The 57,427-nt window shown below is 58.8% G+C and carries 49 protein-coding genes, 2 pseudogenes and 1 riboswitch (1 of these 52 cut by a window edge); of the genes and pseudogenes, 27 read left to right on the top strand and 24 right to left on the bottom strand.

The genetic code is table 11. The features are described from left to right. Window positions 1-1,736, bottom strand: the 5' portion of a protein-coding gene (locus tag HMPREF3138_RS14715) for a TonB-dependent copper receptor (protein WP_038871602.1). Its footprint begins 331 nt before the window's first position; 1,736 of the gene's 2,067 nt are visible here — the first part of the coding sequence; its start codon is at window positions 1,734-1,736; the stop codon falls past the left edge of the window. 161 nt (window positions 1,737-1,897) lie between these two features. Next, entirely contained in the window at window positions 1,898-2,362 is a 465-nt protein-coding gene (locus tag HMPREF3138_RS25615) for a DUF2946 domain-containing protein (protein ID WP_071605293.1), read from the bottom strand. Window positions 2,363-2,592: 230 nt separating this feature from the next. Here HMPREF3138_RS25615 and HMPREF3138_RS14705 point away from each other — a divergent pair. Then, a pseudogene (locus HMPREF3138_RS14705) lies at window positions 2,593-3,187 on the top strand (class I SAM-dependent methyltransferase). A gap of 43 nt (window positions 3,188-3,230) precedes the next feature. Here HMPREF3138_RS14705 and HMPREF3138_RS14700 read toward each other — a convergent pair. Next, a complete protein-coding gene (locus HMPREF3138_RS14700; RefSeq protein WP_038871605.1) occupies window positions 3,231-4,532 on the bottom strand; it encodes a PQQ-dependent sugar dehydrogenase in 1,302 nt (433 codons plus the stop codon). Between the two features lie 10 nt (window positions 4,533-4,542). After that, the gene (locus tag HMPREF3138_RS14695) at window positions 4,543-4,968 is read right to left on the bottom strand and encodes a DUF2231 domain-containing protein (protein ID WP_038871607.1); all 426 of its coding nucleotides are present in this window, start codon (window positions 4,966-4,968) and stop codon (window positions 4,543-4,545) included. 167 nt (window positions 4,969-5,135) lie between these two features. On the opposite strand from HMPREF3138_RS14695, the gene HMPREF3138_RS14690 reads away from it, so the two are divergent. After that, window positions 5,136-5,594, top strand: coding sequence for a YbaK/EbsC family protein (locus HMPREF3138_RS14690; RefSeq protein ID WP_038871609.1), 459 nt, complete (start codon window positions 5,136-5,138; stop codon window positions 5,592-5,594). Between the two features lie 84 nt (window positions 5,595-5,678). Here HMPREF3138_RS14690 and HMPREF3138_RS14685 read toward each other — a convergent pair whose 3' ends face one another. From HMPREF3138_RS14685 to HMPREF3138_RS14670, 5 genes are all read right to left on the bottom strand, one after another. Beyond that, window positions 5,679-6,041 (bottom strand): VOC family protein, encoded by a 363-nt coding sequence (locus tag HMPREF3138_RS14685; protein WP_070559137.1) that lies wholly within the window; start codon window positions 6,039-6,041, stop codon window positions 5,679-5,681. A gap of 284 nt (window positions 6,042-6,325) precedes the next feature. Next, complete coding sequence (locus HMPREF3138_RS14680) at window positions 6,326-6,541, bottom strand: hypothetical protein (RefSeq protein ID WP_139145155.1); 216 nt, start codon at window positions 6,539-6,541, stop codon at window positions 6,326-6,328. Window positions 6,542-6,878: 337 nt separating this feature from the next. Next, entirely contained in the window at window positions 6,879-7,748 is an 870-nt protein-coding gene (locus tag HMPREF3138_RS25610; RefSeq protein ID WP_071605292.1) for a toll/interleukin-1 receptor domain-containing protein, read from the bottom strand. 98 nt (window positions 7,749-7,846) lie between these two features. Next, window positions 7,847-8,047, bottom strand: a complete 201-nt coding sequence (locus HMPREF3138_RS14675) for a nuclear transport factor 2 family protein (protein ID WP_050572031.1) — start codon at window positions 8,045-8,047, stop codon at window positions 7,847-7,849. 149 nt (window positions 8,048-8,196) lie between these two features. Continuing rightward, on the bottom strand, window positions 8,197-9,207 hold the full coding sequence (locus HMPREF3138_RS14670) for a LacI family DNA-binding transcriptional regulator (protein ID WP_038871611.1): 1,011 nt from the start codon (window positions 9,205-9,207) through the stop codon (window positions 8,197-8,199). Window positions 9,208-9,524: 317 nt separating this feature from the next. On the opposite strand from HMPREF3138_RS14670, the gene HMPREF3138_RS14665 reads away from it, so the two are divergent. The 3 genes from HMPREF3138_RS14665 (at window position 9,525) to HMPREF3138_RS14655 (ending at window position 12,643) form a co-directional block, all read left to right on the top strand. Further along, window positions 9,525-10,448 (top strand): substrate-binding domain-containing protein, encoded by a 924-nt coding sequence (locus HMPREF3138_RS14665; protein WP_038871614.1) that lies wholly within the window; start codon window positions 9,525-9,527, stop codon window positions 10,446-10,448. Window positions 10,449-10,515: 67 nt separating this feature from the next. Continuing rightward, window positions 10,516-11,691 carry a Gfo/Idh/MocA family protein gene (locus HMPREF3138_RS14660; protein ID WP_070559135.1) on the top strand — a complete coding sequence of 392 codons (1,176 nt, stop codon included), beginning with the start codon at window positions 10,516-10,518 and terminating at the stop codon, window positions 11,689-11,691. Window positions 11,692-11,701: 10 nt separating this feature from the next. Then, window positions 11,702-12,643, top strand: a complete 942-nt coding sequence (locus HMPREF3138_RS14655; protein WP_038871619.1) for a sugar phosphate isomerase/epimerase family protein — start codon at window positions 11,702-11,704, stop codon at window positions 12,641-12,643. A gap of 46 nt (window positions 12,644-12,689) precedes the next feature. Here the strand turns inward: HMPREF3138_RS14655 and HMPREF3138_RS14650 are convergent, their stop codons facing one another. After that, entirely contained in the window at window positions 12,690-13,598 is a 909-nt protein-coding gene (locus HMPREF3138_RS14650) for an AraC family transcriptional regulator (protein ID WP_038871622.1), read from the bottom strand. Window positions 13,599-13,764: 166 nt separating this feature from the next. On the opposite strand from HMPREF3138_RS14650, the gene HMPREF3138_RS14645 reads away from it, so the two are divergent. From HMPREF3138_RS14645 to HMPREF3138_RS14615, 7 genes and pseudogenes are all read left to right on the top strand, one after another. Further along, a complete protein-coding gene (locus tag HMPREF3138_RS14645; protein ID WP_049193759.1) occupies window positions 13,765-14,787 on the top strand; it encodes an MBL fold metallo-hydrolase in 1,023 nt (340 codons plus the stop codon). 32 nt (window positions 14,788-14,819) lie between these two features. Further along, a pseudogene (locus HMPREF3138_RS14640) lies at window positions 14,820-15,686 on the top strand (oxidoreductase). A 27-nt stretch (window positions 15,687-15,713) separates the two neighbouring features. Continuing rightward, complete coding sequence (locus HMPREF3138_RS14635) at window positions 15,714-16,574, top strand: oxidoreductase (protein WP_038871625.1); 861 nt, start codon at window positions 15,714-15,716, stop codon at window positions 16,572-16,574. A gap of 156 nt (window positions 16,575-16,730) precedes the next feature. After that, window positions 16,731-17,195: a MarR family winged helix-turn-helix transcriptional regulator gene (locus tag HMPREF3138_RS14630; RefSeq protein WP_038871627.1), complete on the top strand. Its 465-nt coding sequence runs from the start codon at window positions 16,731-16,733 to the stop codon at window positions 17,193-17,195. Continuing rightward, window positions 17,192-19,129, top strand: a complete 1,938-nt coding sequence (locus tag HMPREF3138_RS14625) for an FUSC family protein (protein ID WP_038871628.1) — start codon at window positions 17,192-17,194, stop codon at window positions 19,127-19,129. The genes HMPREF3138_RS14630 and HMPREF3138_RS14625 overlap by 4 nt, the downstream gene beginning before the upstream one ends. Window position 19,130: 1 nt before the next feature. Next, window positions 19,131-19,343 carry a DUF1656 domain-containing protein gene (locus HMPREF3138_RS14620; protein WP_038871631.1) on the top strand — a complete coding sequence of 71 codons (213 nt, stop codon included), beginning with the start codon at window positions 19,131-19,133 and terminating at the stop codon, window positions 19,341-19,343. A gap of 7 nt (window positions 19,344-19,350) precedes the next feature. Beyond that, on the top strand, window positions 19,351-20,229 hold the full coding sequence (locus tag HMPREF3138_RS14615) for an efflux RND transporter periplasmic adaptor subunit (RefSeq protein ID WP_038871632.1): 879 nt from the start codon (window positions 19,351-19,353) through the stop codon (window positions 20,227-20,229). Window positions 20,230-20,255: 26 nt separating this feature from the next. Here the strand turns inward: HMPREF3138_RS14615 and HMPREF3138_RS14610 are convergent, their stop codons facing one another. Further along, window positions 20,256-21,341, bottom strand: coding sequence for an NAD(P)-dependent alcohol dehydrogenase (locus tag HMPREF3138_RS14610; RefSeq protein WP_038871635.1), 1,086 nt, complete (start codon window positions 21,339-21,341; stop codon window positions 20,256-20,258). Between the two features lie 315 nt (window positions 21,342-21,656). Here HMPREF3138_RS14610 and HMPREF3138_RS25605 point away from each other — a divergent pair, with 315 nt between their 5' ends. Further along, window positions 21,657-22,070, top strand: coding sequence for an energy transducer TonB (locus HMPREF3138_RS25605; protein WP_071605291.1), 414 nt, complete (start codon window positions 21,657-21,659; stop codon window positions 22,068-22,070). A 58-nt stretch (window positions 22,071-22,128) separates the two neighbouring features. Here HMPREF3138_RS25605 and HMPREF3138_RS14605 read toward each other — a convergent pair whose 3' ends face one another. From HMPREF3138_RS14605 to HMPREF3138_RS14585, 4 genes are all read right to left on the bottom strand, one after another. After that, the gene (locus HMPREF3138_RS14605) at window positions 22,129-23,664 is read right to left on the bottom strand and encodes a phospholipase D family protein (protein ID WP_038871637.1); all 1,536 of its coding nucleotides are present in this window, start codon (window positions 23,662-23,664) and stop codon (window positions 22,129-22,131) included. 86 nt (window positions 23,665-23,750) lie between these two features. After that, entirely contained in the window at window positions 23,751-24,542 is a 792-nt protein-coding gene (locus tag HMPREF3138_RS14600; protein ID WP_038871638.1) for an AraC family transcriptional regulator, read from the bottom strand. A 357-nt stretch (window positions 24,543-24,899) separates the two neighbouring features. Next, window positions 24,900-25,217, bottom strand: a complete 318-nt coding sequence (locus HMPREF3138_RS14590; RefSeq protein WP_038871643.1) for a cupin domain-containing protein — start codon at window positions 25,215-25,217, stop codon at window positions 24,900-24,902. A 367-nt stretch (window positions 25,218-25,584) separates the two neighbouring features. Continuing rightward, window positions 25,585-26,304, bottom strand: a complete 720-nt coding sequence (locus HMPREF3138_RS14585) for an MFS transporter (RefSeq protein ID WP_049193755.1) — start codon at window positions 26,302-26,304, stop codon at window positions 25,585-25,587. 32 nt (window positions 26,305-26,336) lie between these two features. Here HMPREF3138_RS14585 and HMPREF3138_RS14580 point away from each other — a divergent pair, with 32 nt between their 5' ends. Continuing rightward, complete coding sequence (locus tag HMPREF3138_RS14580) at window positions 26,337-27,032, top strand: LysR substrate-binding domain-containing protein (protein WP_223294937.1); 696 nt, start codon at window positions 26,337-26,339, stop codon at window positions 27,030-27,032. 63 nt (window positions 27,033-27,095) lie between these two features. Here HMPREF3138_RS14580 and opgC read toward each other — a convergent pair whose 3' ends face one another. Beyond that, window positions 27,096-28,298: an OpgC domain-containing protein gene (gene opgC / locus HMPREF3138_RS14575; protein ID WP_038871646.1), complete on the bottom strand. Its 1,203-nt coding sequence runs from the start codon at window positions 28,296-28,298 to the stop codon at window positions 27,096-27,098. Between the two features lie 306 nt (window positions 28,299-28,604). Between opgC and HMPREF3138_RS14570 the strand changes: the two genes are divergently transcribed. The 7 genes from HMPREF3138_RS14570 to HMPREF3138_RS14540 are packed head-to-tail and all read left to right on the top strand — an operon-like array spanning window position 28,605 to window position 40,071. Then, window positions 28,605-30,443 carry a glycosyltransferase gene (locus HMPREF3138_RS14570; protein ID WP_070559133.1) on the top strand — a complete coding sequence of 613 codons (1,839 nt, stop codon included), beginning with the start codon at window positions 28,605-28,607 and terminating at the stop codon, window positions 30,441-30,443. Continuing rightward, window positions 30,440-31,804, top strand: coding sequence for a DUF3131 domain-containing protein (locus tag HMPREF3138_RS14565; RefSeq protein WP_038871652.1), 1,365 nt, complete (start codon window positions 30,440-30,442; stop codon window positions 31,802-31,804). Before HMPREF3138_RS14570 ends, HMPREF3138_RS14565 begins: the two co-directional genes overlap by 4 nt. Window positions 31,805-31,823: 19 nt before the next feature. Continuing rightward, window positions 31,824-33,392 (top strand): DUF3131 domain-containing protein, encoded by a 1,569-nt coding sequence (locus HMPREF3138_RS14560; RefSeq protein ID WP_047730701.1) that lies wholly within the window; start codon window positions 31,824-31,826, stop codon window positions 33,390-33,392. After that, window positions 33,377-34,759: a DUF3131 domain-containing protein gene (locus HMPREF3138_RS14555; protein ID WP_038871655.1), complete on the top strand. Its 1,383-nt coding sequence runs from the start codon at window positions 33,377-33,379 to the stop codon at window positions 34,757-34,759. The genes HMPREF3138_RS14560 and HMPREF3138_RS14555 overlap by 16 nt, the downstream gene beginning before the upstream one ends. A 1-nt stretch (window position 34,760) precedes the next feature. Further along, entirely contained in the window at window positions 34,761-35,213 is a 453-nt protein-coding gene (locus HMPREF3138_RS14550; RefSeq protein ID WP_038871657.1) for a hypothetical protein, read from the top strand. Then, window positions 35,210-37,891: a hybrid sensor histidine kinase/response regulator gene (locus HMPREF3138_RS14545; RefSeq protein ID WP_038871660.1), complete on the top strand. Its 2,682-nt coding sequence runs from the start codon at window positions 35,210-35,212 to the stop codon at window positions 37,889-37,891. Before HMPREF3138_RS14550 ends, HMPREF3138_RS14545 begins: the two co-directional genes overlap by 4 nt. Continuing rightward, complete coding sequence (locus HMPREF3138_RS14540) at window positions 37,888-40,071, top strand: glycoside hydrolase family 2 protein (RefSeq protein ID WP_070559131.1); 2,184 nt, start codon at window positions 37,888-37,890, stop codon at window positions 40,069-40,071. The genes HMPREF3138_RS14545 and HMPREF3138_RS14540 overlap by 4 nt, the downstream gene beginning before the upstream one ends. 11 nt (window positions 40,072-40,082) lie before the next feature. Here the strand turns inward: HMPREF3138_RS14540 and HMPREF3138_RS14535 are convergent, their stop codons facing one another. From HMPREF3138_RS14535 to HMPREF3138_RS14505, 7 genes are read right to left on the bottom strand one after another with little or no spacing between them, the layout of a single operon-like run. Next, on the bottom strand, window positions 40,083-41,858 hold the full coding sequence (locus HMPREF3138_RS14535) for a bifunctional diguanylate cyclase/phosphodiesterase (RefSeq protein WP_038871664.1): 1,776 nt from the start codon (window positions 41,856-41,858) through the stop codon (window positions 40,083-40,085). A 4-nt stretch (window positions 41,859-41,862) separates the two neighbouring features. Then, complete coding sequence (locus HMPREF3138_RS14530; RefSeq protein ID WP_038871667.1) at window positions 41,863-43,743, bottom strand: diguanylate cyclase domain-containing protein; 1,881 nt, start codon at window positions 43,741-43,743, stop codon at window positions 41,863-41,865. Window positions 43,744-43,782: 39 nt separating this feature from the next. Continuing rightward, entirely contained in the window at window positions 43,783-44,235 is a 453-nt protein-coding gene (locus HMPREF3138_RS14525; protein WP_038871669.1) for an ATP-binding protein, read from the bottom strand. 25 nt (window positions 44,236-44,260) lie between these two features. Next, window positions 44,261-44,602 carry an STAS domain-containing protein gene (locus tag HMPREF3138_RS14520; protein ID WP_038871672.1) on the bottom strand — a complete coding sequence of 114 codons (342 nt, stop codon included), beginning with the start codon at window positions 44,600-44,602 and terminating at the stop codon, window positions 44,261-44,263. Between the two features lie 27 nt (window positions 44,603-44,629). Then, the gene (locus HMPREF3138_RS14515; protein WP_223294936.1) at window positions 44,630-45,865 is read right to left on the bottom strand and encodes a PP2C family protein-serine/threonine phosphatase; all 1,236 of its coding nucleotides are present in this window, start codon (window positions 45,863-45,865) and stop codon (window positions 44,630-44,632) included. A gap of 12 nt (window positions 45,866-45,877) precedes the next feature. Continuing rightward, window positions 45,878-46,765, bottom strand: coding sequence for a hypothetical protein (locus tag HMPREF3138_RS14510; RefSeq protein WP_223294935.1), 888 nt, complete (start codon window positions 46,763-46,765; stop codon window positions 45,878-45,880). 1 nt (window position 46,766) lies between these two features. After that, on the bottom strand, window positions 46,767-49,208 hold the full coding sequence (locus tag HMPREF3138_RS14505; RefSeq protein ID WP_038871679.1) for a glycogen/starch/alpha-glucan phosphorylase: 2,442 nt from the start codon (window positions 49,206-49,208) through the stop codon (window positions 46,767-46,769). A gap of 248 nt (window positions 49,209-49,456) precedes the next feature. Further along, window positions 49,457-49,532, top strand: a riboswitch (Fluoride riboswitch). 40 nt (window positions 49,533-49,572) lie between these two features. On the opposite strand from HMPREF3138_RS14505, the gene HMPREF3138_RS14500 reads away from it, so the two are divergent. From HMPREF3138_RS14500 to eno, 3 genes are read left to right on the top strand one after another with little or no spacing between them, the layout of a single operon-like run. Continuing rightward, the gene (locus HMPREF3138_RS14500) at window positions 49,573-50,538 is read left to right on the top strand and encodes a DHHA2 domain-containing protein (RefSeq protein ID WP_080213324.1); all 966 of its coding nucleotides are present in this window, start codon (window positions 49,573-49,575) and stop codon (window positions 50,536-50,538) included. Between the two features lie 3 nt (window positions 50,539-50,541). Next, window positions 50,542-50,970 (top strand): adenine nucleotide alpha hydrolase family protein, encoded by a 429-nt coding sequence (locus HMPREF3138_RS14495; protein WP_038871682.1) that lies wholly within the window; start codon window positions 50,542-50,544, stop codon window positions 50,968-50,970. A gap of 16 nt (window positions 50,971-50,986) precedes the next feature. Beyond that, window positions 50,987-52,270 (top strand): phosphopyruvate hydratase, encoded by a 1,284-nt coding sequence (eno, locus tag HMPREF3138_RS14490; protein ID WP_038871684.1) that lies wholly within the window; start codon window positions 50,987-50,989, stop codon window positions 52,268-52,270. On the opposite strand, the gene HMPREF3138_RS14485 is transcribed toward eno, so the two are convergent. After that, window positions 52,257-52,679, bottom strand: coding sequence for a MerR family transcriptional regulator (locus tag HMPREF3138_RS14485; RefSeq protein ID WP_038871685.1), 423 nt, complete (start codon window positions 52,677-52,679; stop codon window positions 52,257-52,259). The genes eno and HMPREF3138_RS14485 overlap by 14 nt on opposite strands. 72 nt (window positions 52,680-52,751) lie before the next feature. Between HMPREF3138_RS14485 and HMPREF3138_RS14480 the strand changes: the two genes are divergently transcribed. From HMPREF3138_RS14480 to HMPREF3138_RS14470, 3 genes are all read left to right on the top strand, one after another. Next, window positions 52,752-53,972: an NADH:flavin oxidoreductase/NADH oxidase family protein gene (locus HMPREF3138_RS14480; protein ID WP_038871688.1), complete on the top strand. Its 1,221-nt coding sequence runs from the start codon at window positions 52,752-52,754 to the stop codon at window positions 53,970-53,972. 505 nt (window positions 53,973-54,477) lie between these two features. Beyond that, complete coding sequence (locus tag HMPREF3138_RS14475; RefSeq protein ID WP_071605290.1) at window positions 54,478-55,860, top strand: diaminobutyrate--2-oxoglutarate transaminase; 1,383 nt, start codon at window positions 54,478-54,480, stop codon at window positions 55,858-55,860. Between the two features lie 18 nt (window positions 55,861-55,878). Continuing rightward, on the top strand, window positions 55,879-57,348 hold the full coding sequence (locus HMPREF3138_RS14470; RefSeq protein WP_038871724.1) for a pyridoxal phosphate-dependent decarboxylase family protein: 1,470 nt from the start codon (window positions 55,879-55,881) through the stop codon (window positions 57,346-57,348). Window positions 57,349-57,427: the final 79 nt, after the last annotated feature.

Here is a 57,427-nt window from a genome sequence, read left to right as displayed (position 1 = left end):
TCCAGCGGCGGGATCTGCGGCAGCGGCCGGCCGTCGCTGGTGTTTTTGCCCCAGGAGTAGGCCAGGCTGGCGTCGGTTTTCCAGTGCTCGCTCAGCTGGTAACCCATGCCCATTTCACCGCCCATGATGTTGGCGTTGACGTTATCGGCCTGGCTGAGACGCGCGTTGTGCGGATCGTATTTGAACAGGATGAAATCATCGACGCGGCCCACGTAAGCGGAGACCCAGCCGTTGAAGCGTTTGCCGTTGTACTGCGCGCCGATGTCGAGCTGCGTGGTTTTTTCGCTCTTGACGCTGGAGAACGGATCCTTGCTGCCGTTCGGGCCGAGCTTCGGCGAGAACAGCTCCCAATAATCCGGGAAGCGCTCGGTATAACCGACGCCGGCATACAGCATCAGCGGCAGGTCGGCCAACGTATGCTCAAGACGCATAAAGCCGCTCGGCAGGGTGTCCGAACGCTCCCCGTCGCTGCCGCTGCGGAAATTCTCCACCAGGGTGCGGTCAAGACGCGCGCCGCCGATCAGTTTATCCTGTTCGCTGGTGGACCAGGTCAGTTCACTGAAGGCGCCGTAGCTGTTGAACTGGGCGTCTTTTTCCCAGCTGCCGCGGCTCATGCTGCGGTGGGTGTTGGTTTGGGTGTCCAGGCCGCTTTCAAGCTTCACGTCCTGCCACTGCCAGGTGCCGATCACGCGGCCGCCGACGGTGCGGCGATCGAGCTGCATCGTCATGCCGGAGGACATCATGTGCCCGCCGTGGCCGCCCATACTCATACCGCCATGGCCCCCGTGGCCACCCATGCCACCGCTGCCCGGCGAGCGCAGGGTGACGTTGTCCATCACGTGGTTGGCGTAGTTGTAGTAGACCTGCGCTTCCAGCTTATCCAGCACCTCGCCGATGTTGGATTTTTCCACCCGCATGCCCAGGCTTTCGCGCTTGAACTGCGAACCGTCCATGCTGCGGCCGGCATAGCGCGCTTCGCCGTTGCCGCGCCCCATGGTCACTTCCAGCAACGTGTCGTTGTCCGGCGTCCAGCCGAGCGCCAGATCGCCGTTCCACTTGTCCCAGCGTGACGGCACGCGCGTATTCGTTCCGTCCTGATAGTCGTTGGAGCGGGATTTGTTGGCCATCACCCGCAGGTAGCCTTGTTCGGCACCGAGGCTGGCGTCGATATTCTCGTCCCAGCGGCCGTTGGAGCCGGTCAGCACGCTGGCGCTGCCCTTGATGCCCGGCTTGTCGAAGCGCGGGCGCTCGCGCTCGAAACGCACCGTGCCCGCCGACGATCCCGGCCCCCACAGCACCGTCTGCGGCCCCTTGGTGATGGTCAACAGATCGAAGCTTTCCGGCGAGATGTAAGAGGTCGGCGCATCCATCCGCGATGGGCAGGCGCCCAGCATTTCCGAACCGTCGGTGAGGATCTTCAACCGCGAACCGAACATGCCGCGGAACACCGGATCGCCGTTGGTGCCGCCGTTGCGGATCTGCGAAAAGCCGGGGATGGTTTTCAGGTAGTCCGAACCGTCGCTGGCCGGCACCGGCTGGCGCGGGGTTTTCGGCGAGGTGACGATGGTCAACGGAGAGTAGAGCGGCGCGGTAACGGTGATCACGTCGCCATCATTAACCTGTGCGTCGGTAGGGTGCTGATGCGCCTGCGCCGCGTGGCCGGCCAGCAGGAACAGCGGCATGGCGGTGGTGATGGCGCGGGTAACGGCGTTCTTTTTATAAGTCGGTTTAAACATCATCTTTCCTTAAGCTAACTTTTTTCCGTTCTTGGCCGTGGGATTATTCAGGCGTGGGGCGGCCTGGCGAAAATCACCATCGGAAAATACGGGGGTTAATTCCATCAACGTGGAAATAACCGGATTAATAATGTCGTCTCGATGATTAACCGTTGGGCGAATTAATTCCGCCGGGTTGAAGCGATCAACGGCAATACAGAGAACGGCAATGGGTTTATTGTTAAATCAGAGGAAAGAGACGGGGGCGCGCGCGGCTGTAATTCGGTGTGAACGACGTGGGCAAACAGGGGAACGAGATAGTGAATCGGCGGCGGGCGCGAAGCCAGCAACCGGGACCAGAACAGCGGGGCGTGGCTCACGTCCAGCAGCGGCGCGTGCAGCAACAGCACGCAGTAGCCGCAGGCGCTGTCGTCCATCATCATCGCCATGTTGTGATGGCCGCCGCCGTGCTGCATCAGCGGCTGTGAGGCTTTTTCAGGCTCAGGCGGCGGCGAGTGCATCCCGTGATGCATCGGCATCTCCATGCCGCAATCCGCCATGACGGTCGTTCCAGCACTTCCGGCGCGTACATGCTCCAGGGATCGCGAGACCACCGGCGCAATGAACAACATCAGAATGGCAAACATCCCTAACCAGGCGGCGGCCCGATGTCGCGATGCAGAGCGCTGAACTAACGACACAATCAACCTAAAAAAAGGGTTAACACAGGGTAGCGAATTGTACTGGTTTATGTCGAAATGTTAAAACCTTTTATTTCTGGTCAACGGTCTGTTGATGAATATATTATCGGATAAGCGCTTTAATTCTGACCAAAGGCTATTTTTTTGGCGCCAATCACGTGACGGGGACAATATTAATGACGGAAAAACTGGCGAGCACCATTATCCGAACATGCCGCCGCCTGGGAACGTCTCAGACCCACCACGCTGTTTGAACGGCCGTGGCTCGATCGCTTTTTGCAGTTCACCCCGGCCAATGCGCGGCTGCTCGATCTCGGCTGCGGCAATGGCACGCCGATCGCCGCCTATTTTATCGAACAGGGGTATCGGGTCACCGGCGTCGATGGTGCTCAGGCGATGATCGCGCGCTGCCGGCAGCGTTTTCCGCAGCAGGAGTGGCGAAAAATGGATATGCGCCAGCTGGATTTGGCGACGAAGTTCGATGGCCTGCTGGCCTGGGACAGCTTCTTTCATCTGGCGCGCGACGATCAGCGCCGGATGTTTCCGCTGTTCAGACGGCATGCCAGGCCGCAGGCCGCACTGATGTTCACCAGCGGCCCAGCCGACGGCGTGGCGATCGGCAGCTTCGAAGGCCAGCCGCTGTTTCACGCCAGCCTGGCGCCGGAGGAGTACAGACGTTTATTGCAGGTGAACGGCTTCCGCGTGGTCGACCATGTGGTGGAAGATCCCGCCTGCGGGGGAAGAACGGTCTGGTTGGCGCAGCTTGTTTAGTGACAATGTCACGGGCAGATTCCCCAGAACCTGCCCGTGAGCGTTATTTAGCGCTGACGCGCCAAACGGTGTTGCCCACGTCATCCGCAATCAGCAGGGCACCGGTCTTGTCGACCGCTAATCCTACCGGTGCGCCATAGAGTTCCTTCTCGTCGTCGGAAACAAAGCCGGTGACCACCGCTTTGAGTTTGCCGACCGGTTTACCTTGCTCGAACGCCACGTAGCTGATCCGGTAGCCGTTCAGCGGCGAGCGATCCCAGCTGCCGTGCTCACTGACAAAGGCGCCGCCGCGATACTCGGCCGGCAACGCGTTTGCCGTATAGAACAGCAACCCCAGGGGCGCGACGTGCGAGCTGAGGGCGTAGTCCGGCTTGATGGCTTTTGCCACCCGATCCGGCCGCGCCGGCTGCACCCGCCGATCGACGTGCTGGCCGAAATAGCTGTAAGGCCAGCCATAGAAGCCGCCGTCCTGTACCGAGGTCAGGTAGTCCGGCACCAGATCGGCGCCGATCTCGTCACGCTCGTTGACGATGGCCCACAGCTTGCCGCTGTGCGGTTCCCACTGCAGCCCGGTCGGGTTGCGCAGGCCGCTGGCGAAGACACGGCTGGCGCCAGAGGTGGTGTCCACTTCCAGCACGGCGGCGCGCCGGTACTCTACGGCCAGGCCGTTTTCGGTGATGTTGCTGTTGGAGCCGACGCCGACATACAGCTTTTTACCGTCCGGGCTGGCCAGTAGGGCCTTGGTCCAGTGGTGGTTGATGGTGTCCGGCAGATCGGCCAGCTCTTTACCCGCATCACTGATGCGCGTTTCGCCCGGCTGATAGGTGTACTGCATGATATTGCCGGTGTTGGCCACGTACAGGGTGTTGCCAATCAGCTGGACGCCGAATGGGGAATCGAGCCCCTCGAGGAAAACATGCTTTTCCCAGCTGCCGTCGGCGGTTGGGCGCAGCAGGGTGATGCGGTTACCGCCTTTGCCGCCTTTACCGGACTGGCCTTTCACCAGCCCGGCGATCAGCTGCTTGGGCGTGCTCACCGCCTCCGTACCCGGCCCGTTGGCTTCCACCACCAGGACATCGCCATTCGGCAGGGTAAGCAGCTGGCGCGGATGCAGCAAACCGTCCGCCACTTTATCGATTTTCAAACCCTCGGCCACTTTCGGCATCTGGTTTTGCTGCCAGCCGACGCCTTTTGGCACCTGCATCGGCGGCATCAGGAAGTTTTGCGCCGCCGGCAACACCGGATCCGGCCCCATTTGTTGTTCTGGCGAAATGACGGCGCTGTTATCGCAGCCGGCCAGCGCCAGCACGGCCGAAAGCGCAATCGCGGTGGATGATAGCTTCATGAAAACCTCCTTATTTTGCGCGGGCGCCCACGGCCAGCAGAATGTTGGCGAGGCTCAGCAACGCGACCACGATCGCAGACAGCACCAGGCCTTGCGGCACCACGGCATACGCATCCCGGCTATGCACGAAAGCGTTAATGATGGCGAGAACGATGGCGATCAGATTCAGCCAGAAATGGAGCCTGACCGGTGAGCCCTGCAGCCGGCCGCTGCCGAACCACACCTGAACCAGGTTAATCAGCCGGGGAATAATGGCAAAAACCAGGCCGATGGCGATCAGCCAGCTGGCACCATTGACCCACTGAATATTCGCCGTGCAGGCATAGATGATGTCGAAAATCAGCGCCGCGGTGAAAAATCCGTAGGGTAGCGGATTGAGCCATTCATAGACGGCCACCGCGACCGCTGAAGGCCTTGCTGTGGTTTGCGTGGTCATGCAGGTATCTCCATGAAAAATGATAGGTAAAAAGGCGTAGGCCCCTTAAAGCTTTGTTCAGATTCACCGATTTGAACAATTTTGATTCTCATTTTTAGCATGCGATGTTAAAACCTGAACCCTCACTGCGGCATTATCAATGGCTTAGCAACATCGGGAGGAAGGGCATGAGTATAGAGCGCGTTCAGCAATTTCTGGCCGAGCACGCCCCGGAAACGGCGGTAACGGTGCTGACAAAGAATACCGCCACGGTGGCGCTGGCGGCGGAAGCCTTTGGCGTGGAAAGTGGGCAGATCGCCAAGACGCTGTCGTTTCGCGTGAACGACGGCGTGGTGCTGTTGGTGATGGCGGGAACCGCCAGAATCGACAACAAGAAGTACAAACAATTCTTCGGCGTAAAGGCGCGCATGCTGCCGGCGGAGGAGGTGGAGGCGCTGACCGGCTATCCGCCCGGCGGCGTTTGCCCCTTTGCCGCACCGGCAGCGGTGAGAATTTACTGCGATCGCAGCCTGTGCAGCTACGGTGAAGTGCTTCCGGCAGGTGGCAGCGATAACTCCGGCGTGAGAATTGCGCCACAGCGGCTGGCCAGCATCACCGGAGCAGAGTGGATTGACGTGACGGGGTAACGTTAAGTGACGATGTCACAATCGCATTATGTTAAATCCAATGTATTACTCATGATTAATGTGCTGTTTTAACTGGAAAAATCACTAGATCATCGGGTTATGGCAAACCGCTTCGATATTGTGGCCATCCGGGGCGATCACAAATGCCGCATAGTAGTGGGCATGGTAATTGGGCCGCAAACCGGGCGCGCCATTGTCTATGCCGCCGGCATTTAGCGCGGCGTGGTAGAACGCATCGACCTGTTCACGGCTGCTTGCGGCAAATGCCAGGTGCAGGTGTGCCGGTTTTTCATCGGTTTGAAACAGGCACAATGACACGTTATCCCGATCGGGACAAAGTTCGACGCCATAGCCGGGCTCGCCTTCGGCAACGATCTTTACGCCCAGCGGCGCCAGCGCATTGAGGAAAAACGCTTTGCTAAGGGCGTAGCCGCCACGTTTTATCAGATTTCACGTAGCGCGATCAAAAAAGCAGGGGATTTCTGGCCAATACCGGCAGTTTGCGCCATAGAAAATCATGTCCGGTCATCATTACTTGAGCGGGAAATGGCAAGCGCTGAAACTACGCGAGATATTGGCTGGTGTGTTTAAGGGTAATTCATCATATCGGTAGTACAGCAGTGCCAAACCAACAATTGTTATCTTGCTGGACGTTGAAAGCCTGGCGGCGTTGGATGGTGTGAATAACAGGATGCATGACATGAGGTCTACGCCGCGTGGCGAGAACGGCATTACCGGCAGGCGTTGCTGCAGCAAGTGAACAGGCGATCAGACAGTTGGCGTTCAGAGATTTTCTGCGCAAGCATCATGGTATTGCTGAGCAACACAAACACCAGGCAGCAGAAGACCGCCGGCAAAACCGGCGGCTTATGGTCGGTTGAAAAACGAATTAGTTCAGCGGCATGAGCAGCCGGCGCCAGCATGGCTGGCCGCAGGAGAAAACCCATGAATCAGGCCCGGACGGCAGAATCCACATATCATCACCTTGGTGCGCATAATGTGTATTATGTTAAATTGACTACAAAGGTCCTTTACTTCAGCGTTCACATCCACACATAGATAAATCAATTCCCGACTTCTCTCGTTTCTTTCGTTAAGTGCAGTTTCATTTGATTTGCACAAGAAAGCAGCCAGATAACTTCCAAAATTTATTAACAGGTTGTTTATGCCATCTCAGGATCATTCCAGAGCGGGAAAGTCAACATGACGCCCTAACCTGCCCCCCGATCACTAAATCAGCTAACACCTAAATAAGCGGTGCGAAGTATCCACTGCCTTTTCTTGTTATGCTTTTTCTGAGTCCGGCCGCTTGAGCACTGAACTCATGTGTTCATATGATTGTGCAATGAGCATTGTAGTATTAACCAGAACATCGCGTCCTGTATCTTCACCTAGTCTACGAACCCCAATTCTGAGTCGGTATTCTTCTCCATCATCGGATCCTGCCACTATGACTTTTTCTACTTTTTCTCTTTCGGTCACTAACAGTGGACGAAAGTCTGGTCTGGCCTGAAAATACTCATTGATCACACGAACAATATAAGCTCGTGCATGCTCCTCGCCAATTGATTCTTTTCTGGCTTCATATTTTTCTGTTGCTACTGGTGAACACAATACTTCGATATTTGTGAGGCAAGTGTATGGTTGATTCTGTGCTTGCTCTACAAAGTTAAGAATTATTGCGAACAGACCATTTACGTCACCCCAGTCGATTGACCAATCAACGTGATACTCCGGCTCTTTTGCTCTAGCGAGAAAAGGACTAGTTACTTTTGCTATCCCCTCGACAACAGTTCTTAAACCATCATCAAAGTTAGTTCGAAAATCAGCGTATAATTTACCTCTGGCAAAAAGAGGGATATCACAGTCTTCCAGTAACACAGGCATTACAACAACTCGTTTTTCTTCAAGCTCACGTAGAACCCCTGAGGAAAGTTCCCTTTTACACCACGCGGAAGCAATGGATGCTTTTGACAGAATGACTAGAAGTGCGCTTGCTCCATCTACAGCATCCTGCACTTTGTCGATAATCGAGTCACCAATACTTAACTCCCATCGATCAAGCCATACATTTACATTTCTATGGACCAACTGAATTGCAAGCTTATCCACGAAGTCCTTATTTTCATGTGAGTAACTTATAAATATTGGCATTAGTAGAACTCTTCTCTATTTAGATGTGACTAGGTTTTGTGGTGCATCTAAATGTTACAGAAACTCATAAATTACTCAAGTAGACAATCAGATGCCCCCTAAATATTCATGTGCTTGGTTACGCGATCTAGCGCCGCAACGGTTTGGCATTTGTCATAACGCAGACCTGAGTGGCCAATCTCTTCGAAGTCTTCATGCAGCAGTGCCGCGACACGCTTCGGATCGCAGTGCGTTGTTGGCTGGTGCAGTTCAACCTCAAGCGCCTGGACTTGGCGAAGCCACTCTGCAGAATGGGTCAAAAATGCCCTCCTTTTTGATCGCGCTACGTGAAATCTGGCAAACTTTGGCAGTCAATCTACACCAGAGTGACACTCGTGAAACCTGACTATTTATCTCGATGCGCTCTCATCAAACCCCAGTAGTGACATTGTCACACAAAAAGACATCCTTACGCCGGTTTCCCAGCCAAATGCGACCGCCGAACCCGCAACTCTCCGTGCCGCCAGGCGCCGTCTGCCGTGGCGCGATTGTCGATCAGGCGATTCAAGGCCTCCTCGACCAGCCGATCGATGCGTTGGCTGTAGCTGGTCAGCGCCCAATTGGCTGAGCCGGCTTCGTCGATATCGTCGAAACCGACCACGGCCATCGCAGACGACGGCGCCGTTTGCCTGAGCGCTTCGAGCGCCCCCAGCGCCAACACGTCGTTCTCGCAGAACAGCGCCTCAACCCGCTCGCTTTCCGGCGTTGCCTGCAGGTATTCGCTCATCAGCTGGAAACCACGTTGGCGATCGTAATGGCCGGCGGTGAGCACCCGATCCAACTGAAAGCCGGCGGCCATCAGTTTGTCGCGGTAGCCTTCCATACGCAGCAAATGGCTGCTTTGCGTGTCTGGCCCCTTCATGTAGCCAAAGCGCCGATGCCCTTGTTCTATCAGCAACCCAGCGATCTCTTCGCCGGCGCGGTAGCCGTCGATATTGACTACATCAATGTGTTCGCTTTCTGTATTGCGACACACCTGCACCAGCGGGATCTGATGCAGATCTTGCGCGATCGCCGCCCATTCTTGGGTTAACACCGTCGCCAGGAACAAAATGCCATCGACCTGCAGCTGATCGGCCATCGCCATCACCGCCCGGTAGTTTTCCCCTGCGGTGATGTTCAGCAGCAGCGCCATATAGCCGCGGGTTTGTAGCTGTTTGGTGACCATATCAAGCATCATCATCGAATGCGGGTTCTTCATCTCGTCGATGGCCACACCGATGATGTGCGTGCGTTTTTGCGACAGGCTGCGCGCCAGCAGGTTTGGCCGATAGCCCAGCTCGGCCGCCGCCGCCAGCACGCTTTCACGCGCGCTGTCCGAGATCGACGCGCCGGGCGTAAAGGCGCGCGATACCGTCCATTTAGAGACGCCGGCCTTTTCGGCGACATCGCTGGCAGTGGCTTTGTGGTGTTTTATCATGGTTGCGTCGATCCCTGCTTTGGTGAAGTCAAACTATACCCTGCTCGCTCAGATCCCCTAAGCGCCCGCCGGCATGTCTGCTGCAATTATGTCCCGTTTTTGCACCCGATTGCAATTTGTTGTGCAACCGGGTGCAAAAGGTAAAGAGTTTGTGATCGTCCACGCTGTTTTCACCTTTCCCCAGTTGACCGAATTTTATCCATGGCCGACATTCACGGTGGCATTCAGAGACACATCGCCGTTTTGTCTCCTGCTTTGCACCCGGTTGCAATGACGCTGTTTTTACACAACATCTCTCTTCTCAACAGGATACCGTAATGAAAAAAACCAGACTGCTGTTGATGTTAGCCTGCTCGCTGTTTGTCATGACCGCCCAGGCCAAGAGCTACCAGGTCGGCGTGGCGCTGGCCAACTTCGATCTCAACTTCGTCTCCATTCTGCGCAGCCAAATGGCACGTGAACTGGCGGCTCAGCAGCTGCAGGGCCAGTTCGTCGATGCCAAAGGCGATGTCGCCCTGCAGGTGCAACAGGTAGACGATCTGATTAATCAGGGCGTGGGCGCCATTATCCTCAATCCGGTTGATACGCAAGGCGTCCAGCCGATGATAGCGGCTGCCCAACGTGCCGCGATCCCCCTCATCTTCGTCAACCGCAAACCCGAAGTGCCGCTGACCGGCGCGACGGCCTACGTCGGCTCTGATTCGGCGCTCAGCGGCCGCCTGCAGATGGAGGCCCTGGCGAAAAAAATGAATTACCGCGGCAACGTGGCGATCCTGATGGGCGCCCTCTCCAACGAAGAAACCCGCGAACGCACCCGTGCGGTGGAAGCGGTGATCGCCAAACACAAAGACCTGAAAGTGGTAGAGAAACAGACCGCCAAATGGCAGCGCAATGAAGCGGTCGACGTGGTTTCCGGCTGGTTGCTGAACGGCACGCCGATCGATGCGATCGCCGCCAACAACGATGAGATGGCCATCGGCGCGATCATGGCGCTGAAGCAGGCCAAAAAGAGTGGCGTGCTGGTTGCCGGCATCGACGGCACGCCAGACGGCCTGCAATTTATCAAAAACGGCGACCTGGCGGTGACCATTTTCCAGGATGCCAAAGCCCAGGCGATCGGCGCGGTGCAAGTGACCCGAGCGATGTTGGATCACGCCAAAACGGAGCCTTACAACTGGGTGCCTTATGCCACCGTGACGCGAGAAAACTACCCGCAATTTGCACAGATGAACCAGAAATAAACCGTTGCCACTCTCTTTTTCAACCCATTTTGCACCCGAGTGCAAAACCACAGTATCAGGAGTCAGCATGTTAAATGGTGAAAGAAGCATCCCTCGCCCGCTGCGTTGGGCGATGATCGGCGGCGGCCGCCTCAGCCAGGTGGGCTACAAGCACCGTTCCGGCGCATTGCGCGACAACACCGCCTATCGGCTGGTTGCCGGCGCTTTTGATATCGACGCGGCGCGCGGACGTGAGTTTGGCGTCAACCTCGGCGTGCCCGCCGAACGCTGCTATGACAACTATCAACAGCTGCTGGCGCAAGAAGCCAACCGCGAAGATGGCGTTGAGGTGGTGACCATCGCCACCCCCAACGGCACCCATTATGAAATCACGCGCGCAGCGCTGAATGCCGGCCTGCATGTCATCTGTGAAAAGCCGCTGTTCTTCACCACGGCGGAGGCGAGAGAAATCAAGGCGCTGGCAGCGGAGAAAGGCCTGATCGTCGGCGTAACCTACGGCTTCTCCGGCCATCCTCTGCTGATGCAGATGCGGGCCATGATCGCGAACGGCGACATCGGCGAAATACGCATGGTCGAATTGCAATACACCCACGGTTTCAATGCCAACGAAAGCGCGGACACGTTCGAGGCGCAAAAGTGGCGCGTCGATCCGAAAATCGCCGGCCCCTCTTTTGTGCTGGGCGACATCTCCACTCACACTTTCTACATCTCGCAGCTGGTGATGCCCGATATGAAGATTGCCTCCCTGTTGTGCGATCGCCAGAGCTTTATTCCTTCCCGCGCACCGCTGGAAGACAACGCCATGGTGCTGATGCACTACGAAAACGGCGCCGTCGGCCGCATGTGGGCTTCTGCCATCAACGCCGGCGCGATGGACAGCCAAAGCATCCGCGTGGTGGGCTCTCGCGCCAGTCTGCAATGGAGCGATTCCACGCCCGGCGAATTGCGCTATGAGATCCAGGGGCGGCCCAACCAAACGCTGCACCACGGCATGCCCTATCTGGACGACAGCGCCCTGGCCGAAGAGCGGCTCGGCGCGCTGCATACCGAAGGGCTGGCCGAATCCTGGGCCAATATTTACCTCAAGTTCGCCATCGCCATCAGCGCCAGCCAGCGCGGCGATCGGCAAGCGCTGGCCGCGCTGATCTATCCGGATATCGACGCCGGATTGGAAGGCGTGCGCTGGATTGAAAACTGCGTTCGTTCCGCCGACAACGGCGCCACCTGGGTTAATTACCAATAAGGAAAGCACCATGAAACTTTCATTCTGTACCGACAGCCTGGGTCATTTACCCTTCGAGCAGATGCTGGATCGGCTGCTGGAGCTGGGGGTGTGCGGCGTGGAAATGACCACCGGCGGCTGGTCTCCGGCGCCCCATCTGGATACCGACGATCTGCTGGCCAACCCCGCCAAACGCCGGCAGCTGCAGCAGGCGCTGGCCAGCCGCGGCATGGAGATCGCCGCGCTCAACGTCTCCGGCAATCCGCTCGATCCCGGCGAACTGGGGCAACGCCATCAGCGCCAAACCGACAATACGCTGGAGCTGGCCGGCCTGCTGGGGGTGAAAAAGATCGTTATGATGAGCGGCCTGCCCCCGGCCAGCCCGCATGACACCGTCCCCAATTGGATCACCTATACCGTCAGCTGGCCGCCTACGGTGAAAAACTGTTTGGACTATCAATGGAATGAGGTGGCAATCCCCTATTGGCAGGCGCTGGTCGCCCGGGCCAAAGCGTGCGGCGTCGAACGCTTTGCGCTGGAAAACTTCAGCGCCATGCTGGTGTGGAATCCGGAAACGCTGTTCCGGCTGCGCGCCGCCGTTGGCCCGATGGTGGGCCTGAACCTCGATCCCAGCCACCTGATCTGGATGGGCGCGGATCCCATCGCGGTGGCCCGCGCCCTCGGCCCCGCCATTCACCATGTGCACGGTAAAGACGTGCGCCTTGAGCGCGGCGTCGTTGAGGTTAACGGGCTGCTGGAGACCAAACCGATCGACGACGTAGCCCGCAGAGCCTGGAACTATGTCGCCGTCGGCTGCGGCCGGGATCTGCAGTGGTGGAAGGAGTTCTTCTCGGTGGTGCGCATGATGGGCTACAACGACTGGGTGTCGCTGGAAATGGAGGACCTGACCATGTCGGTCGATGCCGGCATCGCCTCTTCCGTTCAGGCGCTGCAGCAGACGATCAGCCGGTAACCTCAGGCGCGGCGGCCACGGCCGCTGCGCCCCCTTTCACTCAGGTTCACTCGCCCCGCCGGTACTGTGACGGCGACTGCGCCATCACCCGTTTGAAGGCGGTGCTGAACGCGCTTTCCGAGCCATACCCCAACGAGTAGGCGATCGACGCGACGTTTTCTTTACCGGCCCGCAGGCGATCTGCCGCCTGCAGCATACGCCAACGCGAGAGGTATTCCATGGCGGTGCTGCCAACCAGCCCTTTGAAACGTTGAGCGAATACGGTGCGGGAAATGCCGGCGATGCGGGCCAGCTCTTCCAGCGTCCAGTTGCGCGCCGGCTCGGCATGCATGGCGGCGATCGCCAGGCTGATCTGGCGGTCGGTCAGCGCCAGAAACCAGCCTTTCGGCAGCTCATGGGCCGTTTCGAGGAACTGGCGAAACACCTGCACCAGCATCAAGTGCGCCAGGTGGGTCGACATCAGCGCACCGCCGAGCTGCGGGTGACGCAATTCGTTCGTCCACTGTTCGAGCGTCCAGCGCAAAACGCCCGCCTGGCTCGAGGCTTTGGGGATGTTGATGATCGGCGGCAGCGCATCAAACAGCAGCGCCGCATGCTGGCCGGAAAAACCGAAACGCCCGCTGATCAAAAAGACCTCGCCACCGCCGTTATGCACGGCGATGCCGTCGCGCGTCGCCTCGGCCATGATCTGCTCCCCTCCCTGCGGCGGCAACGCCGGATCGGACGCGACCCTGAAGCGCCGCCGACTATTCAGCAAAAAGCAGTCCCCTTCGCGGAAATGGATCGGCTGCGTCAGATCGTCGGTCATGCCCCAGCAGGCGCCGCGCATCACCGCCGTGAATTTGATGCCTTCATGAGGGGGAAACTCGAACGACCAGTCCCCGGCGGCGTCGAAACCGGCGTAAAACTGGTTTTGGGGTTGCAGCAGCGACAACACGTCTGACAGCGGGTCCATGATGAAATCCGTACTCTTGATAAACAAACAAGTACTTTAGCGCATGGATCGTCCGTCTCTCAAGGCTTATTCTTGACGACAAGTTTTATCGCGTCGTGCGGGCAAAGGCGACCTGAACCACGTCGCTGCCCGAATCATCCATTGCTGTGCTGAAGGAATTCTGACTTTGAGCCGTTGTTCCAAATTGCGCCCGACAGCGGGCGGCTATGCTTCATCGCCACAATGGCGCGATCGGCGCTTTAACAATCAGCGGCCGCCGGCGCCGGGTGACCTGCCCGAGTCCACCCTGCGCGTGTGGTGGGACGTATTTTTCAACAAGCCCAAAGGCACGGTGCCGGCGACGCCGGTGCCGATTCAGCGCCTGTCGCGCGCCGAACTTGAGGCGGCACCCGATCGTAGCCTGTACCGTCTGGGGCATTCCACGGTGTTGATCAAGCTGCGCGGCCAATGGTGGCTGACCGATCCGGTGTTCTCCGAGCGGGCATCGCCGCTGCCGTTCGCCGGGCCAAAACGCTTTCACGCGCCGCCGATCGCGATCGAGGAGCTGCCACCGATCCGCGCCGTGATCCTCTCGCACGATCATTACGACCACCTGGACCAAGCCGCCATTCGGGCGCTGGACGGCAAGGTGGGCCAGTTCGTCGCGCCGCTCGGCGTGGGCGATCGCCTGGCGGCCTGGGGCGTGGCGCCGGAAAAGATCCGCCAGTTCGACTGGTGGCAAGGCACGGAAATCGACGGCCTGCGGCTGACGGCTACCCCGGCCCAGCACTTTTCGGGCCGGAGCCTGACCGACGGCAACCGCACGCTGTGGTGTTCCTGGGTACTTGAAGACGATGAGCTGCGGGTGTTCTTCAGCGGCGACAGCGGCTATTTCGCCGGTTTTGCCGAGATTGGCCGCCGTTTTGGCCCCTTTGACCTGACGCTGATGGAAACCGGCGCCTACGACAAACGCTGGCCCTATGTGCATATGCACCCTCAGCAAACCGTGCAGGCGCACCGGGATTTGCTCGGCCGCTGGCTGCTGCCGATCCATAACGGCACCTTCGATCTGGCGATGCACGCCTGGCAAGACCCGTTCGACCAGGTACTGCGCCATGCCGCTACCTCTAGCGTGCAGGTCGCGACGCCGATGATCGGCGAACGTGTCGATATCGTTCGGCCGCACCCCGGCAACCGTTGGTGGCGCTAAGCGCCATTTTATTTATTCGCAGGAAACCTGAAATGAACAATGACCATAAAGTGTGGCTGATCACCGGCGCCTCGTCGGGCCTGGGTAAAGCCCTGGCCGAAGCGGCCATCGCCAACGGCGATCGGGTGGTGGTAACCGCCCGCCGTCTCGACCGCCTGCAGGCGCTGGCTAAGGGCCAGGAAGATCGCGTGCTGCCTTTGGCGGTGGACGTCACGGATGCCGCCGCGCGCGATAAGGCGGTCGCCGATACGCTGGCGCGATTCGGCCGCATCGACGTGCTGGCCAACCTGGCCGGGCGCGGTGTAGCCGGCGCCTGCGAAGAGTTCAGCCTCGAACAGCTGCGCGAGCAGATGGAGCTGAATTTCTTTGCGGCGGCGGAGATGACCCGCGCCGTGCTGCCGTAGATGCGGCGCCAGGGCAGCGGCAACGTGATCACCGTAAGCAGCATCGCCGGTCTGGTGGCGATGAACGCCGCCGGCCCCTATTGCGCGGCGAAATTTGCCCTCGAAGGCTGGACGGAGTCGTTGGCCATCGAGGCCAGGCCGCTGGGGATCCACGTGACCCTGGTCGAGCCCGGCGCCTTCCGCACCGAATTCGCCGGCGACGTGAACATGCGGCCGACGCAGCGCATCGAGGCCTACCGCCCATCGATTGCACCGTTTGAAACCTACCTGGCGCAGTCCGCCGGCCGACAGATGGGCGATCCCGCCAAAGCGGCGCAGCGCATGCTGGAGTTGGTCACTCTCACGGCCCCGCCGGTGCGCCTGATGCTGGGGCGCGACGCTTATGCCATGTGGGACACCACCCTCGCCAAACGCCAGCAGGAGCTTAACGCCTGGCGCGAACGGGGGGAAGACACCGCCTTTGATGGCGCAGAACTCACTGAAATTCAACTGTAACGCTCCACGATAACGAGGAATCTCGATATGAACAAAACCTGGTTTATTACAGGCGCATCTTCCGGCTTCGGCCAGGCTTTGGCTGAGGCCGTGCTGGCCAAGGGCGACAACGTGGTGCTCACCGCCCGCCGCCTGGCGCCGCTGCAGGCGATCGCCGCCGGTCACGGCGAACGCGCGTTGGCTCTGCAGCTGGACGTGACCGATCCTGCGGCGCGCGCCGCCGCCCTGAAGAAGACCGTAGAAGCCTTCGGCCGCATCGACGTGCTGGCCAACATCGCCGGCGCCGGTTCTTACGGGGCGCTGGAAGAATTCACCTCCGCACAGATCCGCGCCCAGATGGAGCTGAACTTCTTCGCGGCCGCCGAGCTGTCGCGTGAAGTGCTGCCGCAGATGCGCACTCAACGGTCCGGTCATATTCTCAATCTGACCAGTATCGCCGGCCTGGTGGCCTTCCCCGGTAGCGGTCTGTACAACGCCACCAAGTTCGCGTTGGAAGGGTTTACCGAAGCGCTGCACCACGAGGTCAAGCCGCTGGGGATCCATGTCACGCTGATCGAGCCGGGCGCCTTCCGTACCGGTTTCGCCAGCAGCGCCGCCATGAAGGCTGAACGTGAAATCGCGGCCTATGCGCCACTGGACGCCGGCATGGCGGAGTATTACCGCACGCAGAACGGCAAACAGATGGGCGATCCGGTCAAGGGCGCTCGCGTGATCGTCGAAATGGTGGCCAGCGCCACCCCGCCGGTGCGCTTGATGCTTGGTAAGGACGCGTATCAGCTGTGGGACAGCGCGGTAGCCTCCCGCAGCCGCGATCTGGCGCCGTGGCGTGAACGCGCTGAAGATACGGCCTTCCCCGGCGCCGCGATGAACCCCGTTCAGGCGCTGTAATACCCACCTTTCAAACGGGCTGCCTAGGTGGCCCGTCTGTTTTATGTGACGACGTCACGTATGCCTTGCCTTTTATCTCTGAGTCGAGCGTTCAAAACTAATTGCCAAAGCAACTGTTGCCATTTAACCTATATACACTGTTTGCCGAGGTATCCCATGTCATCGAAAGAAAAATCCCTCTATGCCCTCACCAACGCCCTGCAACCGGTTCGCCGGGTGTGGAAACAGGCTGCGACGCTGGCGATCGCCAAATCCGGTATCTCCATGTCGTTGGCCACCGTCGTGGTTCTGGTGCATCGCAACCCCCAGGGCATCAATCAGCGCGATCTGGCGGAAGAAGTCGGCGTCAATCCCGGCGCGCTGGTGCGTCTGTTGGATCAAGCCGCCGCGTTAGGCTTCCTCGAGCGGCAGGAGTCGGCCGGCGATCGTCGGTTTAAAACCCTGCGCATTCTGCCCGCCGGCGCCGAGCTGGCCCAAAAGGTCGAAACCGCGGCCGATAAGCTGCGAGTCGAGCTGATGCACGACGTGCCGTTGGAAGATATTGAAACCGCCACGCGCATTCTGCGCCTGTTTGAAGAGCGCGCAGGCCACTATCTGCAACAGGCCGGCAATGAGCCATGAAAATCGGTAAACCGCAGCTGCTGTATGCCGCAAAACTGTTTATTTCCGCCATGCTGGCCTTCGCGCTGGCGGAAAGCATCGGCCTGCAAAATCCCTATTGGGCAATGGTGACCTGCTGCGTGCTGAGCAATCCGGTCAGCGGCGCCGTACGCGCCCGCGCCACCTACCGTTTTTGCGGCACGCTGTTCGCCGGCGTGCTGACGCTGGGCCTTTCGGCCTGGCTTAGCAACACGCCGGTGCTGTTGATCGTCGCCGCTGGGCTGTCATCGTCACTGATGCTGGGCCTCTCTTATCTCGATCGCACGCCGCGCGCTTACTTTTTCCAGCTGGGCGCCCTCACCATGATGCTGGTCGCCATCGCCTACATCAATCACCCGGACACGATGTTCACCATGGTCGTCACGCGGGTGACGGAGATCTGCCTGGGTATTTTGGCGGTGACGCTGGTAGACAGCGTGCTGTTCCCATCGTCGCTGGCGCCGGTGCTGCGCACGCGGCTGAAAGGCTGGCTGTCTGACCTGGCGCGTTGGCAGGAGGACAGCCTCGACGGCAAGGGCGGCGACGCCCAGGCCGACGCGGACCGTATCCGTTTGCTGGGCGACATCGCCTCGTTCAATCAGATGATGACCACCCTTGGCTATGACAGTTCGGTCGATAAGCCCACCCGTCAGGCGGCGATTTCGATACAGCAACGCGTACTGCAAATCGTGCCGCTGCTCTCGGCTATCGGCAGCAGCATCGCCGCACTGCCGGTCGGCCTGCGCCCCCGCCTACAGCCGTGGCTGAATGAGGTCCGGCGGCAGGCCGTTGAACCCGCACCGCACGCTGCGCCCTCGGTGAGCCTGTTGCCGCCCGCAGCGTCGCTGTCGCCGTGGGAAACGCTGATCGTCGACGAGCTGGCTGAACAGGTTGAGCAGTGGTTAACGCTGTGGGTCGAGGTACAGCAGTTGAACGCATTCCTGGACGGCGAGCCGCTGCCCGCGGCGCTGCAGGCGCAGATGATGCGCAGCCGCGTCTTCTCGCCGCCGCCCGATACCAGCATGGCGGTGCGCATGTTCGCCGGAATTTTGACGACCTACGCCCTGCTGTGCAGCCTCTGGTATTTCACCGGCTGGGAACAGGGCGCCAATATGGTGCTGATGGGGATCGTGGCCATCGCCTTCTTCGGCGCCGGCGACAATCCCGGTGCCACCATCGCCACTTTTGGCCGCTTCGCCACTCTCGCTATGGCCCTCGGCGCCCTGCTCAGCTATGTGCTGCTGCCGCTGGCCGGGGATTACGGCAGTTTCCTGATCGTGATGGGGCTGTTTTTGCTGCCGCTCGGCGTGTGGGCGGCGAGCAACCCGTTGGCGACGTTGGCGATCGCCCTGTCGCTCAGCAACGTCAACTTTCAGGGGCACTATGCGCCGAACAATATGGGGCTGTATCTGGAAAGCACTACCGGCACGCTGATCGGTGTCTATTTCGCATTCCTGTGCGCCGCGCTGTTCCGGCGCTGGGGCACCGATCAGGTGGTGGCGCGGCTGATGCGGCAGGATGCGCAAGAGATGCTGCACCTCAATCGCCACGTCACGGAGCGCGACTTACAGCGCTATCAGGCCCGCGCGTTGGATCGCATCACCGCGCTGGGTAGCCGCCTGGCCGCCGTTGGGCAAGCCGATCGCAGCCCACAGCTGTTGATGCGCTTAAAAACCGCTATCGACCTGATTCGTCTGCAGCAGGCCGGCGGGCTCACCCCTGGCGCTTCGCCGAACGCCGGTCTGCCGGCGGCGTTCCGCCAACTTTCTCTGCACGCCGAAGCACCCTCTGCGCTGCTGGGCCAGATCGACGCCGGTCTGCAACAGGCCTGGCGGCAGAACGATCGGCGCGCGCTGCGGCCGCTTACCCGGCTGCGGTTGCTGCACTTCCCCACGGCTTTGCACTGGAATCCCTGACATGATCGGTGAAATCAACATTGACGGCGTGTTCATCTCGCCCTTGCTGCTGTGCCTGGTGTGCGCGTTCTTCTCGCGCATGGCGCTTTCCTGGACGCTCAACGCGGTAGGCGTCTATCGCTGGGTCGCGCAGCGCCCGCTGTTCGACACCGCCCTGTTTCTTATTCTGGCCGGGCTGTTTTTCCACGGCCTGAAATGGCTTACCACCCCCTGAGGACCCCATGTTTCGTGAACGTACCCTTGCTCTGCTGCGCCCCGCGCTGACCCTGATTGCCGTTTTGATCGCGGCAGGCGTGCTGTGGCAGCTTTATCTCTATTACACCTACGCCCCGCAAACGCGCGACGGCAAGATCCGCGCCGACGTGGTGCCGCTGGCCACGGACGTTTCCGGCAAGGTGGAAGCCGTGCACATTCACGACAACCAGGTGGTGCATAAAGGGCAGCTGCTGCTCAGCCTGGACAAAGTACGGCTGCGCAACGCGCTGGATCAGGCAGAGGCCGCCGTGGAGCGTGCCAACGTCCAGTTGGCGTCATCCCAGCGCGAAAACCGGCGTTATCAGGCGCTGCAGTCGGCTATTTCACAACAGGAACGCGACAATCGCCGCGATGCCCAATCGCTGGCGAAGGCCAATCTGGACCAGGCTCTGGCGGATCGGGCGCTGGCGCGCATCAACCTGCAGCGCGCCGATCTCTATGCGCCGGTGGATGGCGTGATCACTAACTTCTCCCTGCGCCCCGGCGCTTACGCAACCGCCGGTCAGCCGATCATGGCGTTGGTGGATTCCAACAGTTTCTACATCGCCGGATACTTCGAAGAAACCAAGCTGGGCCGCATCCAGAACGGTGACAAGGTGGTGATCCGCATCATGGGGGAACGGCAGCCGCTGTATGGCCACGTCGACGGGCTTTCCGCCGGCATCAACGACAGCGAGCGCACCACCGCCGCCGGCAATCTGCTCGCCAACGTCAACCCGACATTCAGCTGGATCCGTCTGGCGCAGCGCATCCCGGTGCGCATCGCGATCGACACCATTCCCCACGGCGTCGAGCTGATCGCCGGGCGCACGGCGACGGTCAGTCTCAAGGATAACGGGGAATAATCTGCCGCTAACCGTATCGATGCGCTTTATGGCGTGATGGCCAACTTAATCACGCCATCGCGTTTCTCCGCGAACAACGAGTAGGCCTCTGCGATATTCTCCAGCCGGAAGCGATGCGTCACGAACGGCGTGAGATCCAACCCGCCATGCTGGATCACGTTCATCATTCTGCGCATCCGCTCCTTACCGCCCGGGCACAATGCCGTGCGAATAGTATGATCGCCCAGCCCATAGGCAAGCGCACTCACCGGCAGATGGAGGTCTTCGCTATAAACGCCAAGGCTGGATAAGGTGCCGCCGGGTTTTAACACCCGCAGCGCCTGATTAAAGGTGGTTTGCGTTCCCAAACACTCTATGCTGGCGTCCACACCCCGCCCGCCGGTAAGCCTGAAGATCTCATCAACCGCATCGTGTTCCTTGTAATTCAGCAGGACGTTTGCCCCCATCTCGCCCGCCATTTTCAGCTTTTCGGGGGAACTGCTGACGGCAATGATCAGGCTGGCGCCTTGCAAACGCGCCCCGGCGGTGGCACATAATCCGATCGGCCCCTGGGCGAAAATGGCTACCGTATCGCCAATTTTAATGTTGGCATTTTCCGCACCTTTAAATCCGGTAGACATCACATCCGGACACATCAGCACCTGCTCATCGGTCAGCGCATCAGGGATTAACGCCAGATTTGCTTCGGCATCGGGTACCAACACATACTCAGCCTGCGTGCCATCGATAACATTGCCAAAACGCCACCCCGCCGTCGCTTTGTATCCGTGGCAACGGCATTCCGGCAAATAGGCACCGTCCTGAGCGGGAAAACCATCCTGGCAGGCATAGGACGTAAACGAGGGGCAAATGGCGCCGGCCAGCGCTCGCTGCCCTTCTTTAAAGCCTTTAATATTGCTCCCGAGTTTTTCGATAATCCCGACCGGTTCATGGCCCACGGTCAACCCGTGAGGCACGGCATATTCGCCCTTGAGAATATGAATATCGGTACCGCAAATTGTCGTCGTGGTTATTTTAAGCAAGGCATCATTGGGGCCAGGAGAAGGAATCGGTTTTTCAATGAGTTCTATTCTCCCCCTTTCGATAAAGGCGGCGGCTTTCATCATGCGCATGGTGGAAGATCCTTTGGTTTCTGTCGAGGTGATTACAAGAAAGAATAATCCAAACGGTTATTTTTTCTATTTTAATGCCTTGTAAAATAATCATCATCACCAATAACTCCAACAGTGAAATAAAATAGGAAATATAATTAACTGAAGAATCAACCTCACCCCGGAAAACTATTTACCCTCATGTTTTCGAATAGCGCATCGCTTAAGAAAAGAATGGTTAATACCCTAGCAAAAGCTGCATAATTTCTCTTTCTAAATACCCTGCGCCAAGCGAAAATATACGTTATCTGATTGATAAAACATGCAGGAAACGCCATGTCACGATTCACCCTCATCCCGCTGAGCCTGGCACTTGCCGGCTGCGCGCCATTGCAACCTGATGGCTGTGAAAAAGCCAGTGCGGTGAACGATTGCGTCTATGCCTGGCGTACAGGCAGCAATGTTCCAACGGCAAAGCAACCGCCTAACCTGGGATGCGACGGACAAGTCTTTTATGAGCGGCCATACTATTCCGCCTCTGCGAAAGCTGAAAAACGTGAAGGCGAAGTGAGCGCAACGTTTGATGTTGATGATAAGGGTAAAGCCAGAAATATCGTGCTAACGGGCACACCGGAGTTCTATCGCGACACCAAAAGCGCTATCGCACGCAGCTGCTGGATACCAGGCAGCGTTAATGAAACGGCATTGTTTACTTTTAAACTCTCTGGTGATGCTGAAGCCAACCGATAGCGTAGGATAGGTTCCCTTGCAACGGTTGACTCAACGGGAGCGGCGGCATTCGCCGCCGTTACAACATCCACTCGATCGGCAGCCAGCTTGCCACGGTAAGAACGATGCGTTTTACCCAGCCGGCGCCGGGTTCTTGCTGGTGCACCTCGGTGTGGCCGTCTTCGAAGGCTTCTTTCCACACCATTTTGCCTTCGGGCGTCAATACCGGCCGATAGGCGGCGTATTCGAGCGGGCCATCAAACAGTTGGCGGGTGTCGGCCGCCAACGAGGGGCTGTCGATCAAGAATCCCATTTCGCAGTTCAGGTGCGCCGAGCGCGGATCGAAATTGAACGAGCCGATAAATACCCGCTTATCATCGATGGCGAAGGTTTTCGCATGCAACGCCGCGCCGGACAGCCCCAGCGGCTTGAGTTCCTTGCGCCCCGTCGGTTGCCCGGCGCGCAGCTTCAGTTCGAACAGCTCGACGCCCGCCTGCAGCAGCTCACGCCGGTATTTGGCGTAGCCGGCATGCACCACCAGCACGTCGGTGGTGTTCATCGCGTTGGTCAGCACGCGTATGGACTTCCCCTGTTTGGCAAGCGATTCAAAGAAGCTCGCCCCTTCCCGCCCCGGCACGAAATAGGCGGAAACCAGATCCAGTTGCCGGCCGACGCCGCCGATGATCTTACCGAGCTGCGTCACCATCAGCCGATCGCGCGACGCCTTGCCCAGCCCTTTCGCCGGATCGTCGGCCACCAGCTCTACCTGGGTGAATTCCGGCTGGACGGCGCCATCGCGAAAGCGCACCGCGCTGGTTTCCAGCTGCACCGCCAGTTTGCGGGCCCGGTCGCTGCTTTCGGTCGCGGTGGCCTGCGTCAGGAAGGCAGAAAGATTGCCTTTGCCCCGGATAATCTGCTCAACGCCGAACACCGACGCGCTGTTCCAGTAACGATCGAAGACCTCGGCCGTTTCTGCCACTACGCTACCGACGCTCAGCACGTCGAGATCGAGGAAATAGTTTTCGTCGCCGACCTGGAAATACTCGTCGCCAATGTTGCGGCCGCCGATGATCGTCACGGCGCCGTCGACGATATAGGACTTATTATGCATGCGCCGATTCATGCGCATAAAGTCGAAGGCGTAGCCGGCCAGCTTCGGCGTACGCACGGTAGACGGGTTAAACAGACGGATCTCGATGTTTTTCTGCGCGTTCAACGCCGCCAGCGTCTCATCCATGGCGACGCCGTTATCGTCCAGCAACAGCCGCACACGCACGCCGCGTTGAGCCGCGTCATACAGGGTTTTCAGCAGGATCTGTCCGGAGGTGTCGTTATGCCAGATATAGTACTGGGCATCGATCGACCTTTCCGCCATCCGCGCCAACGCCAGGCGGCTGGCGAACGCATCGTGGCCGCTGACCAGCGGCACCACGCCGCTCAGGCCGGGATGCGCCGCCATCTGTTCGGCGGCCCGCGCCGGCAATAGCGCGGCAGGATCCGCCGGCAATGCCGCCTGCGGCAGACGCTGGGAAATATCCGGCAAACGAAAGAGGACTCTTGCCGCAATAATGGCGATCGTCACGGCGAGAATCAGATACACGACAATTTTTATCACGGGAAGCGGCCTCGGAGGTTGACTGCTTTGCTTTATACGTCATTAGGTTGCTTCAATCTATAGGAGAAGCGCGCTATGCCATAAGGCTATAGCGTAAAGCGCGAAGGCGAAACGCCAAACAGTTTTTTAAACGCCACCGAATAGGCGCTGTGGCTCTCGTAACCGCTTTCGAAGGCGGCATGGATGATCGAGTTGCCGGCCAACAGCAGCGGAATGGACGACAGCAGCCGCAGGCGCTGTTTCCACTGGCCGAAGGTAATGCCGGTTTGTTGAGTGAAATGACGCTGGAAGGTTTTCGCGCTGATCGCCAGTGAATCGGCCCAGGCCTCAATGCCGCGATCGTCGGCCGGCGTGATGACCAACAGCCGGCAAATCTCGGCCATTCTCGCCTCTGCCGGCCAAGGCAGATGCAGCGCCAGCTGCGGCTGCAGGCTCAGCTCCTCTAAGAACAGCGCTCTGAGCAGCGCATTGCGTTTGGTCTCCGCCCCTTCGGGCGCCAGCGTCGCCAGCTGAGCGATCAGTTCTCGCAGCAGCGGTGAGACCTGCAATACGCCGTCGCGCAGCGGCAAACGCGCGGCGGTGACTTCATCGACCAAAATCCCGTAAACGCAAATGTTGCTCTGCATGACCAGCTGATGTTCTACCCCCGGCCGCAGCCAGACCGCGGTGGTGGGCGGCACGATCCAACGCCCGCTGCTCGCCTCGACCGCCATAACGCCCTGTTGCGAATAGAGCAAATGGCAGCGTTTATGCGAGTGGTAAGGAATCACAAAGCCCGCCGGATAGTGTTTCACCAGCCCCGTTACCTCGAACGAGGAGTTTTCGTGGCTGCTGAGGTCGATGCGTTTCGTTTCGGCGTTGTCGACTTCGAATCCCATGGTCGTTTGTCCCTTTTGATAACGCAAATGTCTTTTATTTGATAGAGGCGACGCATGATCCTCCATATAGTGACGTTCTCGCAAGCCACACCAGGGGCCTTATGCGAAGAAACTCACTATTTACACCAAAATTTCATCGTTCTGCGTAAAACAAAGGCGATGACGTTGCGCATGCGCTGCGCGATGGCGGCTCGTTGCGGGGGCGACGTGGCCGAAAGTGATGGAAAGGGAAAGCACGGTGGCTTAAATCAGGAGGTATACGCATCAATCAGCAGGTAGCTCAGCCTGGGGGGCGGCTTAATGCTGCAGGGATAGGGAGAGCACCTAGGCTCTCCTCTATCCATTCATGTTATCACCTCAACGGGCCAACTCGGCGCCGTCCAGTTCGGAAATCGCCAGACAAATCACTTCAGTAATGGCCTGTACCGTATAGGCGGTATTGGCAGGGATGATTAACATCTCATGGGGTTGCAACGTCTGATCGTCAACCTTCAGTTCACCGCTCAGCACCATCAGTTTCACCCACCCCGGATGAAAACGCGCCGGTTGTCGGCTGCCGGCATCCAACTTCAGCAACGCCGTATGGCCAGGCGTCTCCCGTTTCAAAATATGAAAACGCACCCCATCGTAAGGCATGTTTTCGTAATGCAGTGACGCCAGTGTTCTCTTATGCATGGTAAGTGTCCTCGTGACCTGTGAGTAGCTGCTCCGCCTTCGGTCGCCATAAAAACGATTGGCGGCTGTCCCTACCGAAAGCACCGTCTCGCAGCCTCTTGGCGAACGGATTAACTGTCGTACTTGCAGCGGCCTGTACGGCCACCGCTTCATGCCTAACCTGCCTCAGGCATGCTACTAAATATATAAGAGCCTCGCCGACGGCGCAAAAAACCGCTGCCAGGTTGAGCGTATATTCATTTCCCGTCGTCAAATCGCTCGGGGCGATAAGCGTGCGGAATGGCGTGCGCGACCGATGCCCCGACAATCCCGGCGCCCACGATAACCATGCGTGATGATGTTCCATTCCTTTAATGATGTCCGTACCTCATTGTAAGTGCTGCCGCCAAAGCAAGCAGGCCGCCAGACAGGCTACTCCACCGCCGCAGGCCAATACGGCATAAGACGTGCACCAGCTCTGGGTGGTATCCATCACGACGCCAAAGGATAAAGGGGCGAACGAACCGATGCCGAACCCCAGCAGCGATCGCCAGCCCATCACGCTACCGAGCTGTTGCGGCGGCACGTTGTCCGCCATCGCGGCCGACAGCACGCCGGAGTCGCCGAGGATGAAGAAACTGCCGATGCTGACGGCCAGCAGCGTCCAGCCCGGCCCCCAGTTCGCCGACCACCCCATCAGCAGCGAGCCCAACGCGCCGGCGGCGCCCATAAACATCAGCACCGATGCACGGTCGAAATAGTCGGAAACGGTGCCGACAATCAGCGTGGCAACCATGCCGGCCAGGTGGATCACCGCCGCGACGATCAATCCGGCGCTGAGCGGATCCAGAGAGAAACCGCTCAACGCCTCGCTGACCAGGCTGGGCGCCCAGGCCCAGTTGCCGAGCAGTTCCCAGCTGTGGGCGATATACCCGACCAGCAACAGCAGGGTCGCATAGGTGATCGCATAGCTTTCACGTTTCGTCTGCCTCCCCAGCGTGCGCAGCTGCGGTTCCCGATAACCGACCAGGGCCAACGAACCCGCCAGCGCCCCCAGCAACGCACCGGCGGCACACAGGGAAAACGCCACGCCGGCCCCCCAGCGCATGGCGCTCCAACCGGCGATGAAAACCGACAGAAGTGCGGCTGACGCAGGCCGGCGAGAATTTTTCCCGCACCGCTTCGCGGGTGATAAGCGAACTGTATGCTGCGGAAAGCGCACTGAAAGCGAGCGCCGGCCGGCAGCGGCTGGTGGTGCACAGCCTGCCGACGTTCACCATGCACTGGCTGATGCCGAAGCTGGCGGCGTTCAATGAGATTCATCCGGAGGTCGCGATTGATATCCCCACCAGCACAGGGGCCGTCGATCGCAATACGCCGTTTGATCTGGCGATCCGGCGCGATCCCGCGCACTTCTCCGGGCTGAAAGCGATCCCTTTTCTGCAGGAAGAGAGCCTGTTGGTCTGCAGCCAGAGCTACTTGCGCGCCATGCCGGTCAGTGCGCCCGGCACGCTGGCCGGGCATACCGCCATCCGCATCCGCGCCCGTGAGGATTTATGGCACAGCTGGCTGAATACCTACCCGACGGCGTTGGACGCCTCGCCGCCGCCGCTCACGCTCGACCATACCTTCGCCGCCATTCAGGCGGCCGAGGACGGCCTGGGGCTGGCCGTCGTGCCTTACCTGTTCTGCGCCAAACATCTGTCGTCCGGCCGGCTGGTGTCGCCTTTCCCGGCGTTGACTATCCGAACCGGCGCTTATTCCCTGCTGCTGCGCGATCGGGACGATGAGGTCGTGAGAAAATTCGCCACCTGGCTGCAGGCGTTTCAGGTCTAGCGGTGGAGTGACAGAACTGTTATTTCCTTCATCTACGACTTCTTCGGGCAGCGCAGACATCCCTTAGTTGGGAACAATCTTTTTCAACAGGCCATAGCGCGCCATCACCCAAAGCGCCATCAACCCGGCGACATGTACCGCCGTATTGAAGAGCCACTGTTGCGTCCAGAGATCGAAGGTCACGAACTGGCTGATGAACAACACCAGATAGACGTGAATGATGAAGGTATACAACGAGTTTTGCCCCAGCACGATCAGGAACCACCCTACGGCCTTGTTGATCGGCTGCCAGCAAACGGTCAGCAGCCAATAGACGCTGGCGATCAGGCAAAAATCATTCAGGATGCGCACGGGCCCCAGCGCATTCTTGGCGGCAAGGTGCTGATAAAACCAGTTGAACTCTGCCGCCGGGATCACATGCATCATCAATGCCGGTGGCATAAAGGGATTGGTATGGTTTTGCGCGACGAACAGCATGCTCAACGCCACCGCCGCCATGGCATAACGCGCCATCTTGCCTGCCTGGGTGCGGGCCAGCGACGCAATCTCCTCTTTATACCACCCGCAGCACAGGCCCAATACGTAGATCAACTGCCAGGCCAGGAAAGGGAAAGCGAACTCGAACTCCGCCGACGTCATCGGCATGCCGCTGATCTGGTAGTAGCCATAAACGATAAGCGACAGCACCAGCAGGCCGGCCCCCCTGCCCGTATTCAATAGCCAGAGGAACAACGGGCTGAACAACAGCAGATAGAAATAGAGCCCCAGAATTTGCGTTTGATGCGGCCCGATCTGTAAAAAAATAATCTCGTTAAACCAGGCCTCTTTGACTTGTTCATTCACCGGATACATCGAGTACACGGCCCCTGAAAAACGATCGACAAAATGCGTCACTTCAAAGGTATCGATAAAGTCCAGCATTTGCAGCAGCAAAATACTTATAATAATAACGATGTTAACGAAATAAAGCTTCACCGCACGCCGTAACAGAGAATAGGCCACCGTCAACATAGGCTCAGTTTGTAACTGTCGCCGTTTCATATTGCCGAGAATAAAGCCGGACAAAATAACAAAACCTTCCGCCCCGGTCGTCAAACCGAATCGTTCCCAGGTGAAAACATTCAAAACAGACATAATCTCTACGTGCGCAGCCACCATCATCACCAGGGCTATGCCGCGCAGCATATCGATGCGTAAATCACGCCTCCCGATGGCAACATAGTGAAGCGCCGTCGCCGGATACTCATCAACTTGCTGTAAATTCATTTGGTTATCTCATGATGACTCGGTTTGAAAGACGGCACCACGCGGTTTGATTGCACCTATAATTAATTAAAGAATAAATCCATAACTTACTAATCATTTTATTCCCCAGGCAGGCCTCTAGGAATTTTAGATGAGAAAATAAATTTATCCGCTCGCAGCATGTTTTTTTACAGCCGCACCTGCTCATGACAACCATATAAAAAGAACGGAGTGCACGTTTAATTTTAAAGCAATGTTCTTGCTAATCCTTCACCCTTAACTAAACTCTCTATCTATATCACGACCTCCTTGCCGGGAATGAAATGCATGGCGCATTTTTATTTTTCATCTTTTGAAAAAAGGAGCCCCCCTGCACCGCTAAAAACCTCGCGGGCAATTGCGTTCCTTTGGCAAACACTTGCCGTTGCCGCTCTGGTGGTCGGTGCCAACTACATTCGCTGGCGTTGGATGGCGTCGCTCAATTATGACGCCTTATGGTATGCCGTTCCCTTGGTGATAGCGGAGACCCTGGCCTATTGCGGCACGATCCTGTTTACCCTCAATCTGTGGCAGGTACGCGACGTCAAACGCTGGCCGCCACCGCGCGATATACGTCAATGCCTCGATCCTGACGACACGACGGCACCGCGTCCGGTCAAAGTCGATCTGTTTATCGCCACCTATTCCGAAGATACCGAACTGGTCAGGCTGTCGATTCAGGATGCCAAACGAGTCACTTATCCCTTCCCCCTGGATTATCGCATTCACGTTCTGGATGACGGCAAGCGCGCCGAGATGCGCCGCGTCGCCGAACAAGAAGGCGTGAATTATCTGTCACGCGAGAACAACATCGGTTTTAAGGCCGGCAATCTACGTAACGGGCTGGAACACACGGACGGGGACTTCATCGTCATTTGCGATGCCGATACCCGTGTCTTCCCGTCCATCTTGACCGACACGCTGGGCTATTTTCGCGATCCTTTGGTCGCCTGGGTGCAAACGCCACAATGGTTTTACGATCTGCCCGCAGGAAAGCGTCTGCCGTACTGGTTGAAGGGCAAGCTCGGGCAGCCCGGCTATGTTGCCGGGCGCGCGCTGGAAAAGGTGATGGGCCCCCTCACCGTCGGCCACGATCCCTTCTTCAACGATCCCAAGATGTTTTACGACGTGATCTTGCGCCGCCGCAACTGGGCCAATGCCGCCTTCTGTTGCGGCGCGGCGTCGCTTCATCGGCGCGAGGCTATTATGCAGAGCGCGTTGCGTAGCTATGCACGCGCCGTAGAAACGGAAATCGATCGCTATACCCGCGACGTAACGGATGCCGGGCTGCGCGACGAGCTGGGGCGGGCGATGAAACCCCAGGTGGCGTTAGATACCGAGTTGACCCCTTATAAATTCCACGTGTCGGAAGACATTTATACTTCGATCGTACTGCACGGCGATCCCGAGCGGCGCTGGCGTTCCGTCATGCATCCTGAGGTGGAATCGAAAATGCTGTCGCCGCAGGATTTGCTGACCTGGATGATTCAGCGTTTCAAATATGCGGCGGGCTCGCTGGATATTGCGCTGCATGATGCGGTCTTCAGCGCGAAGAACTTCAGGCTGAGCCTGGCGCAGAAGCTGATGTACGGCACCACGTTCTGGTCATATCTGGCCTGCTTATGGAATACGGTGTTCCTGATCTCACCGCTAATCTATCTGTTTACCGGCATTCCGCCGGTTTCCGCTTACTCGCTGCCCTTTTACCTGCACTTCTTACCGTTTTTCCTGCTGTCGGAGCTGGCTTTCATGTTCGGCACCTGGGGGATCTCTGCCTGGGACGGAAAAGCCTCTTACCTTTCGCTGTACTCCATGAACCTGCGTGCGCTGGATACGGTGTTGCGCGGCGAGAAGATCAAGTTCCACGTCACGCCCAAAGAGCGCCAGCAAGGCAACTTCCTGACGCTGGTCAAACCTCAGCTGGCCATCATTGCCTTGACGCTGCTGGGGCTATTATGGGGCGGCATTCAGCTGTATCTCGGCAAAGTGGACGATCCGGCCGGCTACGTGATCAATATTTTCTGGGGCGGCGTAAACATTATCGCCATGTTGCCGATGGTGCTCGCCGCGCTGTGGCGTCCTGAATCAGAAACGCCTTCCGAGCAGCAGGAGGCCGGGCAAGCATGACGTGGAAACACTCATTGTTGCAAGCGCGGAGCTATATTGCGGTCATCATAGGTTTCCTGCTGGCATTCGGCATCGTGGTTTATGTTGAGACGCATATGCCCCCCGCCCCGGCGGAAAGCGCCGAGCTGACGCTGAGCGCCGATTTCCCAACGCTGCCCGCACCGCGCGCGCTCACCTTCGATGAAGCCGTTTGGGCGCGCATCGCCTGGCAATACTTCGTCAACAACACGCAGTCCAACGGACTGGCGAATGCCATCGACAACCAGCCCTATACCACCATGTGGGATACCGGCAGTTATCTGATGGCAGCCGTGAGCGCGCAACGGCTCGGGATCATTACGCGCGACGAGCTCAATGCGCGCGTGAATGCCGTTCTGACAACGCTGTCGTCGTTACCCCTGGCCGACGGCCAGTTGCCGTCGCTGTATTACCATACCCAGCGTTCGATCCGGCTGAACAGCCTCAGCCAAAACGAAAGCCAACCCGATTGGTCGGCCGTCGATATCAGCCGTCTGTTGATGGCGTTGGACATCGTCGCCTGGCTGTACCCGGAACAGACCGCGGCGATCGCACGCTTAACCGCCCCCTGGCGGTTCGACGCCCTATTTATGCAGCAGGAGCCGCAACAGCCGCTGAATTTCCGCGCGGCGAAGAAATGGCAGCTCGTCACCCAAGGCAACCGCGACAGCTACGGTTATCAGCTTTACGCCGTCAACGGGCTGCGTCGCGTCAGCCCCCTGGCCGCCATCGTTCTCGGTTCACAACAGCCCTCGCCGCGCACCATCAGTATTGACGGCCTGCGTATTCCCTACGACAGCCTGGTCAAAATCGGCAAGGTCGATCACCCGGTCGTTACCACCATGCCCTATCTGCTGACCGGCCTGGAGGCGGGGTTCGACATCCGTTCGGCGGAAATCAGCTGGCGGGTGATGAAAGTACAGGAAAGCCGCTACCGCAGCCACGGCGATTACGCCTATGTGAACGCCGACAATGAAGAACAGTTGCCGCGTTTTATCGACGATGCCGTCATCAGCCGCTTCCCGGCACTGATCGACAAATCGCGGGCGGAAATCAAAGAGGCGGCACTGCAGCTGTCGACCAAATCGGTGTTCGGGTGGTACGCGCTGTTTCGCACGCCGTGGAGTGACGAGATGCGCCGGCGTGCCGCCGTGTTGTTCGAGCCGGGGCGCGGCTGGTACGAAGGCATCATCGCCGCCAATGGGCAACAGAGCCGGGTGATCGGTGCCAATACCAATGCCCTGATATTGGAAAGCCTGGTCTATATCGCGCAAGGGCCGCTGTTTTGCCAAAACTGCGCTCCCGCGCCCCCTGCGAATCCTGCCGACGGTCAACGGCCGTAATCAGTCATAAGGAGCCACTATGTTTCATCATTATTCCGTCAGGCCGTTTGTCACGCTGTGTCGGCGCGCGCTGTGCGGCTGTTTGCTCTTGTTGCTGACGGTGCCTGCGGCCATGGGCGATACCCAACTGCCCGCCGCCGCCTATCCGCAGCGCCACGGCGACCTGACGCCGCGCGAACAGGCGATGGCGGTCAAAGCCTGGCAATACTTCGTCACCAACTACCAACCGGCGACCGGGCTGGTCAACGCGGTCAACAACTACCCTTCAACCACCATGTGGGACAGCGCCTCCTACCTGGCCGCACTGACGGCCGCCCGCGAGCTCGGTATCATCGACAAGGAACAGTTCGATCAGCGGCTGATCAAGTTTCTCGCTACGCTCAACACCGTGCCGCTGTTCCAAAACCAGATGCCGAACAAGGCCTACAACACCATCACCGCGCAAAAGGTCGATTATCTCAACAAGCCCGGCGAGATCGGCTTCTCATCCATCGATATCGGCAGAATGCTGCTGTGGTTGAAAATCATCAAAGAGCGCTATCCCGAATTTGCCAACGACGTCGATAACGTCGTGCTGCGTTGGGATTTCAGCCATATCATCGACGACTGCGGCACGCTGTATGGCGCCAATCTGGATGCCAATAAACAGCCGGTTTATGTCCAGGAAGGCCGGCTGGGCTATGAGGAATACGCCGCCAGCGGTTTCCAGCTGTGGGGGTTCTCCACCTGCCAGGCCTCCCGCGCGGAGCCTTACCAGTTGGCGGACATTTATTGTGTTCTGGTCCCGTATGATTCACGCGATCCGCGCACCACCAGTCAGCATAACTATGTGGCGACCGAACCCTATGTGCTGCACGGGCTGGAGATGGGCTGGGACACCAGCGACGATCGCAGTGACGATCTCGCTAAACACAGCCACCCCTGGATGCAAGACTTCGCTAACCGCGTCTATCAGGTGCAGGAAAATCGCTACCAGATTACCGGCCGTCTGACGGCGCGTTCCGAACATCAGCTCGATCGCGCGCCGTATTTCGTGTACGACACCGTCTACTCCGACGGCTTCGACTGGAACACCATCACGGACAAGGGAGAATACGTGCCCGATACCGCCGCCATCTCGCTCAAAGCGGCGCTCGGCATGTGGAGCCTGTGGCAATCCCCGTATACCGATCGGCTGCTCGACGTGATTGAGAACGCCAGTGAAAAAGACAAAGGTTTCTACGAAGGCCTGTATGAAAACGGCGCCGGCCCGATCCGTGAGTTTACCGCCAACAACAACGGCATCATGCTCGAAGCCCTGCTGTTCAAAAAGCAGGGGCGACTGCTGAAATTCAATACCCCTGACCCAAGCAGCGCCAAGTATGCGCCGGCCCTGTGGGATAAAACGCTGGTGAACGTGTTTGACGACAAAAACACGCCCTTTAACCGGCCTTTCATCACGCCGGACGCCAACCTGAAGACCTGGTGTCAACAAACGGGGGTCGCGCTGCGCAATGCGCCTTCCTGCAAAGCCTGTAAATGCCCGCAGTGCCAGAATGACGCGCCCATGAAACTGCCTCCGGTAGCGACATCATGCTTAAAACCCTGACGCTGATCGTTTCCGTCGTCATCGCACTCGGGCTGGTCGTGTTGCTGGGCGTCATGGCGCGCCCCGACGGCGCCGGGTCCGTGTGGGAGCACGGGCAGCAGCAGCCTCGCCGTGGTGCGTTAACCGAGGAGCAGCGGCAATGGGCCGACGTTGCCTGGCGCTATGTGCAGAACAACACGCAGCCCGGCTCCGGTTTGGTGAACGGCAAAGATCGTTACCCGATCGTTTCGCTGTGGAACATCGGCGACAGCCTGATTGCCTTGAGCGCCGCGCGGCGTTTGGATCTGATCCCGCAGCGGGAGTTCGATGCCCGTTTGTCGGCGCTGCTGACGACGCTCGATCGTTTACCGGTGACCCGCATAGGCGCGCCCGGTGCGTTGTACGATGCGGTCAGCGGCGCTTTCAGTCAGAACGGTGGCACCGCCGGCGAAGCGCAAGGGATGGCTCGCCTGCTGGTTGGCATGCGTTTCACGGCGCAAAGCTTCCCCGAATACCGCACCTTCCTCGAACGAATCGCGCTGCGCTGGAACTTCTGCAACCTGCTGACCCAAGACGGCCAGCCGCTCGACGGACGAGAGCAAAACGGCGCTTGGCGCAGTGCCGCAGCCAGCGACGTAGGCTATGCCGACTACAACGGCGCGGCTTTCCGCCTGTGGGGATTTCAGCGTACATCAACGCGAACGGCACCGTTCAAAACCGCGGTCGTCTACGGTGAGCCCCTCGCCGTTACGGCACGCGATCCGCGCCTCACCGGCGCGCCCGCCGGCATCGAAAGCACCCCCTATCTGCTGACCGGCCTCGAGATGGGATGGCCGGCACCCCATCCCGGCGAGGCGGCCGACGTCAGCATGGCACAACGGGCCCAACGCCTTTACCAGGCGCAGGAAACGCGCTGGCGTCGGGAGAAAATCCTCACCGCCCGGGCGCAATATTCGCGCAGCACGGCGCCGTGGGAGGTGTATGACAGCCTGTTCGCCAACGGCTATGCCTGGAATACCCTGGCGGACGACGGCCGCTATGCGCCGGAGCTGGCGCTGCTCTCGACCCGCGCCATTTTCGGCCTGTGGGCCTTGTGGGACACCCGTTACACCGACGCGCTGATGCAGCTGGGCCGGCTGCATCAGGATGAGAAACGCGGCTGGTTTGAAGGCCGTTACGAAGCCAACGGCGGCTACAACGCCACCTTCACCCTCACCACCAACACCGTGGTGTTGGAGGCATTGCTGTTCAAACAAAACCGTGGCCCGCTGCTGCAGGCACCGCTCAACGACGGCTACCTTGGCGTACGCATGAAAGACGTCTTCAACTGGCCTGGGCACTGTCTGCCGCAGGAGCGTCTACCGCTCTCCAGCGCGAAAGGAGGATGACATGGGCATCAATTATGAAGAGCTGTTCAATAACAGCTACAGCCGCATCACTCAGGGAGATAAAGGCGATCGGTTCTTCACCCATTTTTATGCGTTGTTTATCGGCAGCACCGAAGACCTTAGCTCGCCGGGCAGCATCGCTCAGCGGCTGGAAAAACAGAAAATCATTTATAAAACCTTTTTCTACATGCTCTCGGTCGCCAATACCCATATCGTGGCGGATTACCTGGTGCAGGTGACGCAAGAAGGCAGCCCGCAAAGCCTCAATCTGCCGCCGTCGATTTATGCGCTGTGGCGCAAGGCCGTGCTGCAAACCGTGCGGGATCTCGATCCCGAATGCGATGAAGAGATCCTGACCGCCTGGGCCATCGTGCTGGCGCCGGGGCTGGAATTCATGCGGCGGCAGGCCGAACTGCATCACAATCCCAGCGCGCAATCGGGGCTGCCGGGATGAACAAGCTGCCGCTGCTTTCCGCGCTCAACGCCCCGCCTATTGCGCTGGCCATTTATGACGCCGAAGAACGGCTGAGCTATTGGAACCGGCGCGTAATCGAGTATTACCCCGGCCTTGAATCCTGGTTACGCGTCGGGCTTACGCTCGCCGACGTCTTACGCATGATGATCGACATCAGCTATCCGGCGTTGCATGACGAAGCCAAAAAGCGCATGGCGGCCACCTTGCTGGCCAACTACCGCCGGCCAGATCATTACGAAGTTCGACGGATCACCGATCGCACCCTGTATATCCAGCACCACCGGACGCCCGAGGGCGGCGTGATCAGTACCCATACCGATATCAGCCGCTATGCCGACGTCATTAAAGCCGAACAACGGCTGCACAGTGACTTTATTCTGGCGGCCGAAACCTCGCGCATCGGCATCTGGGAATGGGATTTGGCAACAGACGAGCTGCAGGTCAATGACGCGTTGCTGCTGTTGCTGGATATTCCGCGCACCAATCCGGTGCTTTCCGGCAGCTTGTGGACGCAGGCCTTTCCGGCCGACTGTCTGGCGCATTTCACGCAGAGTATTCGCCAGGCGAGCCGGGCCATCCTGCCGATTTTCGCCTGCGAAGCAAAAGTGCAGCGCACGGATGAGCGTTACGGCTGGGTGTCGCTGCAGGGCCAGATCGTGCAGCAAGGCATGCACGGCGAAGTGCAGCGGGTCATCGGCACGCTGCAGGATATTACGGAACACAAAGAGGCGGAGGCCTCATCCCGCCAGTCGGTTGAGATAGCCAAAGCGGCCAGCCAGGCGAAAAGCGAGTTTCTCGCCAATATGAGCCACGAAATACGCACGCCGATGAACGGCATTCTCGGCATGACCCAACTCTGCCTTGAGACCGAGTTGAATCAGGAACAACGCGACTACATCACGATGGCATACAGTTCCGCGCGCGCGTTGTTGAAAATTATCGATGACATTTTGGACTTCTCCAAAATCGAAGCGGGCAAGATCAGCCTGGATCCGGAAGATTTCGCCCTACGGCCGTTGATTCAGGAGATCACCCGCCCGCTGACGCCCAAGTTCTCCGAGAAAAACGTAGAGCTGCTGGTGGATATCCACCCTGACGTTGCCGACGAGATCTATGGCGACCCGTTGCGGCTACGCCAAATACTGACCAACCTGATCGGCAACGCGCTCAAATTTACTCCCGCTGGCGAAGTGGTGCTGCGTATCGAGCCGGTGGCCGACGATCCGCATCGTTTGTTGTTCAGCATCCGCGACAGCGGTATCGGCATCGCCAAAGACAAGCAGAAAGTCATTTTCGAATCGTTCAGCCAGGCGGATAACTCGACGACCAGAAAATACGGCGGCACCGGTCTCGGGCTGACGATCTCCGCCAGGCTGGTGGCGATGATGGGAGGAGAATTGCAGGTCGACAGTGATGCCGGGCGCGGCAGCTGTTTCTATTTTTCCCTGCCGGTGTTGTCAGGCGCGCGCAGAGAAAGCGTCGGCTGGCCGCAGACGCTGGCGGGCATCGAGGTGCTGGTGGTGGACGACAATGCCACCAACCTGCGTCTGCTGTCCGACCTGCTGCGCAATATGGGATTGAAACCCACTCTTGCCGGTTCAGGCAAAGAGGCGCTGGCGCTGATGAACAATCGCGCGCCTTTCCCGCTGGTGCTGTTGGATGCGCAAATGCCGGAAATGGACGGTATGGCGCTGGCGCTGGAGATCATGTCTACCCCATCATTGCGGCATTGCACGCTGATTATGCTGAGTTCGACGGGCAGCCGGATCGATAAGGCGGTGCTGAAAAAAGTCGGGGTCTCCTTTTTCCTGATGAAGCCTATCGATGCCGAGGAACTGTTTGCCGCCATGGAGCAGGCGCTGATGCCGATGCTACCGAGCGCGCCCGCAGCCGCCCCCCCCACCCACGAGCCGCCGGTGAACGCGGCGGCCCCCCGCTATCATTTGCTGATCGCCGAAGACAATCCGATCAACCAAAAGCTGGCGCTCAGCTTTATCGGCAAACTGGGGCACAGCGCCGATCTGGCCGGCAATGGCGCCGAAGCGCTGAACCGGCTGCAAACGGCGCGCTACGACGTCATTCTAATGGATTTGCAGATGCCGGAAATGGACGGCGTCGAAGCGGTACAGGCGATTCGTCAGGCAGAGCGGCGGCAACCGGCGGGCGAACCGACGCAGCGGATCATCGCCATGACCGCACACGCCATGAAAGGCGACAGAGAAAAATGCCTGCAGCTCGGCTTTGACGGTTACATTGCCAAACCCATCCTGCTGGAGAAACTGGCGGAGGAAATTACGCAGGTCGTCGCGGCTCCGGTACTCGCCTTCGATTATCCGCTTGCGCTCGCGCAGTTGGACAACGATCCGGCGCTGTTCAACGAGCTGGCGGCGATGTTTATCGACGAATTGCCTGGTCTGTTGAATACCTTGCAAGCGGCGATCGCCGCTCAGACATGCGACGAGATCAAACGCTGCGCGCATCGCCTCAAAGGCGAAACGCTGCACTTTGCCGGCTCGCCGCTGACACCCTGTTTGCAAGCCATTGAGCAGGCCGCCGGCGCCCGCGATCTCGCGTCGCTCCCCTCTCTGCAGTCGCAGTTGGCGCCGTTGAGCCGGCAGCTACGCGACGCGCTGATCGCCATCGTGGAGGCAACATGAAAACAAAATTCTGGCTCTCTCTGGGGCTGCTGGTCTGCGCGTCATCCCCCCTTGCCCAAACGCCGCGCAGCGTTTCTCTCGATGGCGTTTGGCAATACCAGGACGCCAACCCGCCCCATGACGATCGGCAGCGCCTGACGCCGAATTGGCGTCCTCTGCGGGTTCCGGCGAACTGGTACAGCGCCGGCGTCGATCACCAGGGCGCTCTGTGGTACCGCACGACATTCACCCTGCCGCGCCTCGCCCACGATCGGCTGGCCACGCTCACTTTCGACGGCGTCGACTATCGCACGGAGGCCTGGCTCAATCAGCGTTTTATCGGGCGGCATCAGGGCTATTTTCAGCGTTTCCAGTTCGACGTCACGCAGGCGGCTCAGCGCGAAAACCACCTGCTGGTGAGGGTGGACAGTCCGTTTGACCCCCCCGGCAGCGTCTGGCCGCTGCACAAGCGCGTGATTAAAGGCGTACTGTCGCAGCACGATACCCGCCCCGGCGGTGCCTGGTCGCCGCAAGGCCAGGACGCCAACTCAGGCGGTATTTGGCAGCCGGTCACGCTACGCCTTAGCCGCGGTGCAGCGATCGATAACCTCACGGCGCTGCCCGACTGGCGTCAGGGATTGGCGCGGCCGACGCTGAACATCCGTCTCGACTATCGGGTGAATCGGCCGAGAAAGGCGCGCCTGATCCTGCGCCTGACGCCGCTGAATTTCACCGGCAAGAGCTATCGCCTTTCTCGCCGCGTAACGTTGACCGGCGAAGCACCGCTCGCCGTTTCGCTGCCGATGCCGGGCGCCGCACTTTGGTGGCCATACGGCCATGGGGCGCAACATCTTTATCGCATCGAGGCAACGTTATCCGACGCTGAAGGCTTGCTGGATAGACACACGTCGCAAACCGGTTTGAGAGACGTTCGTGAGCTGGCATCAGGCCACGGCTGGACGATCAATGGCCGGCGCCTGTTTATTCGCGGCACCAACTATATCGGCTCACCGTGGCTCGGCAGCATGACCGCCCCGCTTTATCGCCGGGATCTGCTGCTGATGCGCGCGGCAAACATCAACGCGGTACGGGTGCACGGGCACGTTGCCGGCCAGGCGCTGTATCGCGAGGCCGATGAACTGGGCATGTTGCTGTGGCAAGATATGCCACTGCAATGGGGGTATGACGACAGTGAAGCCTTCGCCGCCGAAGCGGCGCGCCAGGCCGGCGATCTGCTGCGACAACGGGGCAATCACCCTTCGGTGATCGTGTGGGCCGGGCAAAATGAACCGCCTTTCGACTCCCCGTGGATGAAACAGCGGTTTACCGATTGGACCCCCACGCTCAACCGCCGGCTGGCGCAACGCGTGGCGGACACGTTGAGCGAAGACCGCACCCGCATCGTTCACCGCTGGTCGACGGTCGCCGAGCATTACTGGCAGGGATGGTATTTCGGCTCTGTCGGTGATTTCCTCAAGCCGGCGACCACGGCGATCATCAGCGAGTTTGGCGCGCAGGCGCTCCCTCGCCTCGCCACGTTGCGCACCATCATTCCGGCGGCGAAGCTGTGGCCCGCCAGCACGTCACCCGACGATCCGGGCTGGAAGGTGTGGCAATATCACAACTTCCAGCCCGAGCAGGCTTTTGGCCTGGCCAAATTGTCGCGTGGCGCTACGATAGAGAGCTTTATCGCGAACACCCAGGGTTATCAGGCGGAAGGCATCCAACTGGCGGCGGAGAGCTATCGACGCCAACGCTATCAACCGGTCGCCGCTCTGTTCCAGTTTATGTTCAGCGAAACCTGGCCTTCAATCAACTGGGCGGTCATCGATTATCAACGGCACCCCAAAGCGGGTTACTTCGCCTTGCAACGCGCCTATCAACCGGTGCTGCCCTCCATCGAGCCGCTCACGCTCAACTGGCGACCGGGCGAAAGCGGTAAGGTCGGCCTGTGGGCGATCAACGATCGCTGGCAAGACTACACCGCTGCCACGTTGCGTTGGCGAGTAACGCAAGGCGAGCAGGAGCTGGCGCGCGGCGAGATGGCGCTCGATCTGCCGGCGGACAGCGGTCGTAAACTGAAGGAGCTCAAGCTCACGCCGCGTACGGCACAGCCCTTGCAGGTAGTGACGGAACTGACGGACAGCAACGGCCTTCGCCTGGGTGAGAATCGCCGGCAATTTTCGGTGGGCATCCCATAAACGATGCCGCGCTACGGTTTTCGCCGCTGCTGTCCGTGGATGTCGACTAACGCGCAGAGCTTCTCCAACGTCACCGCCGGTGAAAAATAGAAGCCCTGCGCGACGTCACATCGATATTGAGTCAGGTAGTGGAGCGATTCTTGGTCTTCCACGCCCTCCGCCAAGACTTCATAGTTGAGCTTATGCAGCATATCGATGATGTTTTGCACGATAATGCGGCTTTCCGCATCGCTCTTCAGCTGTTTGATCAGGGAGGCGTCCAGTTTGACAACGTCGGCGGGGATATGGCGCAAATAGTTTAAATTGCTGTAACCGGCGCCGAAGTCATCCAGCGCAATGCGATGCCCGTTAGCCTTTAGCGTATGCAGACAGGCCAGCGCCACGCTGCTTTCCTGGATACGTTGCGACTCCAGACACTCTATCTCAATATCGCCCGGCTGCAGCCCTCGCCGGACAATGGCCTCGTGCAACCGCGCAGCAAAGTGCCGCTCGGCCAGATTGCCGGCCGTCACATTGATCGAAATCGGGAACACGATCCCCGCTTCGCGCATCAACAGCAGCTGTTCAATCGACTGCGCGATGACGAACTCGGTAAGCGGTTTTATCAGAGAGGTATTTTCCACCAGCGGAATGAATTCCGCCGTCGGGATAGCCCCCAAGCGTTCATGCCGCCAACGCAATAATGCCTCCGCACCGACAATCCTGCCGCTTGTCAAATCAATCTGGGGCTGATATTCCAAAAACAGCCCGCGATTCTGCTTAAGACTCTGCGCCAATTCATTGAACAGATTGAACTTATGTTTACGCACCGCATCTTTCGGCTCGCTGTAAAGAGAAACGATCCTGCCTTCGTCTATCGAATCATGCAGCGCGCTGGTCGCCTGGCGCAAAATCTCGGCAGGATCGGCATGCGGCGCGGAAAATAACGCATAACCGGCATAAAGTTCCAGCCGCAACGGCACGTCCCCCCTCACTTCGCGGTGCAGACGGTCGGCGCAGCGCAACAAATCGTGCTTGGCCTGCGGTATTTGCTGCGCCGCGATGATGACGGCGAAACGTCCTGGCGCGATGCTGTATAACATCCGATCGCTGAGAAAAGTCTCTTTCAGGAAATGGCCGATGTCCCCCAGCAGTAACTCTACCGTAGACAGGCCGAAGGAGCGTGCCATCTCGTAGGCGTACTTGATATCTATCGTATCGACCAGCAATAACGCGTATTTTCCCGTATCCGCTAGATTACCCAGCTCCCCCATTAGACGTTGACGATTGGGCAAGCGGGTAATGGCATCGACCAGGCCGATTTCGCTCTGTGCTTCGATGAGCTCGGCAACGATAGTGGCCATACTGCGTAGCAGTTCGACCTGGCGACGCGTTAAGTGCTTTGGTCGCGGGCCAACGAGGCAAAATGCGCCGATCGTGTAACCTTCGCGGGTGGAAAGCGGGATGGCGGTACAGTGGCGGACAGCCGCCTCCCCCCTGACCATGGGATCCGATGCAAAGCGTTCATCCGCGAAAGTATCCGGACAAAACAGCGCCTCGCCCTGCAGGCGAACGAAATTGAACAAAGGGCTGGCGAAATCTATCTCTTCAAAGCCGATGTCAATCTGTGCGCGGAGCCAGATCTTGCGCGATCCGTACAGGCAGATGAGGCAACCCGACGCCTCCAGCAGTTTACGGGTGATATTCAGCACCTGATGGATCGCATCGTCGTGGCCGGCCCCCAAGGCCGCCAGTGCATCGATGGCCGCCAGGCGCTCGTCTTCGTTCTTACTGAGATGTCTTAGCATTCGTTCACAGCTCGCAGATGGCGTAAGTGCCTTTGCCGGCGGATTTCGCCTGATACATTGCGCTATCGGCGCTGGCCAACAGCATTTCCGCCGTCACCTCTCCGTTCGAAGAGATCGCCGCGCCAATGCTGGCGGACAGGCAGACCTTTTGTTGACCGATCTGCGAAATGCCGGCCAGCTGCGCCAACACCTTTTCGCAGAATTCGTTGACCTCGCGCCGCGGCGCCGTCAACGGCCACAGGATCACCGTGAATTCATCGCCGGCCAGGCGCGATACGCTGTGGCGTTCGCCGGCGCAGGCGCTGAGCAATTTGGCGAACGTCTTCAGGATCACATCGCCGAAGTCATGGCCATAGCTGTCGTTCAGGGTCTTGAAACCATCAAGATCGATGAACAGCAGCGCCATCTGTCGCTGGTGGCAACAGGCCTGCAGCGTGCCCGATAACCGGCGCAGAAATGCGCGTCGGTTGGTCAATCCGGTCAGCATGTCGTGCGTCGCGTCATACTCCAACCGTTGCTGCAGGCGCTTCAGTTCAGTGATGTCCATGGCGAGAATGTAAAATCCCTGCGCTTCGCAAGGCACCAGCGTGGTGTGGATCATCAGCAGCCCCTGCTGGGTCTGCAATTCGTTTTCGAAACTGACCATTTCGCCCGCCAGAGCCCGTTCGATCATCGGCTTGGCCATTTGATAGACGCTTTCGCCCATAAACTCGCGCACCGTCATGCCCTGCAGGCTGGCCTCTTCCAGACCAAACCAGGTTTTATAGGCGCTGTTGGCAAACAGATAGCGTTCATTGGCGTCGATCTGGCTGATTAACGCCGGCATGTTGTCGGTAATGGCGCGCAGGCGTTCTTTCTCCGCGCTGAGCTGAGATTCGGCGAGTACCCGGGTTTCTATCTCTTCGTTGAGCTTTTTAACCACCACGTTGAGCTCATGCGTGCGGATTTCGACGCGCTCTTCCAGCTCATGCTGCAAGGCGAACAGGTCGGCCTCCGCCGCCTTGCGCTCGCTGATGTCGACGATAACCGAGATAAAATGGTCCGGCTTGCCGTTCGGCAGGCGATTGAGCGCCACCGTCAACTGCACCCAGACGATCGAGCCGTCGGCGCGGAAATAACGCTTTTCCATCGAATAGGTGCTGATTTCGTTTTTCAGCAGCTGTTGCAAGTACTCCAGATCGGTATTGAGATCGAGTGGATAAGTGATGTCCTGAAACGTGCGATCCATCAGCTCGCGCTCAGAGTATTGCAGCATTTCGCAGATGCGCGGATTGACCCGCAGCCAATAGCCCTGCAGCGAGACCAGCGCCATGCCCACCGCCGCCTGAGAAAAGGTCTGCTCGAATAGCGCCTCCGTGCGCTGCAGATCGGATTTCAGGTTTTCGGTATAGACGTGGCGCTCAATGCTTTGCAGATACTCTTCCACTACCGCGGCGAAGTCATGCAGGTCGGCCAGTTTGTCCTGAGGAAAAGGATGAGGGTGGCTGTCGATAATGCAAAGCGTGCCGAGCGGCAAGCCGTCCAGCGATAGCAACGGCTGCCCGACATAAAAACCGATCCTCGGGCCACCGACCACCAGCGGATTATCGAAAAAGCGCGGATCCTTGGCAGTGTCGGGCACCACCAGCGTTTCACGCTGCAAGATGGCATGGCCGCAAAACGAGATATTGCGCGGCGTTTCCCGCGCATCCAAGCCATAGCGCGATAAAAACCATTGGCGATCCCGGTCGATCAGTGACACCAGCGCAATGGTGACGCCGAAATATTTGGCGGCCAGCCGCGTGATGCGATCCAGCTTTTCCACCGAGTTCGAATCCAGCACGTTCAGCGAATTCAATACCGACAGGCGTTCGGCCTCGTTTTCGGGGAAGCAGGGTTCGAGCATATTGACTCCTGTTGCGTCTCCAACGGGCCACGCCGCCTTTCAGGTCCGATCGCCCGTCGTATTTTTAATCAGAATCAGTTCGTTGCGTCCGTCGGCGGAACGGTAACGAACTTCGTCCATCATGGAATAAATCAGTATCAATCCGATTCCGCTTTCTGGCCAACTTTCCAGCGAGCCCGGTTCGGGGAACGACCGTTGTTTATCCGCTACCGCCTGCAGAATGTCCGCCGGTATAGGACGCCCGCTGTCGGTGAGCGTCACGGCGATCGCGTCGGCAAATAGTGACATAGTCACATCCACGTTATGCCGCACGTCGTAATTGACGCCGTGCCGGACGATGTTGCTGAATGCCTCGCTGGCCGCCAAATCCATCTGATATATCGCTGCCGGATCAAGCGCGAACGGCGCCACGAACCGCTGAAAAGCGTTGCTCAGCGTATCCAGATTTTCAAGCGCCGCACCCAGGCGCAGCGTGGTGGTGGCTGTCTCCATCAAGGCCTCCCGGTTAAACGCCACGCTATTCGCGGGCAAGGATATTTAGCGCGTCCTGCCGCGTAGCGCCGATGGTAAAAATCCGGTCCATACGGGTCAGTTTGAACAGATGCTGAATATTGCCGTTCAGCGAACACAGCACCAGTTCCCCTTTTCCGTTCAACGTTTTGAGTATCGACACCAGCGCGCCCAAACAGCTACTGTCGATGAAATCGACTCGGCTGAAGTCGAGCAGTACGTGATTACCGTTACGCTCGATCACTTCCAGCACCTGCTGCTTGAACGCCAGCGCGACGGAAGCGTCGAGGCGGCGCACCAGCGGCACCACGATCTCGATGTCATTTTCGGTGTACATTTCAAAATTCATGGTCTTCCTCATCGAAGTTGTCTGCGGTTATGCGGTGCGCTCGATCGCCACCAGCGAAATATCGTCATTAAAGAAACGGCCGTACTCTGCGAGCCCGTCAGGCTCCGGTCGGCTCCAGTCGCCCAGCTCGCGTTCAACGCGCTGGAAAACCGCGGCCGTCGCCAGCAGACGATGCTCTGTCAGTAACTGCTGCAGCCGCGTTTCTCCATAGAGCTCTCCCGCGCGGTTCTCACATTCGCTGATGCCGTCACTGTAAAGATAGAGCCGTTCGCCGGGCGCCAGAGAAAACTCGCAGCTTTGATACTCCGACTGGGGAAAAAGCCCAACGGGGACACCACCGAGGCCGACGGTACGCAGTTCACCGTCCCGGCAGATAATGAAAGGCGTCGGATGCCCGGCCTGACAGAGCGCCCCCCGCCCGGTTCGAGTGTCGATAAAACCGTAAATAAGCGTGAAATAGCTGGTGATTTCTTCGTTGTCGAAGCAAAAACGCCGGTTGAGCGCCGCGACCACCTGATGAGGCGCAATGACGCCTCCCTCGTCGATCAGCAGTCGCCCATCGGCCCGGCCGGTAAGAAACTCTCTGGCGACCGCCAGGGAAAGCATCGCGGCGCTCACCCCATGACCGGCGACATCAATGCAGTAAAACGCCAAATGACGGGCGTCGAGCGCAAAATAGTTCAGCAGGTCGCCGGAAACGTACGCGGAAGGCAAAAACATCCAGTCCGCCTGATAGCCGCTGAACGTCAACGCTGCCGCCGGCAACACGCTGCGCTGCAATCGTGCGGCAGCCTGCAGATCCTGCTCGATTTGCCGGTAGGCGCTGCTCAACCGCTGGTTGCGAATCGCCAGCGTGCTTTCTAACGTCAGGATGCGTTCGGCGGCATGAAGTCGGGCGCGCAGCTGACTCTGATTGACCGGTTTGGAGAGGAAATCGTCGGCACCAGATTCCAGCCCCTGCACCAGATCGTCGATCGACTGGCGCGCCGTCACCAGAATGGCATAGATGTAATGACCGAAATCACGCTGGCGAATTTGGTGGCAGAGCGCCACGCCGTCCATTTGCGGCATTTCCCAATCGCTGATGACGGCGTTGATGGTTTGCGTCTCCAACATCGCCAGCGCGTGTACGCCGTCCTGCGCCTCCAACACCCGGTAGCCCCATTTGCTCAGCATGCTGCCCAGCAGATGCCGGTAGCTCCTGGAGTCATCGACGATCAGGATGGTCAAAGGGGATGCGCTGTCTTTCTCCGTCGGTTCCACAGTCACACTCGCTTAAAACGGGAGCGTCCAGCTCAGGTTGATCGTCCCGCGCCGAAAATTGGCATTGGCATCGCTGCGCCATGGGTAGCGCGTACCGGTGTAGTTGTCGTAATGCACGGAAACCGCGCCCGGCAAATAGCTGGACACATAGCCGATACTGTAGGTGTAGTCGTAGTCCCAGGGCTGCTGTTGCTGACTGTCGGGGTAATAGAACGACGACACGCGCAGGAAATAGTGTTGCAGCAGCGTGTAACCGCAGCTGGCCAACAGCGAGCTTTTGTTACGTTTGATGCCGCTGTCGGCCAACGAATAGTAGCGCGGGACATAGCTGTATCCCACCTGGCAGATCAACGCGTCTTCCTTGTTGATCAGCAGGTGTTTTTCGACGCTGTCCGGCAAACTGAATTTATACGCAAACGTCCAGGCGCCTTGTTCAAAATAGGTGTGTCTGTCGCCGCTGGCCGGATAAAAGTGGTTATTATCGTTATAGTTGCCGTAGACCAGGCTGAAGGTGCCGGGGTGCCAGTCATCGTAGCCAAAGCTGTAAACGAAATCGGTGCTGTATTTATTGGTGTCCTGCAGCGGCATTCGCACCGTCATGTTGGCGAAGAAATAGCTCATCGGCGAATACTGCATGCTCAGCAGCAGGCGCTGATTGTACTTATCGCGGATCTCGGAAGAGTCGCTCCCCGTGGGCACATAAACCGGATGCCGGGCCAAATCCGAGTTATAGGTCAGCGCCGCGGAGAAAGACGATTCGCTGCCGGAGAACAGACGCGCCCAAGGGCTGGTGAACACCCGCACTGCCGGTTGGTTAGGCGTCGTGTCCGCCGCCCAGCCGCAAACGCTGAACAGACAGCCGGCAAGCGGGGACAGGCGCCGTAATAAACGGGTGGTCATATCAGTAATTCATCCCCCAAATCTCCTTGGCATAGCCGCGAATGGTGCGATCGCTGGAAAAACCGCCCATGCGTGCGATGGTCAACAGGGCGCGACGGTGCCACCGCTCCGGTTCGTCGAAATCGGCCGCCGCTCGCAGCTGAGCCAGCCGATAGCTCTCGAAATCTTGCAAATGACAGAAATAGTCGCCGGCGATCAGGATATTGCGTAACGGCGCAAACAGTTCAGGGTCGGCCGTAAACAGGCCCGACGTCAGTGAGTCCACCACACGGGCGATACGCGGGTTGTTGCGATAATGATCGCCACCGTGGTAACCGCTGCGCCTGATGGCGTCGATTTCCTCTGCGGTGGCACCGAACAGGTAAAAATTGTCCGCCCCAACCGCATCGCGGATTTCGATGTTTGCCCCATCCAGCGTGCCGATGGTCAATGCGCCATTGAGGGCGAATTTCATATTGCTGGTGCCCGAGGCTTCGGTACCGGCGGTCGAGATTTGCTCGGACAGATCGGTCGCGGGGATAATGCGTTCGGCCAGCGAGACCTTATAGTCCTCGAGGAACACCACTTTCAGCTGGCCGCCGACGCGAGCGTCCTGATTAATGCGCTGCGCCACGCAACCGATCAGTTGAATGATCAACTTGGCCACCGCATAACTCGGCGCGGCCTTACCGGCGAACAGATGCACTTTAGGCGCGATGGTTTTACCGCCTTCCTTGATCTCCAGATAAAGGTCTATCACGTGGAGAATGTTCAGCAATTGCCGTTTATATTCGTGGATCCGCTTCACCTGGCAGTCGAACATCGCCATCGGATCGAGATGGATACCGTGTCGCTCTGCAATCAGCCGACACAAGGTGCCCTTATTTGCGCGTTTTATCGTACGTATTTCGTCGATCGCGCCAACATCGTCGGCCAATTTCTCCAGCCCGGCCAACTGCTGCAAATCCGTCGGCCATTCCTTAGCCAAATGTTGATGCAGAAACGCTGCCAGCGGTGGGTTAGCCTGCTGCACCCAGCGGCGCGGCGTGACGCCGTTGGTCTGGTTAATGAATTTTTCCGGCGAGATAAAATAAAAATCCGGCACCAGGTTTTTCTTGATCAATTCCGAATGTAGCTTTGCCACGCCATTAACCCGATGGCTGCCGACGATTGCCAGGTTAGCCATCCGCATCTTTTTGTCGTTTTCGCCCGTGAACAGGGAAAGCGACGGCAACAGCTGCGGTTGCTCGGGCCAGCGTGCGGCCACTTCCGCCAGAAAACGCCGGTTAATCTCATAAACGATCTGCAAATGACGCGGCAGCAACTTTTCAAACAGGCTCACCGACCAGGTTTCCAGCGCTTCGGGCATCAGCGTGTGATTGGTGAAGGCGCAGGTTCGCTGCGTGATGTCCCAGGCCTGCTCCCACGGCAGCTGGTGCTCATCGACCAACAGGCGCATCAGTTCTGCCACCGCCAGAGCGGGATGGGTGTCGTTGAGCTGGATCGCCACCCGTTCCGGCAACGCCGCGATCGGCGCTTCTTCCTTCGCATAATCGGCCAGCACGTCTCGCAGCGTACAGGCGACCAGGAAATATTCCTGCGTGAGGCGAAGCTCCTTGCCGGTCAACGCCTCATCCGCCGGGTAAAGAATCTTTGAGATATTCTCGGAGGCGATTTTCTCGCTCACCGCCTTGATATAGTCACCCCGGTTGAAGATATGAATATTGAAGGAATCTGAAGCCAGTGCGCTGTAAAGCCTCAACTTATTGGTCGCAGACCCCTGATAACCAGAAACGAGATAGTCGTGCGGGATCCCGACGAGAATCCGCCAATCCATCCACATCGGGTTATAGTTTCCCTCGGCGTCTTCACCGTGCTCAACGCGGCCGCCGATCGGGATCAGCATCTGTTGGGCGTGGTGCTCGACCAGCCACGGCGAGTGCGTGGAGTGCCAGTCATCCGGCTGTTCGATTTGCCTGCCGTCGTGGATCGCCTGTTTGAAGAGCCCATACTCGTATTTGATGCCGTGCCCGGAAGCGGCGATGTCCAACGTGGCCATCGAGTCAATGAAACAGGCGGCCAAGCGCCCCAACCCGCCGTTGCCTAGAGCTGCATCGGGCTCTTCATCAATAATGCGCTCGAAATCGAATCCCAATTCGGTAACCGCGCGCTGCATATTCGTCAGCAAGCCGATATTGATCAGGTTATTGCGCAGTGACTGACCTAATAAAAACTCCATCGACAAATAATAAAGACGTTTCTTTTTTTCCGCGCGTTGTCTTTGCTGCGTAATCAGAAAGTCATCGTATTGATAATGACGAACAGTCAGCGCCACTGCATTGAAAATGTCGCTTTCAGTTGCCGCCGACAAGGCCACACAGAGTTGATATTTAAGATTGTTTTCAATCTGCGCACTCAGCTCGCTAACGCTCGGCGCAGTAGCTACAGGCTGTTCTGATGTCATTGCACTTCCTTTCGGGAATGATATTCAACGGTATATTCGTTAAACGGCAATAAGTTATCAGATAAATTCTAGCCCCTTTTTTTATAATGTCTTTTTTTTGCCGAATTTATTTTTAATTCAAACGAAAATGGTGAGATTGTTAATTATATTAAGAGCGGATTTGGCACAATTAAATGATGATCGACGCAATGATTTGATTAATCCATGCCGGTTCCAACGTTGCGTTTACCCCCGCGCTGCGCTACAGTCGTTCACAAGGTGATGGTGTTCCACCTTTCCCAACCGCCGCGTTCACTCGAACCGGATGATGACGCCTGATATACAACTTCGCTTTATTTTTTAGGCAGGTATGTCAGGAGTCGCTATGAATGAAATTTCACGTTTTACCTCTTTTCCACTCCAGCCCGATGTCGTCGCACGGGAAATGCCTCTGTACGTTTTCGGCCATAAAAACCCCGACAGCGACAGCATCTGCAGCGCGCTGGTGGTCGCGGACTGGCTCAATCACCTCGGCAAACCGGCCGTGGCTTTCCGCCTTGGCGAGCTGACGCCGGAAACCCGCTACATACTGGCTGCCGCCGGCGTACAGGCGCCTGCGCTGCTGACAGACGATCTCCGTGACCGCAAAGTCTGGCTGGTCGACTTTACCGATATCGAACAAGGCCCGGCCTCATTGCCCGACAGCGACGTGGTCGGCGTTATCGACCATCACCGGCTGGGCACATTAGTCACCCGCAACCCGCCCGATGTCTGGGTGCGCGCCGTCGGCTGTTGCGCCACCGTGATCCTGCAGATCCTGACGGCAGAAAAACCGATGCCACTTAACGCCGCACAGGCCACGCTGCTGCTGGGCGCCATCCTGAGCGACACCGTCGCGCTCAGTGCGCCGACCACCACGGAACAGGATCGGCGGGCGGTCACCCGGTTGCGCGCAATTTCTCACGTCGACTATGACACCTTCACCACCGGGCTACTGGCCGCCAAAACCGATCTCTCCGGGCAATCCGCCCCGCAGTTGCTGCAGCGCGATGCCAAGAATTACCGCATCCATACCGTTTCGCTGCTGCTGTCGCAGATAGAAGTGCGGGCCATGAGCGACATCGATCCGCTGTTGCCCGCGCTGCAACAGGCACTCGAGCAGGCGAAGCAGGAAGCCGGGCTGGAGATGACCGCGCTCCTGGTTACCGATATCACCCACCGCCGATCCACCCTGTATTTCTCGTCGAACCGGGTGCTCGCCATTCGGCAGGTGTCGCTGCCCGGGATGACGAGCCGAAAAAAAGAGGTTTTACCGTGGTTAACCCTACAGATTGCTCACGCAGGGAGATAAGTCATGCCGATCTACCAACACGCTTTACTGCTGGTGCAGGATGAACGCGACGGCCGGCTGCTGTTGCGCCATGCCGAACGCCTCAATCAGCAGATGAATACGCGCATTACCGTGGCGCACATCAGCGCCGACTATGCCGAGCTGGACTACCTCAGCGATGCGCAAATCAAAGATCGCCAGTCCAGCGAGGTGATCGCCGCCAAAGCCATGCTCAGCCGCCTGGTGGACGACTGCTCAATCCCCCTGGAGGTGCGCGCAATGGTCAGCATCCATCGCTTCAAAGACGTCGAAGCCCTGATTGCCCGTGAAGGCGTCGATCTTTTGTTGCTCGGCCATCAGAACCGTCCGTTTGGCGTCTATGCCTCCTTCGGCTTCGAATTCATCAACCATTTATCCATCGATGTGCTGATAAAGCACGTTCCCACTCCCTAGAACGAGGTGACTACCCATGAGCGATGAGATTGAAAGCGTAACCGCCAGAGAGATCCTGGATTCGCGCGGCAACCCGACCGTCGAAGTCGAAATGAGCGCGGCGGGCGTCGTGGCCCGGGCTTCGGTGCCTTCGGGAGCCAGCACCGGGTCGCGCGAGGCGGTGGAGCACCGCGACGGCGATCCGCACCGTTTCGGCGGCAAAGGCGTACTGGAGGCGGTGCACAGCGTCAAAACGGCGATCAACGAGGTGCTGCGCGGAGTGGATGTGCGCCAACAAGAGGAGATAGACCGCCGGCTGATCGCGCTGGACGGCAGCGAGAACAAGAGCCGATTGGGGGCCAACGCCCTGCTCGGTGTTTCTCTGGCCGCCGCCCGCCTCGCGGCGCAATTGTCGCAGCTGCCGCTGTATCGTTATCTGGGCGGCATCGGCGCCAACCTGCTGCCGGTGCCCTGCATGAATATCATCAACGGCGGCGTGCACGCCCGGTGGCAAGGGGCGGACTTTCAGGAGTTCATGATAGCTCCCCTGGGCGCGCCGTCGCTGCGCGAGGCCGTGCGCTGGGGCAGTGAAGTTTATCAGGCGCTGCGCCAAATCCTGTTGGAAAAAGGCCTGTCGGTCGGCGTCGGTGACGAAGGCGGTTTCGCGCCGGCGGTCGCCTCAAACCGCCAGCCGCTCGAGCTGATCGTGCAGGCGATAGAAAAAGCCGGCTACCGGCCGGGAGAAGATATCGCGATCTGCATGGATCCGGCCTCGAGCGAATTCTACGCCGACGGCAAGTACCGCCTGCGCAGCGAGAACCTCGAGTTGGACGCAGCCCAGATGACGGCCTATTACCAACGGCTGGTGCAGGACTTCCCCATCGTGCTGATTGAAGACGGCTTGGCCGAAGACGACTGGGCCGGCTGGCGTATTCTGAGCGACGCCCTGGGCGACCAGGTGGAGCTGGTCGGCGACGATCTGTTCGTCACCAACGTGAAATACATCCAGCGCGGGATTGATGAACGGTTGGCCAATGCGGCGCTGATCAAGCTGAACCAGATCGGCACGCTGAGCGAAACCTTCGCCGCCGTACAGCTCTGCCAGGCGAACGGCTGGGGCACCTTTATCTCGCACCGCAGCGGTGAAACCGTCGACAGCTTTATCGCCGACATGACGGTCGCGATGCGAGCCGGCCATCTGAAAACCGGCGCGCCGAGCCGCGGCGAGCGGATCGAAAAATACAATCAGCTGATGCGCATCGAAGATCAGTTGGGCGCCGCGGCGGTGTATGCCGGGCGTTTCGCCTTTAAACGCCGCTAAGCTTTGCCGGCCGGGCCGGCGATGCGTCGGCCTGTTTTACGCCCTTGGCTTGGCACAGCCCGGCAACGCCGGACTCCAATAAGGTCAGCCGGGTCGTCAACAAGGTTTCTCGTTGTTCATTCAGCGTGGCCATCATCAGCTCGATCTCCGCCAGCCGTTCATCGACGCCACGTATCAACCCATCCTCATAAGCGCTGCCCTGCAGCGCCAGCACGCGTTGGATCGCCTGCAGCGAAAACCCCAGATTTTGGCCGATTTGGATCAGGTGCAATCGCTCCAGCGCGCTATCGCTGTAGACCCGATAGCCGTTGACGCCGCGCACCGGTTTCGGCAGCAGCCCCAGCTGCTCGTAGTAGCGTATCGCCGAGGCAGCCACGCCGGCGCGCTGCGCCAATTCTCCGATCTTCATGCCCTATTGACCTTAAAGTTAACTTTAAACCTAGTATAGCGCCATTCCCCTTACGACAGGAGCGCAAAACCGATGTTTACCCCACTGACGCTGCCCAACGGCAGCCGCCTGACCAACCGTCTGGCCAAGGCGGCGATGGAAGAAAATCTGGCCGCCCCGGGCCAACTGCCCGGCCCGGCGCTGTGGCGCTTATACCGCTATTGGGCCGAAGGCGGCGCCGGCTTGATCATCACCGGCAACGTGATGATCGACGGCCGCGCCATGACCGGCCCCGGCGGCGTGGTGCTGGAACAAGACACGCCGCTCGCCCCGTTCGAAACCTGGGCCAAAGCCGCACGCCAGGGCGGCGCGCAGGTGTGGATGCAGCTTAACCACCCGGGCCGGCAGGTGATGGCGAATATGGGCGGCAACGCATGGGCGCCCTCCGCCATCCCGCTGGCGATGGGCAAGCACAGCAAGCTGTTCGCCCAGCCGCAGGCGATGGATAAAACGCAGATCGCCGAGGTTATCGCGCGCTTCGCCGCCAGCGCGCACGCCGCCGAACGGGCCGGTTTTACCGGCGTGGAGATCCACGCGGCGCACGGTTACCTGATATCCCAGTTTCTCTCACCGCTGACCAACCAACGCAACGATCGTTGGGGCGGCGAGTTGGCGAACCGCGCCCGCCTGCTGCTGGAGGTGGTGCGTGCGGTGCGCGAGCGCGTCTCGCCGGGCTTTTGCGTGGCGGTCAAACTGAACTCCGCCGATTTTCAGCGCGGCGGTTTTTCATCGGACGATGCCCGCCAGGTGGTGCTGATGCTGAACGATCTGCCGGTCGATCTGATCGAACTGTCCGGCGGCAGCTACGAAAGCCCGGCGATGCAAGGCGAAACGGCGGACGGCCGCACCCTGGCGCGAGAAGCCTATTTTCTGTCCTTCGCCCGCGATCTTGCTGCGGTGGCCCGCATGCCGGTGATGACCACCGGCGGCATCGCCCGTCCTTCGGTGGCGCAGCGGGTGCTGGACAGCGGCGTTGCGGTTGCCGGCATCGCCACCGCCATGGCGGAAGTGCCCGATCTGCCGCGGCGCTGGCAAACCGGCGCGGCTCCCCATGCGCTGCCTGCCCCGGTCACCTGGCGCAGCAAAGCGATGGCGTCGCTCGCCCGCATGGCGTTGGTCAAGCGCCGGATGCGCGCGCTGAGTGACAATCGGCCGCGCAACGTACGCTACTCCCCGCTGTTCACGCTGATCGTCGATCAATGGCGCACCCGCCGTATCCTGCAGCGCTACCACGCCTGGTTACGGCAACGTTAACGGCAACAGCGCCGGCGCACCGGCCGGCGCTGCGTAAAAATAGCGCTTTTTTGATCGCGCTACGTGAAATCTGAGAGAAATCACCGATCTGGATGCTGCGCTTTTAACGGTTGGCCATTTATATTCATCACAAATTTTGTGTATATAAACGCTATAGGACTTAAGGTGGTGAATAGATAAAAATAAGCCGTTAATTCCTATTTATGTTATTAAGCGGAAATTCACCTTATTAATAAGCGTATTAAAGCCGCCTGCAGGTTGGCGGCGGAAAGGATTTTTGTGCCATGTTAACGATATGTTGTTTTTTACCGGCAAAATCAACGGTCAATAAATCAACAACATATTGATGAGCCTAAGAAAAAACCAAACAATTCAAAACAAAATCGGCTATTGAGTCCCAGGCGAAAAAGCCATATATTGGTCGCGCTTTTCACAAGGCAGTTACTTTTCTAATTCATTAATTCAATCGGAGCGTGTTGAGACCTTCGGTTGTAGGAGAGATATGATGACGGATAAAGTCCGTATTGATACTTTAGTTGCAAACTCATTAAACGGAAACAATGAAACCTATTTGGCGCGCCAAGCCGAATTTGAGTCGAATGTTAGGAGTTATCCGCGCAAATTGCCGTTGGCAATTGCGAAAGCCCAGGGCGTTTGGATCACTGATGTTGAGAATAATCAATATCTTGATTGCCTGGCCGGGGCGGGAACGTTGGCTCTTGGACATAATCACCCCGACGTCCTGCAAAGCATCCAAAATGTCATTACCAGCGGCTTGCCGTTACATACTCTCGATCTCACGACCCCGTTAAAAGATCGTTTCTCCGATTACCTGCTCTCTCTGTTGCCGGGCGAAGGCAAAGCGTATTGCCTGCAGTTCTGCGGCCCGTCCGGTGCCGATGCGGTGGAAGCCGCGCTGAAGCTGGCGAAAAAGCACACCGGCCGTTCCGGCGTGATCAGCTTCTCCGGCGGTTATCACGGCATGACCCACGGCGCGCTGTCGGTCACCGGCAACCTGTCGCCGAAGGCGGCGATCAACGGCATGATGCCGGAAGTGCAGTTCATGCCTTATCCGCATGAATACCGCTGCCCGCTGGGCATCGGCGGCGAAGCCGGCGTCAAGGCGCTGACCTACTACTTCGACAACCTGATCAACGACGTGGAAAGCGGCGTGCGTAAACCGGCGGCGGTGATCCTGGAAGCCGTTCAGGGCGAAGGCGGCGTTAACCCGGCACCTGCCGAGTGGCTGCAGTGCATCCGCAAAGTGACGCAGGAGCATGGCATTCTGCTGATCATCGACGAAGTTCAGGCCGGTTTCGCCCGTACGGGCAAGCTGTTCGCCTTCGAACACGCCGGCATCGAGCCGGACATCATCGTGATGTCGAAAGCGGTCGGCGGCGGCTTGCCGCTCGCGGTACTGGGCATCAAGAAAGAGTTTGACGCCTGGGAACCGGGTCACCACACCGGCACCTTCCGCGGCAACCAGCTGGCGATGGCCACCGGCCTGACCACCCTGCAATACCTGAAAGAGCACAAGGTCGCCGACAAAGTGGCCGCTCAAGGCGAATGGCTGAAAGGCAAACTGGCCGAGCTGCAGAAACGTTATCCGGTGATCGGTCACGTCCGCGGTCTGGGCCTGATGATCGGCATCGAGATCGTCAAGCCGAATGAAGCGCAGGATCACATGGGCTGCTACCCGGCCGATGGCGAACTGTCTGCGCTGCTGCAGAAGAAATGCTTCGAATCCGGCCTGATCCTGGAGCGCGGCGGGCGCAACGGCTGCGTGCTGCGCCTGCTGCCTTCGCTGCTGATCACCAACGATGAGCTGGGTATTTTCCTGGATAAATTTGAGCAGGCGCTGTTGGCCGCCGGCGTCAAGCCAGTCTGATTGGAGCGAATGACCGCGATGTCCAAGTTAAACCCGATTCTGGCTTCCTCGGCGCACAGCGCCGAGGCTTACCGCCAGGCGATCGCGCAGAGCAGTGAAGCCGTCGTGCAATGGCTGCAGCAGCCCGAGATGTATCAGGGCAAAAGCGTGGCCGAACTGCGCGAGCGCATCAAGCTCGACTTCACCCCGCAAGGCCTGGGCAACCAGGCGGCTATCGATCGTGCCATCGAGTACTTTTTGAAAGACAGCCTGTCGGTGCACCACCCGCAGTGCGTGGCGCACCTGCACTGCCCGAGCCTGGTGATTAGCCAGGCCGCCGAAGTGCTGATCAACGCCACCAACCAGAGCATGGATTCCTGGGATCAAAGCCCGTCGGCCACGCTGATCGAAATGAAGCTGATCGAGTGGCTGCGTGCCCAGGTCGGTTACCAGCCCGGCGACGCCGGGGTGTTCACCAGCGGCGGCACCCAGAGCAATCTGATGGGGCTGATGCTGGCGCGCGATGCGTTCTTCGCGCGTCAGGGCCACTCCGTGCAGCAGGACGGCCTGGTGGGCGATCTGCGCAAGCTGAAGGTGTTCTGTTCTGAAAACGCCCACTTCTCGGTGCAGAAGAACATGGCGCTGATGGGCCTCGGCTATCAGTCCGTCACCCTGGTGAAAACCGATCGCTTCGCCCGTATGGACGTGAACGATCTGGCGGAAAAACTGGCGCAGGCCAAGGCCAACGGCGAGCAGGTGATGGCGATTGTCGCCACCGCCGGCACCACCGACGCCGGTGCCATTGACCCGCTGCGCGACATCGCGCGGCTGGCGGCGGAGCAGCAGATTTGGGTACACGTGGATGCGGCCTGGGGCGGCGCGCTGCTGCTTTCCGAGCAGTACCGCGACTACCTGGACGGCCTGGAACTGGTGGACTCCATTACCCTGGACTTCCACAAGCAGTTCTTCCAGACCATCAGCTGCGGTGCCTTCTTGCTGAAAGACGAGCGCCACTATGAGCTGATGCGCTATCAGGCAGCCTACCTGAACTCCGAGTTTGACGAAGCGCAAGGCGTGCCGAACCTGGTGTCCAAATCGCTGCAGACCACCCGCCGCTTCGATGCGTTGAAGCTGTGGATGGGGCTGGAAGCGCTGGGGCAGAAGCAATACGCCGAGATCATCGATCATGGCGTGACGCTGGCGCAGCAGGTGGCGCGTTACATCGCCGATCAGGAATCGCTGGAACTGGTGATGCAGCCGCAGCTGGCCAGCGTGCTGTTCCGCTACCGTCCGGTGCAGCTGGCGGCGAACGGCGACGCGGCCGTCGCGCTGTTCAACCAGCGCATCGGCGACGCCCTGCTGGAATCGGGCCGCGCCAACGTCGGCGTGACCGAGTTCGATGGCGTGACCTGCCTGAAGATGACGCTGCTGAACCCGATCGTGACGCTGGAAGACATCAAGCTGTTGCTGGCGCTGGTCGAGAAAACCGCACAGCAGCTGCCGGCGTAACCCTCCGCCACTGCGCATTAAAAGCCGATAACCCCCAGGTTATCGGCTTTTTTATTGTAAGCCTTAAACCACCTCCTAA

It is taken from the genome of Serratia sp. HMSC15F11 (genome assembly GCF_001808215.1).
Taxonomy (GTDB): Bacteria; Pseudomonadota; Gammaproteobacteria; order Enterobacterales; family Enterobacteriaceae; genus Serratia; species Serratia nevei.
Note: the sequence above shows the minus strand (reverse complement) of the source record. Positions and strands in the feature narration are given on the sequence as shown.

What these genes read in the sequence shown, in the direction of transcription:
- HMPREF3138_RS25615 (WP_071605293.1), bottom strand. Translation starts at nt 2,362, where the DNA reads ATGTTTGCCATTCTGATGTTGTTCATTGCGCCGGTGGTCTCGCGATCC.
- HMPREF3138_RS14700 (WP_038871605.1), bottom strand. Translation starts at nt 4,532, where the DNA reads ATGAAGCTATCATCCACCGCGATTGCGCTTTCGGCCGTGCTGGCGCTG.
- HMPREF3138_RS14695 (WP_038871607.1), bottom strand. Translation starts at nt 4,968, where the DNA reads ATGACCACGCAAACCACAGCAAGGCCTTCAGCGGTCGCGGTGGCCGTC.
- HMPREF3138_RS14690 (WP_038871609.1), top strand. Translation starts at nt 5,136, where the DNA reads ATGAGTATAGAGCGCGTTCAGCAATTTCTGGCCGAGCACGCCCCGGAA.
- HMPREF3138_RS14680 (WP_139145155.1), bottom strand. Translation starts at nt 6,541, where the DNA reads ATGGGTTTTCTCCTGCGGCCAGCCATGCTGGCGCCGGCTGCTCATGCC.
- HMPREF3138_RS25610 (WP_071605292.1), bottom strand. Translation starts at nt 7,748, where the DNA reads ATGCCAATATTTATAAGTTACTCACATGAAAATAAGGACTTCGTGGAT.
- HMPREF3138_RS14670 (WP_038871611.1), bottom strand. Translation starts at nt 9,207, where the DNA reads ATGATAAAACACCACAAAGCCACTGCCAGCGATGTCGCCGAAAAGGCC.
- HMPREF3138_RS14665 (WP_038871614.1), top strand. Translation starts at nt 9,525, where the DNA reads ATGAAAAAAACCAGACTGCTGTTGATGTTAGCCTGCTCGCTGTTTGTC.
- HMPREF3138_RS14660 (WP_070559135.1), top strand. Translation starts at nt 10,516, where the DNA reads ATGTTAAATGGTGAAAGAAGCATCCCTCGCCCGCTGCGTTGGGCGATG.
- HMPREF3138_RS14655 (WP_038871619.1), top strand. Translation starts at nt 11,702, where the DNA reads ATGAAACTTTCATTCTGTACCGACAGCCTGGGTCATTTACCCTTCGAG.
- HMPREF3138_RS14650 (WP_038871622.1), bottom strand. Translation starts at nt 13,598, where the DNA reads ATGGACCCGCTGTCAGACGTGTTGTCGCTGCTGCAACCCCAAAACCAG.
- HMPREF3138_RS14635 (WP_038871625.1), top strand. Translation starts at nt 15,714, where the DNA reads ATGAACAAAACCTGGTTTATTACAGGCGCATCTTCCGGCTTCGGCCAG.
- HMPREF3138_RS14630 (WP_038871627.1), top strand. Translation starts at nt 16,731, where the DNA reads ATGTCATCGAAAGAAAAATCCCTCTATGCCCTCACCAACGCCCTGCAA.
- HMPREF3138_RS14625 (WP_038871628.1), top strand. Translation starts at nt 17,192, where the DNA reads ATGAAAATCGGTAAACCGCAGCTGCTGTATGCCGCAAAACTGTTTATT.
- HMPREF3138_RS14620 (WP_038871631.1), top strand. Translation starts at nt 19,131, where the DNA reads ATGATCGGTGAAATCAACATTGACGGCGTGTTCATCTCGCCCTTGCTG.
- HMPREF3138_RS14615 (WP_038871632.1), top strand. Translation starts at nt 19,351, where the DNA reads ATGTTTCGTGAACGTACCCTTGCTCTGCTGCGCCCCGCGCTGACCCTG.
- HMPREF3138_RS14610 (WP_038871635.1), bottom strand. Translation starts at nt 21,341, where the DNA reads ATGCGCATGATGAAAGCCGCCGCCTTTATCGAAAGGGGGAGAATAGAA.
- HMPREF3138_RS25605 (WP_071605291.1), top strand. Translation starts at nt 21,657, where the DNA reads ATGTCACGATTCACCCTCATCCCGCTGAGCCTGGCACTTGCCGGCTGC.
- HMPREF3138_RS14600 (WP_038871638.1), bottom strand. Translation starts at nt 24,542, where the DNA reads ATGGGATTCGAAGTCGACAACGCCGAAACGAAACGCATCGACCTCAGC.
- HMPREF3138_RS14590 (WP_038871643.1), bottom strand. Translation starts at nt 25,217, where the DNA reads ATGCATAAGAGAACACTGGCGTCACTGCATTACGAAAACATGCCTTAC.
- HMPREF3138_RS14585 (WP_049193755.1), bottom strand. Translation starts at nt 26,304, where the DNA reads ATGCGCTGGGGGGCCGGCGTGGCGTTTTCCCTGTGTGCCGCCGGTGCG.
- opgC (WP_038871646.1), bottom strand. Translation starts at nt 28,298, where the DNA reads ATGAATTTACAGCAAGTTGATGAGTATCCGGCGACGGCGCTTCACTAT.
- HMPREF3138_RS14570 (WP_070559133.1), top strand. Translation starts at nt 28,605, where the DNA reads ATGGCGCATTTTTATTTTTCATCTTTTGAAAAAAGGAGCCCCCCTGCA.
- HMPREF3138_RS14565 (WP_038871652.1), top strand. Translation starts at nt 30,440, where the DNA reads ATGACGTGGAAACACTCATTGTTGCAAGCGCGGAGCTATATTGCGGTC.
- HMPREF3138_RS14560 (WP_047730701.1), top strand. Translation starts at nt 31,824, where the DNA reads ATGTTTCATCATTATTCCGTCAGGCCGTTTGTCACGCTGTGTCGGCGC.
- HMPREF3138_RS14555 (WP_038871655.1), top strand. Translation starts at nt 33,377, where the DNA reads ATGCTTAAAACCCTGACGCTGATCGTTTCCGTCGTCATCGCACTCGGG.
- HMPREF3138_RS14550 (WP_038871657.1), top strand. Translation starts at nt 34,761, where the DNA reads ATGGGCATCAATTATGAAGAGCTGTTCAATAACAGCTACAGCCGCATC.
- HMPREF3138_RS14545 (WP_038871660.1), top strand. Translation starts at nt 35,210, where the DNA reads ATGAACAAGCTGCCGCTGCTTTCCGCGCTCAACGCCCCGCCTATTGCG.
- HMPREF3138_RS14540 (WP_070559131.1), top strand. Translation starts at nt 37,888, where the DNA reads ATGAAAACAAAATTCTGGCTCTCTCTGGGGCTGCTGGTCTGCGCGTCA.
- HMPREF3138_RS14535 (WP_038871664.1), bottom strand. Translation starts at nt 41,858, where the DNA reads ATGCTAAGACATCTCAGTAAGAACGAAGACGAGCGCCTGGCGGCCATC.
- HMPREF3138_RS14530 (WP_038871667.1), bottom strand. Translation starts at nt 43,743, where the DNA reads ATGCTCGAACCCTGCTTCCCCGAAAACGAGGCCGAACGCCTGTCGGTA.
- HMPREF3138_RS14525 (WP_038871669.1), bottom strand. Translation starts at nt 44,235, where the DNA reads ATGGAGACAGCCACCACCACGCTGCGCCTGGGTGCGGCGCTTGAAAAT.
- HMPREF3138_RS14520 (WP_038871672.1), bottom strand. Translation starts at nt 44,602, where the DNA reads ATGAATTTTGAAATGTACACCGAAAATGACATCGAGATCGTGGTGCCG.
- HMPREF3138_RS14510 (WP_223294935.1), bottom strand. Translation starts at nt 46,765, where the DNA reads ATGACCACCCGTTTATTACGGCGCCTGTCCCCGCTTGCCGGCTGTCTG.
- HMPREF3138_RS14505 (WP_038871679.1), bottom strand. Translation starts at nt 49,208, where the DNA reads ATGACATCAGAACAGCCTGTAGCTACTGCGCCGAGCGTTAGCGAGCTG.
- HMPREF3138_RS14500 (WP_080213324.1), top strand. Translation starts at nt 49,573, where the DNA reads ATGAATGAAATTTCACGTTTTACCTCTTTTCCACTCCAGCCCGATGTC.
- HMPREF3138_RS14495 (WP_038871682.1), top strand. Translation starts at nt 50,542, where the DNA reads ATGCCGATCTACCAACACGCTTTACTGCTGGTGCAGGATGAACGCGAC.
- eno (WP_038871684.1), top strand. Translation starts at nt 50,987, where the DNA reads ATGAGCGATGAGATTGAAAGCGTAACCGCCAGAGAGATCCTGGATTCG.
- HMPREF3138_RS14485 (WP_038871685.1), bottom strand. Translation starts at nt 52,679, where the DNA reads ATGAAGATCGGAGAATTGGCGCAGCGCGCCGGCGTGGCTGCCTCGGCG.
- HMPREF3138_RS14480 (WP_038871688.1), top strand. Translation starts at nt 52,752, where the DNA reads ATGTTTACCCCACTGACGCTGCCCAACGGCAGCCGCCTGACCAACCGT.
- HMPREF3138_RS14475 (WP_071605290.1), top strand. Translation starts at nt 54,478, where the DNA reads ATGACGGATAAAGTCCGTATTGATACTTTAGTTGCAAACTCATTAAAC.
- HMPREF3138_RS14470 (WP_038871724.1), top strand. Translation starts at nt 55,879, where the DNA reads ATGTCCAAGTTAAACCCGATTCTGGCTTCCTCGGCGCACAGCGCCGAG.